This window comes from Klebsiella sp. 2019SCSN059, assembly GCF_021739525.1.
GTDB classification, from domain to species: domain Bacteria; phylum Pseudomonadota; class Gammaproteobacteria; order Enterobacterales; family Enterobacteriaceae; genus Klebsiella; species Klebsiella quasipneumoniae.
In genome coordinates this window covers 1-56,807 of sequence record NZ_JAKKOM010000018.1, presented here as the reverse complement: position 1 = coordinate 56,807, position 56,807 = coordinate 1, and the positions used below count along the sequence as shown (strand labels likewise).

The window sequence follows — 56,807 nt, the reverse complement described above, 5'->3', positions numbered from 1 at the left end:
AGCGCCGCCATGGGGAAGAAGATCTGGATGTCTTTCGGCACGCTGAGGATGGTGTAGAGGCCAGCGCCCAGCGCATCGTAACTACCCTGCCCGGACTTTTTCAGCTGATCGACAAACTTGATAATGCCGGAGAGCGACACCAGCATGAACAGGGTCATCATGATGGTGTTGAAAATCGTCTTACCGATATAACGGTCAAGTACGCCAAACGCCTGCATCAGGCCGCTCCTTTATTAAAACGGGCGCGGAAGCGGCGCATCGGCACCGTGTCCCACAGGTTTAACAGCACCGCCAGCGCAAAATAGAGCAGGTTAATCGCCCACATCCAGATAGCCGGGTCCATTTTGCCTTTGCCGCCGTTCGACTTAATCGAGGTCTGCAGCAGGAAGAACACCAGGTAGAGCAGCATCGCCGGCAGCATCGACAGCACGCGGCCCTGGCGCGGGTTGACCACGCTGAGCGGCACCACCATCAGCGCCATAATGAAGACGGTCGCCACCAGCGTGAAGCGCCAGTGCAGTTCGGCGCGCGCACGATCGGTGTGGGTCTGCCACAGGGTGCGCATATCCATCTGTTCGGTGTCGTCCGGATCGGCGGCCACCGCCTGGTGGCCGATAATGGCCTGATAGTTATTGAAGTCGGTGATGCGGAAGTCGCGCAGCATCGCGGTGCCTTCAAAGCGGGTGCCCTTATTGAGGGTCACCACCTGCGAACCGTCTTTCTGCTGCGACAGCTCGCCGGAATCCGCCACCACCACGGAGGGGCGCGCGTTGCCTTTCGGGCGCAGCTGGGCAAGGAAGACGTCATGGAAGCGGTTGCCGTTGACGCTCTCGATAAACATGACCGCGTTACCATCGCTGGCCTGCTGGAACTGGCCCTGGGCCAGCGCGGCCATGCCGGGGTTGGCCTTGGCTTCCGCCAGCACTTCATCCTGATGGCGCGACGACCACGGCCCCGCCCACATCACGTTGACCGCCGCCACCGCGCCGGTGAACAGCGCGAGGATCATCGCCGCCTTGATCAATACGGCTTTACTCAGGCCGCAGGCGTGCATCACCGTAATTTCGCTTTCGGTGTACAGCTTGCCGAGGGTCATCAGCAGGCCAAGGAACAGACTTAACGGCAGGATAAGCTGCGCCATCTCCGGGATGCCGAGCCCCAGCAGCGAGAGCACCAGATTGGTTGGGATATCGCCATCCACCGCAGCGCCGAGGATCCTGACTAATTTCTGGCAAAAGAAAATCAGTAACAGGATGAATAGGATCGCCAACTGGCTTTTCAGCGTCTCACGAACCAGATATCTTATGATTATCACTATAAATACGCCCGTAAAAACCCGTTTTAGTGCAGGAAAATTGCTTGTTTCATGGCTTAAACGTCATTTATTCTCTTTGGTCGTCGAAAACGTCGCTAAGATTAAATGACTCATCGGTTCTGCATGTCAGGATCTTTTCTGACGAACCCAGGCCTTATTAACGTTAAGATTAACACGAAGTCACCGCAACAGCGGACATGAGTTACGAAAGCTTGCAATTATATACTCAATGGATTTCGAGTTGTAAGAAGGCAGCAGGGCTGTGGCCCCTGGCGCGCACAATGTGCCACGTCAGGGTAAGCAGGCGCAGCCGGCGCATCTGCAACTTGAAAGGCGACGAGTATAGCCGTAGCCACCACTGTTGTCTTTAAGATTCAGGAGCATAGTGCATGGAGTTCAGTGTAAAAAGCGGTAGCCCGGAGAAGCAGCGGAGCGCCTGTATCGTGGTCGGCGTCTTTGAACCACGTCGCCTCTCCCCCATCGCCGAACAACTCGATAAAATCAGCGACGGCTACATCAGCGCCCTGCTGCGTCGCGGCGAGCTGGAAGGCAAACCTGGCCAGACGTTATTGCTGCACCATGTGCCGAACATTCTGTCTGAGCGCATTCTGCTGATTGGCTGCGGCAAAGAGCGCGAACTGGATGAGCGTCAGTACAAGCAGGTCATCCAGAAAACCATCAATACCCTGAATGATACCGGTTCAATGGAGGCAGTCTGCTTCCTGACCGAGCTGCACGTCAAGGGTCGTAACAACTACTGGAAAGTTCGCCAGGCGGTGGAAACCGCCAAAGAGACGCTGTACAGCTTCGATCAGCTGAAGACCAACAAAAGCGAGCCGCGTCGCCCGCTGCGTAAAATGGTCTTTAACGTGCCGACCCGTCGCGAGCTGACCAGCGGCGAACGCGCCATTCAGCACGGGCTGGCGATCGCCGCCGGCATCAAAGCGGCGAAAGATCTCGGCAACATGCCGCCGAACATCTGTAACGCCGCCTATCTGGCCTCCCAGGCGCGCCAGCTGGCCGATACCTATAGCAAAAACGTTATCACCCGGGTGATCGGCGAACAGCAGATGCGCGAGCTGGGAATGAACGCCTACCTCGCCGTCGGCAACGGTTCGCAGAACGAGTCGCTGATGTCGGTCATCGAGTATAAAGGCAACCCGTCGGAAGACGCGCGCCCTATCGTGCTGGTCGGTAAAGGCCTGACCTTCGACTCCGGCGGTATCTCCATCAAGCCGGCCGAAGGCATGGACGAGATGAAGTACGACATGTGCGGCGCCGCGGCGGTGTACGGCGTGATGCGGATGGTTGCTGAGCTGCAGCTGCCGCTGAACGTGATCGGCGTGCTGGCGGGCTGTGAAAACATGCCTGGCGGTCGCGCTTATCGCCCGGGCGATGTTCTGACCACCATGTCCGGCCAGACGGTGGAAGTGCTCAACACCGACGCCGAAGGCCGCCTGGTGCTGTGCGACGTGCTGACCTACGTTGAGCGCTTCGAGCCGGAAGCGGTTATCGATGTCGCGACGCTGACCGGCGCCTGCGTGATTGCCCTCGGCCATCACATCACCGGCCTGATGTCGAACCATAACCCGCTGGCCCATGAGCTGATCGGCGCCTCTGAACTGGCGGGCGACCGCGCATGGCGTCTGCCGCTGGCCGACGAGTTCCAGGATCAGCTGGAATCCAACTTTGCCGATATGGCGAATATTGGCGGCCGTCCTGGCGGCGCGATCACCGCCGGCTGCTTCCTGTCGCGCTTCACCCGCAAGTACAACTGGGCGCACCTCGACATCGCCGGCACCGCCTGGCGTTCCGGTAAGGCCAAAGGCGCCACCGGTCGTCCGGTCGCGCTGCTGTCGCAGTTCCTGCTCAATCGCGCGGGTTTTAACGGCGAAGAGTGATTGCCGTCTGATGCCCGGTAGCGCTACGCTTACCGGGCCTACGGAAAGATGCCGTTTGTAAGCCGGGTAAGCGTAGCGCCGCCCGGCTTTACATTTAAATCCACAACAAGAAGCCCCATATATGAAAAACGCAACGTTCTATCTTCTGGACAACGAAGACACCGTCGAAGGCCTGAGCGCCGTCGAGCAGCTGGTGTGTGACATTGCCGCAGAACGTTGGCGCAACGGCAAGCGCGTCCTGATCGCCTGTGAAGATGAGCAGCAGGCGATTCGTCTCGATGAGGCGCTGTGGTCGCGACCACCGGAGAGCTTTGTGCCGCACAATCTGGCGGGCGAAGGCCCGCGAGGCGGCGCGCCGGTAGAGATTGCCTGGCCGCAAAAGCGCAACAGCAGCCCGCGGGATATTCTTATCAGCCTGCGGCTTAACTTTGCAGATTTTGCCACCGCTTTCACAGAAGTGATAGACTTTGTCCCTTACGAAGAAAATCTGAAACAACTGGCGCGCGAACGCTATAAGGCGTACCGCATGGCTGGTTTCAACCTGAACACGGCAACCTGGAAATAATGGAAAAGACATACAACCCACAAGATATCGAACAGCCGCTTTACGAGCACTGGGAAAAGCAGGGCTATTTCAAACCGAATGGTGATGAAAGCCAGGAGAGCTTCTGCATCATGATCCCGCCGCCGAACGTCACCGGCAGTTTGCATATGGGTCATGCCTTCCAGCAAACCATCATGGATACCATGATTCGCTACCAGCGCATGCAGGGCAAAAACACCCTGTGGCAGGCGGGGACCGACCACGCGGGTATCGCTACCCAGATGGTGGTTGAGCGTAAGATTGCCGCTGAAGAAGGGAAAACCCGTCACGACTACGGCCGCGATGCCTTTATCGACAAAATCTGGCAGTGGAAAGCGGAATCCGGCGGCACCATTACCCGTCAGATGCGCCGTCTCGGCAACTCCGTTGACTGGGAACGCGAGCGCTTCACCATGGACGAAGGCCTTTCCAATGCCGTGAAAGAAGTCTTCGTTCGCCTGTATAAGGAAGACCTGATCTACCGCGGCAAACGCCTGGTTAACTGGGACCCGAAACTGCGCACCGCCATTTCCGACCTCGAAGTGGAAAACCGCGAATCGAAAGGCTCCATGTGGCATATCCGCTACCCGCTGGCCGATGGCGCGAAAACCGCTGACGGTAAAGACTACCTGGTGGTCGCCACCACCCGTCCGGAAACCCTGCTGGGCGATACCGGCGTGGCCGTTAACCCGGAAGATCCGCGTTACAAAGATCTGATTGGCAAATTCGTGGTGCTGCCGCTGGTTAACCGCCGCATCCCGATCGTGGGCGACGAACACGCCGACATGGAGAAAGGCACCGGCTGCGTGAAGATCACCCCGGCGCACGACTTTAACGACTACGAAGTGGGTCGTCGTCACCAGCTGCCGATGATCAACATCCTGACCTTTGACGGCGACATCCGCGAAAGCGCGGAAGTGTACGACACCAAAGGCAATGAATCCGACGTCTACTCCAGCGAGATCCCGGCGGAGTTCCAGAAACTGGAACGCTTCGCGGCGCGTAAAGCCGTCGTTGCGGCGGTTGACGCCCTCGGCCTGCTGGAAGAGATCAAACCGCACGACCTGACCGTGCCTTACGGCGACCGCGGCGGCGTGGTTATCGAACCGATGCTGACCGACCAGTGGTACGTGCGCGCGGACGTGCTGGCCAAGCCGGCGGTGGAAGCCGTTGAAAACGGCGACATTCAGTTCGTGCCGAAGCAGTACGAAAACATGTACTTCTCCTGGATGCGTGATATTCAGGACTGGTGTATCTCCCGTCAGCTGTGGTGGGGTCACCGCATCCCGGCATGGTATGACAACGACGGCAACGTTTACGTAGGCCGCACCGAAGACGAAGTACGCCAGGAAAATAACCTCGGCGCCGACGTGGCGCTGCGCCAGGACGAAGACGTGCTGGATACCTGGTTCTCCTCCGCGCTGTGGACCTTCTCCACTCTCGGCTGGCCGGAAAACACCGACGCCCTGCGTCAGTTCCACCCAACCAGCGTGATGGTGTCCGGCTTCGACATCATCTTCTTCTGGATCGCCCGCATGATCATGATGACCATGCACTTCATCAAAGATGAAAACGGTAAACCGCAGGTTCCGTTTAAGACCGTCTACATGACCGGTCTGATCCGCGATGACGAAGGCCAGAAGATGTCAAAATCCAAGGGTAACGTTATCGACCCGCTGGATATGGTTGACGGCATCACCCTGCCGGAGCTGCTGGAGAAACGTACCGGCAACATGATGCAGCCGCAGCTGGCGGAGAAAATTCGTAAGCGCACCGAGAAACAGTTCCCGAACGGCATCGAGCCGCACGGCACCGACGCCCTGCGCTTTACCCTGGCGGCGCTGGCCTCTACCGGCCGCGACATCAACTGGGATATGAAGCGTCTGGAAGGTTACCGTAACTTCTGTAACAAGCTGTGGAACGCCAGCCGCTTTGTGCTGATGAACACCGAAGATCAGGATTGCGGCTTCAACGGCGGCGAGAGGGTGCTCTCCCTGGCCGACCGCTGGATCCTTGCGGAATTCAACCACACCGTCAAAGCGTATCGCGAAGCGCTGGATAACTTCCGCTTCGATATCGCCGCCGGCATCCTGTACGAGTTCACCTGGAACCAGTTCTGCGACTGGTACCTGGAACTGACCAAGCCGGTCATGAACGGCGGCAGCGAAGCGGAGCTGCGCGGCACTCGCCATACGCTGGTGACTGTGCTGGAAGGTCTGCTGCGCCTGGCGCATCCGATCATTCCGTTCATCACCGAGACCATCTGGCAGCGCGTGAAGGTCATCTGCGGGATCACCGCCGACACCATCATGCTGCAGCCGTTCCCGCAGTATGATGCCTCTCAGGTGGATGACGCGGCGCTGGCCGACACCGAATGGCTGAAGCAGGCGATCGTCGCCGTACGTAACATCCGTGCGGAAATGAACATCGCCCCGGGCAAACCGCTGGAACTGCTGCTGCGCGGCTGCAGCAAAGAGGCCGAGCGTCGCGTGAACGACAACCGCAGCTTCCTGCTGAATCTGGCGCGTCTGGAAAGCATTACCGTGCTGCCTGCCGATGATAAAGGTCCGGTCTCCGTGACCAAGATCGTCGACGGCGCCGAGCTGCTGATCCCGATGGCGGGCCTCATCAACAAAGAAGATGAGCTGGCGCGTCTGGCGAAAGAAGTGGCCAAAATCGAAGGCGAAATTGGCCGCATCGAAAGCAAGCTGGCTAACGAAGGCTTTGTCGCCCGCGCGCCGGAAGCGGTGATCGCCAAAGAGCGCGAGAAGCTGGAAGGCTACGCGGAAGCGAAAGCGAAGCTGATTGAGCAGCAGGCGGTGATCGCCGCGCTGTAATTGCTCGCGATAGAAAAAAGGCCGGAGCTTGCTCCGGCCTTTTTACATTACAGGAACGGCAGCATCGGAAAAAAACCGCCGCATAGTTTGTCAGATACCGTCGGCTGCGGTGGCGCCGCCGGCTGCAGATCGAGCGAATCGAGCTCACCGACCATCGTCGTGTTTTCAGCAATATAGCGTAGCAAATCAATCTTAAACCAGGGATAGGCCAGCCCCAGCGTCAGCGGCGTGAGAAACGTCAACGCCAGTAAACGCGGAGCAAGACCGAAAAACGTCAGGGTGGAACGAAAATGAACGCTGTCCCCCAGCACCAGGTTATTCATCGCGTGATTACGTAAAGCCACACGAAGGTATGCCATGGATAACACGATACCGATAGTGAGGAATATATATCCCCCTAATATCGCCCCAAGATGCCGCAATGCCATAAACAGTGCCGAACCTTCACTGCACAGACCAAACATACAGCCCGTCAGCAGTTGAGCGAATGCGGAAAATAAAAAGCCAATAAAAATGACGATAAACGGCAACAAAATAGCCGTTGCCCATAAAAAAATCACCACACAACGCTTAGTACTCACATAAATATTAAATTTATTTTTGCCTAAGGTTGCGCCTTTGCCGATGAGATCAAGCCAGTGGCTGTAAACCACACCGCTGGTTATTGCCATAATAACTAGCGCCAGCAAAAGCAGAACAACGATCCCCAGCAGCATGCTATTTAGGCCATTGTAAAAGAGCCGACTTCCCAGCATGGCGAACACCACCGCTGTTAGCACGTATATCAGCAAAGGTAAGCCGAGCATAATCCACCATCCGCGCAGCAGATGACACTGAACCCCAAAGCGAATATTCGCGAAAGAGGTCATCGTCGCATGGTAGCTTAACCCCTTAATTATCATTACCGGCAGCAGGATAAGAAATGCCAGCGTCTCCAGCCCTTCGCTACCGGGAGAGAAAATGGCAAGCGCTAAGCTGAGTAAAACCAGCACGACAAATATCAATAGCCAGCTGAGTAAAATCGTGATACCGCGCCCGTGATAGGCAAAGCGGGCGCCATTAACCTCCATATTCTCACAAAGATAACGGCGACTCCGTACCCATGCCCATGGAATAAATAACCCACAAGTTATTACAGAAAAAATAATATTAACCAGACAAATAATAAAATAGCGCCCGACCTGACCATGAAAAACAAAAGAATGGCCAGAACGCTGCAATTGCCCTGAAATCATACTCATAAAAAAGTCGTCCTTGTACTTTAAACCATATATAAAAATAATAAATAATGCGCATCGGCATTAAGCGAGCAGAATATATTATTTTGAATTTTCCCGGCAATACATTTCACGCGCACCTTGCGCCTGTAAACGAATAATGGTATTAAAGAAATATATGGTTATTTAAGCTAAAATTGAGTGATTCTATGAATCTTGCCGCGCCACAGACCTTTACTTTACGCCGTATCGCGGTACAGGATAACGCTGCGATAGCGGCCGTCATCCGCCAGGTATCCGCAGAATATGGCCTGACCGCCGATAAAGGCTATACGGTCGCCGACCCGAATCTCGATGAGCTGTATGAGCTGTACAGCCAGCCAGGCTCGGCCTATTGGGTGGTGGAGAAAGAGGGAGAAGTGGTTGGCGGCGGCGGCGTCGCGCCGCTCGCCTGCAGCGAGCCGGATATCTGCGAGCTGCAGAAAATGTATTTCATGACCAGCGCCCGCGGCCAGGGGCTGGCGAAGAAGCTGGCGCTGCTGGCGCTGGACTACGCCCGCGAGCAGGGCTTTAAACGCTGCTATCTGGAAACCACCGCCTTCCTGACGGAGGCGATCGGCTTATATGAGCATCTTGGCTTCGAACATATTGACGGTCCGCTGGGCTGTACCGGCCACGTGGACTGCGAAGTGCGGATGTTGAAAACGCTGTAACGCCTCGATATCGCAGGCGTCCCCGGTAGCGCTACGCTTACCGGGGCTACAGTTCGGTAGCCCGGCTAAGCGTAGCGCGAGCCGGGGTATGTCCCGGATGGCACCGCTTGCACCTTACCCGTGCTCGCGGTGCCGTTTTTTTGTCGGGTGGCGGCTAACGCCTTACCCGACCTACGGCCCGTACCATGGCGAGCTGAAGCTCTCAACGCTATCTCTCCCCCCATAGCTACTGAGACTGCCGGCGTGAGTGGCGACCGGAGCGACGGGAGCCGAACAGCGTGGGCTACGCCGCCGCCGGCACGCCGCTGTGAAAGCGGAACTCGGCCTCCGGACGGAGGATCAGCGCCGCTTCCGCCTCGCCGAGCTGGCGGACCCGTTCGCTGATATCTTCTCCGGCAATCTTCTGCGCCAGATCCAGGTAGTCCTGATAGTGACGCGCTTCCGAGCGCAGCAGCGACAGATAGAACTTCTGCAGATCGTCGTCCAGCCACGGCGCCAGCGCCGCAAAGCGCTCGCATGAGCGGGCCTCGATATAGGCGCCGCAGATAAGCTTATCGATCAGCATCACCGGCTCATGTGAGCGCACCTCCCGTCGCATGCCGCGGGCATAGTTGCTGGCGGTGATTTTGACGTAGGGGATATCGCGCGCCAGCATCATCTCCCGCACCTGCCAGAAGTGATGCAGCTCCTCTTTAATCAGCAAAATCATGCTGTCCAGCAGCTGACGGCCCCACGGGTCGTCGGTCTGCGGCATGGCGCTTTTGTTGATCCGCTTATGCAGGGCGACAAAATCCGGCTCTGGCCCCCGGCGGTAGGTGAAGTCTTCATACGGCTTCAGGCAGGCCAGCAGCTCGTCGGCGTCGGCTTTATCCGCGACGTAGCGACGCACCAGCAGCATGGCGTTCTGCGCCGCTTTCAGTTCGCACACCATATGGTCGGTCAGCAGCAGCGGCAGGTTTTCCGGCTTGCGGGCTTCGTCAATCCACGCCTGCGGCGTCGGGCAGTGCAGGAAGTTGATAATCGGGGAGAGTATCTGCGGGTAATCCATGGAGGTTCCTTGCTATACGGCGGCTGGCGCCGCCGTATCCATTTACATCATCTGCGACTTAGTGACGAACACCATCGTCGTCTTCATCGACAAAATCTTCGTCATCCTCGCCGTCTTCTTCGCCGTTCGGGTCCTCATAGTAGGTGCCCCAACCGTCATACTCGACGTCAAATTTTTCTGCCAGCGTCATCAGCTGTTCCACCTGGGCATCGATCAGTTCTGCGTTCAGGGCGCATTCGCTCAGAATATCGCAGCAGATGACCACTTCACCCTCTTCCACTTCCAGCTCTTCGGGCTCGGTCACTTCGTAGCCCAGCTTAAACGCTTCCACCGCCACTTTCTCCAGGGTTTCGAAATCGTCTGCAGAGAGGTGATGCTCAATCGTGTACAGTGCGTCCGGATCGCTGCCATCTTCCAGCAGCTCTTCGATAATCAGACGCGTCTCTTCACGCTGTTCTTCCAGGTGTTCCGGGTTTGCCATGGCTCGTTCCTCATAATGTGCGGCAGTTATCCCTATTGTCACATACCGCCGTCATTGCCTCCACTTCTCAGTGAAAGATTTCGATCACAGACTTGCAAATGAATATTCATACATATAAATTGAATTTTAATTCAATTAGTGGCCTATGCCAGGTGAGGGAACCATGTCTGCGTTTTACCAGAAGCATTTTTTAAAGTTACTCGATTTTACGCCTGCAGAAATCACCGCCCTGCTCGAGCTGGCGGCAAAGCTGAAAGCCGATAAGAAAAACGGTATCGAAGTCCAGAAACTGGCAGGGAAAAACATCGCGCTCATCTTCGAAAAAGACTCAACCCGTACACGATGCTCTTTCGAAGTTGCCGCATACGATCAGGGCGCCCGCGTGACCTACCTGGGGCCCAGCGGCAGCCAGATTGGCCATAAAGAGTCGATCAAGGACACCGCCCGCGTGCTCGGACGGATGTACGACGGCATTCAGTACCGCGGCCACGGCCAGGAAGTGGTGGAGACCCTGGCGCAATACGCCGGCGTGCCGGTGTGGAACGGCCTCACCAACGAGTTCCACCCTACCCAGCTGCTGGCGGACCTGCTGACCATGAAAGAGCACCTGCCGGGCAAAGCCTTTAACCAGATGACGCTGGTCTACGCCGGCGACGCGCGCAACAACATGGGTAATTCGATGCTGGAAGCCGCGGCGCTGACCGGTCTGGATCTGCGCCTGGTGGCGCCCTCGGCCTGCTGGCCGGAGGCCGCGCTGGTGGAAACCTGTACCGCGCTGGCGAAACAGCAGGGCGGCAACATCACCCTGACGGAAGATATCGCCGCGGGGGTGCAAGGCGCCGATTTTATCTATACCGACGTCTGGGTCTCAATGGGCGAGGCGAAGGAAAAATGGGCCGAACGTATCGCCCTGCTGCGCGACTATCAGGTTAACAGCGCGATGCTGGCGCTGACCGGCAACCCGCAGGTCAAATTCCTCCACTGCCTGCCGGCGTTCCACGATGACCAGACCACGCTGGGCAAACAGATGGCTGCCGAATACGGCCTGCACGGCGGCATGGAGGTGACTGACGAGGTGTTTGAGTCGGCGGCAAGCGTGGTCTTCGACCAGGCGGAAAACCGGATGCACACCATCAAAGCGGTGATGGTGGCGACGCTGAGCAAATAGTCCTTCGCTCGCCGTCAAATCCCGGATCGCTTGGCGCGTATCCGGGATACCGCTCGTCAGGACGCTTTGTCACGCCATCAGCATCTTCACCACCGCTTTGCGCACCTTCGCCGGGGCGCCCACGGCGCACAGCGGTTTATGCACTTCGCCGGGATAAAACACCACAAAGTCCCCTTCGTTAAGGATCACCGTTTGCTCCTGCGCCCCCTCCGCCAGGAAAGCGATGTCTTTCTCCGCCAGCCAGTCGGTCTGCGGCTCTCCAGCCGGCAGGGTGCTGAAGGTCATCCCCTCGCTGCCGCGGAGCACAATCTGGATATCGAGATAGCGGGCATGATATTCCGCGCGACGCGCGGCCTGCGGCTCGGTGGTGTCCTCGGAAATCAGATAAAACAGGTTGTTGCCGTCGATATCATGTTTACCCAGCGTCGTCGCCTCGCTGACATGGACGATAACGTGTTCGATAGCCTCGCGCAGCGCGGCAGGCAGCCATGGCTGCAGATGGTGGATATTGCCAATAATCATCGCTTACCTCAAATATAAAACAACATTTCATTTTTGCGTTTTATACCCCCATCGTCGCTGCCATACCAGTGCAGTTTCACGGTTCTTTGCGCTGGCGCACTTTTCTGCAGGCAAACGATTACCTGTTTGTGAATGAATCGCTTGATCGTCATAACGGTCTGCGTATAATGCCAGTCGTTTTGCCGGGAGGAAGCATGGCCAATTGCGTACGACATTCTGTCTTAGCGCGTCTCAATGCAGACGCTGGCCTGCCGTTTTTCTTTCCGTTGCTCATTGGATTCCCGAAGCCCCTTATTTAAGGGGCTTTTTTTTTGCCCAGGCGTCAGGAGATAAGCATGGCTAACCCGCTATATCAAAAACATATCATTTCCATAAACGATCTCAGCCGCGAAGACCTCGAACTGGTGCTGGCGACGGCGGCAAAGCTGAAAGCTAATCCACAACCCGAGCTGCTGAAGCATAAGGTTATCGCCAGCTGTTTCTTTGAAGCCTCGACCCGCACCCGCCTCTCTTTTGAAACCTCGATGCACCGCCTGGGGGCCAGCGTGGTCGGCTTCTCCGACAGCGCCAACACCTCGCTGGGCAAAAAAGGGGAAACGCTGGCGGATACCATCTCCGTCATTAGCACCTACGTTGACGCCATCGTGATGCGTCATCCGCAGGAGGGCGCCGCCCGTCTGGCGACCGAATTTTCCGGCGGCGTGCCGGTACTGAACGCCGGCGACGGCGCCAACCAGCACCCAACCCAGACCCTGCTCGACCTGTTCACCATTCAGGAGACCCAGGGCCGCCTCGAAAACCTCAACGTGGCGATGGTCGGCGATCTGAAGTATGGCCGTACCGTCCACTCCCTGACCCAGGCGCTGGCCAAATTCAGCGGCAACCGCTTCTACTTTATCGCCCCGGACGCGCTGGCCATGCCGCAGTACATCCTCGATATGCTGGATGAAAAAGGTATCGCCTGGAGCCTGCATAGCGCCATCGACGACGTGATGGCGGAAGTGGATATTCTGTACATGACCCGCGTGCAGAAAGAGCGTCTGGATCCGTCGGAATACGCCAACGTCAAAGCGCAGTTCGTCCTGCGCGCCGCCGACCTCGAAGGGGCGCGCGCCAATATGAAGGTGCTGCACCCGCTGCCGCGCATTGACGAAATCACCACCGATGTCGATAAAACGCCGCACGCCTGGTACTTCCAGCAGGCCGGTAACGGCATCTTCGCCCGCCAGGCGTTACTGGCATTGGTACTGAATAGCGAGCTGGCACTGTAAGGGGAAATGAGAGATGACACACGACAATAAACTGCAGGTAGAAGCGATCAAACGCGGCACCGTGATCGACCACATTCCGGCGCAGGTCGGTTTTAAGCTGCTCACCCTGTTCAAACTGACCGAAACCGACCAGCGCATCACCATCGGCCTGAACCTGCCCTCCGGCGAGATGGGCCGCAAGGATTTGATTAAAATCGAGAACACCTTCCTGACCGACGAGCAGGTTAACCAGCTGTCGCTGTACGCCCCGCAGGCGACGGTAAACCGCATTGATGAATACGAAGTGGTGGGCAAATCCCGCCCGAGCCTGCCGGATCGCATCGACAGCGTGCTGGTCTGCCCGAACAGCAACTGTATCAGCCACGCCGAACCGGTTTCTTCCAGTTTTGCAGTGAAAAAACGCACTGATGACATCGCACTCAAATGTAAATACTGCGAAAAAGAGTTTTCTCATTATGTGGTGCTGGCCAACTAAATGCGGTTGGTATTGGTGGTAGGCCTCCCTATAATGGCTACCACCCTACGCTTCGTCCTTCAGCCGGCGTCTGCACCCGGCGGCACAGCGCTTACCGCCTGGCGGCCACCTGAATGATTTTGCGTAACATTACTCAGTTCATCTGGAGATAACATGAGCAAAACTATTGCGACGGAAAATGCACCAGCAGCGATTGGCCCCTACGTTCAGGGCGTTGACCTGGGCAGCATGATCATCACCTCTGGCCAGATCCCGGTCGACCCGAAAACCGGCAGCGTTCCGGAAGACGTATCCGCGCAGGCGCGCCAGTCGCTGAACAACGTGAAAGCCATCGTTGAAGCCGCAGGCCTCACCGTCGGCGATATCGTCAAGACCACCGTTTTCGTCAAAGATCTCAACGATTTCGCTACCGTTAACGCCACATACGAAGCGTTCTTCACCGAGCACAACGCCACCTTCCCGGCGCGCTCCTGCGTTGAAGTGGCGCGTCTGCCGAAAGACGTGAAGATCGAGATCGAAGCCATCGCCGTACGCCGCTGATCGCGAACCCCGGCATGAAAAAAGGCAGCCCGCAGGCTGCCTTTTTTACGGGGGTCATCCGCAAACCTTCCCCTTACTGCCAGCCGTAGCGGCGGCTGTAGAAGCCTTTGACCGTTTGGGTCAGCACCATATAGCCCGCCAGGATCGCCACCAGCCATGGGAAGTAGCTCAGCGGCAGGGCCTGCAGCTGCAGATAGCCCGCCAGCGGCGAGAACGGCAGCGCGATCCCCACCGCCATCACCACCAGGGTCATGGCGAACAGCGGCCAGGCGGCGCGGCTCTGGACGAACGGAATGCGCCGGGTGCGGATCATGTGCACGATCAGCGTTTGCGACAGCAGCCCTTCAATAAACCAGCCGGACTGGAACAGGGTCTGCATCTCCACGGTATTGGCGTGGAACACCCACCACATCAGGCCGAAGGTGAGGATATCGAAAATCGAGCTGATCGGGCCGAAGAAGACCATAAAGCGTCCAAGGTCGGCCGGGTTCCAGCGCTGCGGCTTGCGGATCTGTTCATCGTCGACATTATCGAACGGGATCGCCACCTGGGAGACATCGTACAGCAGGTTCTGAATCAACAGGTGCAGCGGCAGCATCGGCAGAAACGGCAGGAAGGCGCTGGCCACCAGCACGCTGAAGACATTGCCGAAGTTGGAGCTGGCGGTCATTTTGATGTACTTAAGCATGTTGGCGAAAGTGCGGCGGCCTTCGATCACCCCCTCCTCCAGCACCATCAGGCTTTTCTCCAGCAGAATGATATCCGCCGCCTCGCGGGCGATATCCACCGCGCCGTCGACCGAGATGCCGATGTCCGCCGCGCGCAGCGCCGGGGCGTCGTTGATGCCGTCGCCCATAAAGCCCACCACGTGGCCTTCGCGTTTCAGCAGCGTCACGATGCGCTCCTTATGCAGCGGCGCCAGGCGGGCGAAGAGCGTGGTGCGTTTCGCCAGCGCCGCCAGCTCGTCGTCGCTCATGGCTTCAATCTGGCTGCCAATCACCACTTCGCCGGCATCCAGCCCCACTTCATGGCACACCTTCGCCGCCACCAGCTCGCTGTCGCCGGTGAGGATCTTCACCGTGATGCCGCTGGCTTTTAACGCTTTCAGCGCCGGGGCGGTGGTCTCTTTCGGCGGATCGAGGAAGGCGATGTAGCCTTCAAGGATCAGGTCCGACTCATCGGCGCGCTGGTAGTCGCCTTCGCGGGCCGGCAGGTACTTGGTCGCCACCGCCACCACCCGCAGCCCTTGCCGGTTGAGGGTGTCAGTGACCCGGCGAATGCGGCGCAGCATGGTATCGTCCAGCGGCACGATATCGCCGTTGTAGCGCACCTGGGTTGAGACGTTGAGGATCTCCTGCAGCGCCCCTTTGCAGATCAGCTGATGCGCGGCGTCCTCCTCTTTCACCACCACCGACATGCGGCGGCGTTCGAAATCGAAGGGGATCTCATCCACCTTCTGCCAGCGCGCCGCCAGCCCGCGGGCGGCCTCCAGCTCAACGCCCTCCAGCACCGCGGTGTCGAGCAGATTTTTCAGCCCGGTTTGGTAGTGGCTGTTCAGCCAGGCGGCATGCAGTACGCGCTCGCTGACCTTGCCGGAGACGTCGGTATGGTTCTCCAGCACAATCTTATCCTGAGTCAGGGTGCCGGTTTTATCGGTGCAGAGGATGTCCATCGCGCCAAAGTTCTGAATGGCGTCGAGGTGCTTCACGATGACCTTTTGCTTCGACAGCTTTACCGCCCCGCGCGCCAGCGTCGAGGTGACGATCATCGGCAGCATCTCCGGCGTCAGGCCGACCGCCACCGACAGCGCGAACAGCGCCGCCTCCCACCAGTCGCCTTTGGTGTAGCCATTGATCAGCAGCACCACCGGGGCCATCACCAGCATAAAGCGGATCAGCAGCATACTCACCCGGCTGATGCCTTTCTGGAAGGCGTTCGGCTCGCTCTCCTGCTCGCTGACGCGGCCGGCCAGTTGACCAAACCAGGTGTGGCCGCCGGTGGCGAAGACGATGGCCTGCGCCGAGCCGCTCACCACGTTGGTGCCCATAAAGCACAGGGTGTCGCACTCCAGCGGGTTCTGCTGCAGCGGATCGCGGCTGCGGGCCACTTTCTCCACCGGCAGCGATTCGCCGGTCAGCGAGGCCTGGGCGACAAACAGATCCCGCGCCTGCAGGATACGCAGGTCCGCCGGGATCATGTCCCCCGCCGACAGCCGGATGATGTCGCCCGGCACCAGCTGGTCGATAGGCAGCTCCAGCCAGCGGCTCTCCCCCTGTTCATTGACCACCCGCAGCACGGTGGCGGTATTGCTCACCATCGCCTTCAGCGCATCCGCCGCTTTGGTCGAGCGCGCCTCCTGGATGAAGTTGAGCAGCGTCGAGATCCCCACCATCAGGGCGATCACCCCGGCGGCGAACAGATCTTCGGTGGAATAGGAGACGATGCCGAGCACCGTCAGCAGCAGATTGAACGGGTTGCGGTAGCAGGTCCACAGATGCACCCACCACGGCGAGGGCTTCTGCGCCGGGATCTGGTTGTCGCCGTGTTTAAGGATTTTCGCCGCCACTTCGCCTTCATTGAGCCCTTCAGGGTGGCTGTCAAAGGCGCGCCAGATCTCCTGGTCGTCCATCGCCGCCACGTCCAGGCACTGTTTGCCCAGCGACTCAGGAATGGGGCCGCTCGCCAGATGGCGGGCGTCCGGCAGCGGATCGCGCTGGACTAAACGGCGTGGCAGATGGCGGCTAAGCTGTGCGAACAGCTGCCGGGTATAATTTTTCAGCATAAACAGTCCCTCCGCGCTCGCGCAAGCGAACGCAGCGTTGCCGACGGGCGTAGCAAAACCTACCTGTCAGGCATGTTATTTTTATGGCAGGGACATCAAGGACGTCACTGCTTTACGCTTTCCGGTAAAGCAGTGTTAAACAGGCTTACCGGAAAGAAAGGTTGCTCCATCGAGGATGAGGAGTGGGATCGGGGTCCATAACTATCTCCGGTAAGTGAATTTAAACGGCGCGAATTATAGCGCCCTCGTTGAGGATGGTGTGGCAATAATGGCGATGATAAACCCGCGCAACTAAACCGAACGTAAACCAGACTTTGCTCATTGCGGTTTGGTTGAGTAGCATTAGGCTCACTTCTACCCACCCTGACGAGAATTCCGCATGCAGAACCGGCTGACCATCAAAGATATCGCGCGCTTAAGCGGCGTAGGGAAATCAACGGTATCCCGCGTCCTCAACAACGAGAGCGGGGTCAGCGAACGGACCCGCGAGCGCGTCGAAGCGGTGATGCAGCAGCACGGTTTCTCGCCCTCCCGCTCCGCCCGCGCCATGCGCGGCCAGAGCGATAAAGTGGTGGCGATTATCGTCACCCGTCTCGATTCGCTGTCGGAAAACCTCGCCGTGCAGACCATGCTGCCCGCCTTTTATGAGCAGGGTTACGACCCGATTATGATGGAGAGTCAGTTCTCCCCTGGGCTGGTGGAGGAGCATCTCGGCATGCTCGCCCGGCGTAATATTGACGGCGTGGTGCTGTTCGGTTTTACCGGCATCGACGAGGCGATGCTCGCTCCCTGGCGCGACACCCTGGTGCTGATGGCCCGCGACGCCCCCGGCTTCGCCTCGGTGTGCTATGACGACGAGGGGGCCATCACGCTGCTGATGCAGCGGCTCTACGAGCGCGGACATCGCCACATCAGCTTCCTTGGCGTACCGCACAGCGACGTCACCACCGGCGAACGCCGCCATCTCGCCTACCTCGCCTTCTGTAAAAAGCATCGCCTGACGCCCACCGCCGCCCTGCCGGGGCTGGGCATGAAGCAGGGGTATGACACCGTCGCCAGCGTGCTGACGGCCGAGACCAGCGCCCTGGTCTGCGCCACCGATACCCTCGCCCTCGGCGCCAGCAAATATCTCCAGCAGCAGGGCCGCGATGCGCTGCAGCTCGCCAGCGTCGGCAGCACGCCGCTGATGAAGTTTCTCCACCCGGAAATATTGACCGTCGATCCTGGCTATGCCGAGTCCGGACGCCGGGCCGCCCGGCAGTTGATCGAGCAGATCGCCGGCAGCGTCGATCCCCGCCAGATCGTGATTCCCGCCGCCCTCAATTAATCTCGTTCGGGCGATTTATGTGATCGTCGCCGGGTTTCGGGAACGTTCCCATTTTGCAAATCAAGCGGAACGGTTAGGATGCCCTCAAGGTAAAACGGCATCTCTCCCCTCTGTTTTTGAGGCTTCATCATGAGCAAAGTAAACCAGCAGGACATCGATAAACTGATCGAACTGGTGGGCGGGCGCGGCAATATCGCCACCGTCAGCCACTGTATTACCCGTTTGCGCTTTGTGCTGAACGACCCGGCCATCGCCAGACCAAAAGAGATTGAGCAGCTGCGCATGGTGAAGGGATGCTTCACTAACGCCGGCCAGTTCCAGGTGGTCATCGGCACCGAGGTGGGTGATTACTACAAGGCCCTGCTGGCGACCACCGGTCAGACTTCCGCCGATAAAGAGCAGGTCAAACAGGCCGCGCGGCAAAATATGAAGTGGCATGAACAGCTGATCTCGCACTTCGCCGAGATCTTCTTCCCGCTGCTGCCGGCGCTGATCAGCGGCGGTCTGATCCTCGGTTTCCGCAACGTCATCGGCGACTTACCCATGAGCAATGGCCAGACGCTGGCCCAGATGCACCCGTCGCTGAAAACCATCTATGACTTCCTGTGGCTGATTGGCGAGGCGATCTTCTTCTATCTGCCGGTGGGGATCTGCTGGTCGGCGGTGAAGAAGATGGGCGGTACGCCGATCCTCGGGATCGTCCTGGGCGTGACCCTGGTGTCCCCGCAGCTGATGAACGCCTATCTCCTCGGCCAGCAGGTGCCGGAGGTGTGGAACTTCGGCCTGTTTACCATTGCTAAAGTCGGCTACCAGGCGCAGGTCATCCCGGCCCTGCTGGCGGGCCTGACCTTAGGCTTTATTGAGACGCGCCTCAAGCGCATTGTGCCTGACTACCTCTATCTGGTCATTGTGCCGGTCTGCTCGCTGATCCTCGCGGTATTCCTCGCGCACGCCATTATCGGTCCGTTCGGCCGCCTGATCGGCGACGGCGTGGCCTTCGCAGTGCGCCATCTGTTAACCGGCAGCTTCGCGCCGATCGGCGCCGCGCTGTTTGGCTTCCTCTACGCGCCGCTGGTGATTACCGGCGTCCATCAGACCACCCTCGCCATCGATATGCAGATGATCCAGAGCATGGGCGGGACCCCGGTGTGGCCGCTGATTGCGCTGTCCAACATTGCCCAGGCGTCGGCGGTGGTTGGCATCATCATCGCCAGCCGCAAGCAGAATGAACGTGAAATCTCGGTACCGGCGGCGATCTCCGCCTATCTCGGGGTCACCGAGCCGGCAATGTACGGTATCAACCTGAAGTACCGCTTCCCGATGCTGTGCGCGATGATCGGCTCCGGCCTCGCCGGCCTGCTGTGCGGCCTGAACGGCGTGCTGGCGAACGGCATCGGCGTCGGCGGCCTGCCGGGGATCCTCTCCATCCAGCCGAGCTACTGGCAGGTGTACGCCATGGCGATGGCCATCGCGGTGGTGGTGCCGATTATCCTCACCACCGTGGTGTATCAGCGCAAGTACCGTCAGGGCACCTTGCAGATTGTCTAACTTCTTCTTTCGGGGCGCCTTTGGCGCCCCTCGTTGCAGCAGGAAAGTACTATGAATCATCTCCCCCACTGGTGGCAAAACGGCGTTATTTATCAAATCTATCCGAAGAGTTTTCAGGATACCACCGGCAGCGGCACCGGCGACCTGCGCGGCGTCACCTCCCGCCTCGACTATCTGCAAAAGCTTGGGGTCGACGCCATCTGGCTGACGCCGTTCTACGTTTCACCGCAGGTGGATAACGGCTACGACGTGGCAAACTACACCGCCATCGATCCCTCCTACGGCACGATGGCCGATTTTGACGCCCTGGTGGCGGAAGCGAAGGCCCGCGGGATCCGCATCGTGCTGGATATGGTGCTGAACCATACCTCGACCGAACACGAGTGGTTCCGTCAGTCGCTGAATAAGGAGAGCCCCTACCGTCAGTTCTATATCTGGCGCGACGGCGAACCGGACGCCCTGCCGAACAACTGGCGCTCCAAGTTTGGCGGCAACGCCTGGCAGTGGCATGCCGACAGCGGTCAGTATTATCTGCACCTGTTCGCCATTGAGCAGGCGGATCTCAACTGGGAGAACCCGGCGGTGCGCGCCGAGCTGAAAAAGGTCTGCGAATTCTGGGCCGACCGCGGCGTCGACGGCCTGCGCCTCGACGTGGTCAACCTGATCTCGAAGGATCAGGCCTTTCCCTGCGATGCGGACGGGGATGGCCGCCGCTTCTACACCGACGGCCCGCGGGTGCATGAGTTCCTGCAGGAGATGAGCCGCGATGTCTTCACGCCGCGTCATCTGATGACCGTCGGCGAGATGTCTTCCACCTCGCTGGAACACTGCCAGCAGTACGCCGCGCTGGACGGCCGCGAGCTGTCGATGACCTTTAACTTCCACCATTTAAAAGTCGATTATCCCGGTGGGGAGAAGTGGACCCTCGCCCGCCCGGACTATGTGGCGCTGAAGGCGCTGTTCCGCCACTGGCAGCAGGGGATGCACAACCGGGCGTGGAACGCGCTGTTCTGGTGTAATCACGATCAGCCGCGCATCGTCTCGCGCTTTGGCGACGAAGGCGAGTACCGGGTGCCGGCGGCGAAGATGCTGGCGATGGTGCTGCACGGCATGCAGGGCACGCCCTATATTTATCAGGGTGAAGAGATCGGTATGACCAATCCGCACTTCAACAGCATCAGCGATTATCGCGACGTCGAGAGCCACAATATGTTTATCGAACGTGCGGCGCAGGGGCAAAGTCCGGACGAACTGCTGGCGATCCTTGCCAGCAAGTCACGCGACAACAGCCGCACGCCGATGCCGTGGCATGGTGGCGAGAACGGTGGCTTTAGCGATGGCGAACCGTGGATCGGCCTTGGCGATAACTACCGGGAGATCAACGTCGAGGCGGCGCTGGCGGACCCTGATTCGGTGTTTTATGCCTATCAGCAGCTGATTACGCTGCGTAAAACCCTGCCGCTGCTGACCTGGGGCGATTATCAGGATCTCCTGCCTGACCATCCGTCGCTGTGGTGCTATCGCCGTCAGTGGCAGGGACAAACGCTGGTGGTCGCCGCCAACCTGAGCCGCGACCTGCAGGCCTGGCAGCCTGAGGACGCCCCGGGCGAGTGGAAGATGATCATCAGCAACTATGCCGAGACCACGCCCCGCCCAACCGGGCTGACGCTGCGGCCGTTCGAAGCGGTATGGTGGCTGCAGGCGTAAGGTGTCCCCTGCCCTCCCGAAATGAGAAGGTCATGCCTGGCGCCGGTGGCGAACGCCAGGCATTTTTGCTTATTTTCCAGCCAGATAAATTTACATTTATCGCCAGCGCCCATCATCCGTACTCTCACCTTTTTACCTTGTTCTGGGTCAATAAAATCGCAAACATCTTTGATGCAAATCACTACATATAGAACTTAAAATGCGTCCCGGCCCTACATGTTGTATTAATCGTCTATTATGTCACCATATCTTGTCGATGTCTGGCGGTGATGAGATGTGGATAAAACGGGCCGGATCTGAAGGCAAACAGCACGAGCCGTAGCGTACAGCGCCTTTGGGATAACCTCCGCCTCTGTGGATAACCTGTTCTATATATGGAGTGATCATGACACCGCATGTGATGAAACGTGATGGCTGTAAAGTGCCGTTCAAGTCAGAGCGCATTCAGGAAGCAATTCTGCGTGCAGCTAAAGCAGCGGGAGTCGATGACGCAGACTATTGCGCCACCGTCGCAGAAGTCGTTAGCCAACAAATGCAGGGCCGCGCCCAGGTCGACATCAACGAGATCCAGACCGCGGTGGAAAACCAGCTGATGTCCGGCCCCTATAAGCAGCTGGCGCGCGCCTACATTGAGTATCGCCATGACCGCGATAGCCAGCGTGAGAAGCGCGGCCGCCTCAATCAGGAGATCCGCGGCCTCGTCGAGCAGACCAACTCCGCGCTGCTCAACGAAAACGCCAACAAGGACAGTAAAGTCATCCCGACCCAGCGCGACCTGCTGGCCGGTATCGTCGCCAAGCACTACGCCCGGCAGCACCTGCTGCCTCACGATGTGGTGATGGCCCACGAACGCGGCATGATCCACTATCATGACCTCGATTACTCGCCCTTCTTCCCGATGTTTAACTGCATGCTGATCGACCTGAAAGGCATGCTGACCCAGGGCTTTAAGATGGGCAACGCGGAGATCGAGCCGCCGAAGTCTATCTCTACCGCCACCGCGGTGACCGCGCAGATCATCGCCCAGGTCGCCAGCCATATTTATGGCGGCACCACCATCAACCGAATCGATGAAGTGCTGGCGCCGTTCGTCAGCGAAAGCTTTAACAAGCATCGTAAAATCGCCGAAGAGTGGCAGATCCCGGATGCCGAAGGCTATGCCCGCGCCCGTACCGAAAAAGAGTGCTACGACGCCTTCCAGTCGCTGGAGTATGAGGTTAACACGCTGCATACCGCCAACGGCCAGACGCCGTTCGTCACCTTCGGGTTCGGTCTCGGCACCAGCTGGGAATCGCGGCTGATCCAGCAGTCGATTCTGCGCAACCGCATTGCCGGCCTCGGTAAAAACCGTAAGACCGCGGTGTTCCCGAAACTGGTGTTCGCGATCCGTGACGGCCTGAACCATAAGTTCGGCGACCCGAACTACGACATCAAACAGCTGGCGCTGGAGTGCGCCAGCAAGCGCATGTACCCGGATATCCTCAACTACGACCAGGTGGTGAAGGTTACCGGGTCGTTTAAAACGCCGATGGGCTGCCGCAGCTTCCTCGGGGTGTGGGAAAACGAGAACGGCGAGCAGGTGCACGATGGGCGCAATAACCTCGGCGTCATCAGCCTCAACCTGCCGCGCATCGCCCTGGAAGCGAAAGGCGACGAAGCCGCCTTCTGGGCGCTGCTGGACGAGCGCCTGCAGCTGGCGCGCAAAGCGCTGATGACCCGCATTGCCCGCCTGGAAGGGGTAAAAGCGCGCGTGGCGCCGATCCTCTATATGGAAGGGGCCTGCGGCGTGCGGCTGAAAGCCGACGACGACGTCTCCGAGATCTTTAAAAACGGCCGGGCGTCGATTTCGCTGGGCTATATCGGTATCCATGAAACTATCAATGCGCTGTACGGCAACCAGCATATGTACGACAGCGAGGCGCTGCGCGAGAAGGGTGTGGCCATCGTCCAGCGCCTGCGCGACGCCGTCGATTTGTGGAAAGAAGAGACCGGCTACGGCTTTAGCCTGTACAGCACGCCGAGCGAAAACCTGTGCGACCGCTTCTGCCGTCTCGACACCGCCGAGTTTGGCGTGGTGGAGGGCGTGACCGACAAAGGTTACTACACCAACAGTTTCCACCTCGACGTGGAGAAGAAGGTCAACCCGTACGACAAGATCGATTTTGAAGCGCCGTATCCGCCGCTGGCTAACGGGGGCTTCATTTGCTACGGCGAATACCCAAACATCCAGCACAACCTGAAGGCGCTGGAAGACGTATGGGATTACAGCTATCAGCATGTGCCGTACTACGGCACTAACACGCCGATCGATGAGTGCTACGAGTGCGGTTTCACCGGCGAGTTCGAGTGCACCAGCAAGGGCTTTACCTGCCCGAAATGCGGTAACCACGACGCCTCCCGCGTTTCCGTTACCCGTCGGGTGTGCGGCTACCTCGGCAGTCCGGACGCGCGTCCGTTCAACGCCGGCAAGCAGGAAGAAGTGAAGCGCCGCGTGAAGCACCTGGGCAACGGGCAGATCGGTTAATTCCAGCTGGTTTAGCCCCTCCCCCTCTCCCCAACGGGGAGAAGGGACCGGCTCCGTAGCCGTTTGGCCACTAAGGCGCCGTTCCCGGATCGCGGCGCAAAGCGCCTTATCCGGGCTACAACCGCGTATGCGGCTTTTCGTAGCCCGGGCGAGCGCAGCGACGCCGGGAGCCGTTCCCTTTACAAATGCACAGCACCTCCGTTTTCGCAAAGCCATTAGCGTCAGAGCAAGGCGGCAAACGAGGGAATCCCAAACAGCCTGGTGGGTTTCCTCAAATCAGTTGGCGTTGTAGCAAGGCGGCAAACGAGTAAGTCCCGGGGAGCTTACTGGAGTAAGTGACCCGGGCGAGCGAGCGCAGCCAACGCCGCTACATCGGCAAATGAGAAGAGGAAACAATGAATTACCATCAGTACTACCCGGTAGATATTGTCAACGGCCCCGGCACCCGCTGCACCCTGTTTGTCTCTGGCTGCGTCCATGAGTGCCCCGGCTGCTACAACAAAAGCACCTGGCGGGTGAACTCCGGCATGCCGTTTACCGCCGAGATGGCCGACCGCATCATTGCCGATCTCAACGATACCCGCATCAAACGCCAGGGGATTTCGCTCTCCGGCGGCGATCCGCTGCATCCGCAGAACGTCGCGGAGATCCTCAAACTGGTTCAGCGCGTGCGTGCCGAATGCCCCGGCAAAGATATCTGGGTCTGGACCGGCTATAAACTGGATGAGCTGAATGAGGCGCAGATGCAGGTGGTGAACCTGATCAACGTGCTGGTCGACGGTAAGTTTGTGCAGGATTTAAAAGACCCGGCGCTGATCTGGCGCGGCAGCAGCAACCAGGTGGTACATCATTTGCGATAGCGTTTAGAGCCGTTTATTCGCCTGATGATAAACGGCCGCTTTCTCTCTTTTGCCAATGGCAATAACGTAAACCACCACCACACTATCCCGTACTTGATACACCAACCGATAACCTGACGCCTTAAGTTTGATTTTGTAGCAATCCGGTAAATCACTCAGACTGGCCGATGCAATTCGCGGATTCTGCACAACCTGCTGGAGCTTATTTTTGAACTGTTTTTTGATCGTCTCGCCAAGCTTCTGCCATTCGCGCCAGGCACGCGGATCAAACGCCAGTTCATAGGTCATCCAGACTCACCTTCACCTCCGGCTGCGGGTTTTCCAGCCGCTCGCGGACGGTGCGTAATAATGCCGCTTCGCTATCGCTGATAGTCATACTTTTCACTGGCATGCGGCCATTTTCCGCAATGTATTGAAACAGCAGGCGCACCGCCTCCGTTGGCGTCATATCGAGTTTCTCCAGCACGGCATAAGCCTCTTTTTTGAGTTTATCGTCCAGTCGAACGTTGAGCGTGGCCATTATGCCTCCAGAAAGGGATATTTTGTAATGCATTATAGCATTACATTTGCATTACACTCGAATCTGGAAAACGCCTCTCAAAACCGGCTGACGCACTCCATCGCCACCGTTTTAAACTCATCGAAGCTGCGGGTCGCGGCGAGGCGGCTCATGGCGCGCTCGCGCAGGAAAGTCACGAAAATATCGTAGATCGCCATCGCCTCTTCATACTCGCGCTTGCTGATAGCGAGCAGGAAGATGATATGGGCGGTTTCATCACCCCAGGCGATGCCCTGCGGGGCAATGACGGTATAGACCACCGTCTTTTTCGCCAGTAGCCCCAGGGAGTGCGGCAGCGCAATGCCATCGCCGAGCATGGTGCTGACAATCGCTTCACGCTCCACCACCGAAGCATGAAACTCGGCGTCAACAAAGCCTTCCTCCAGCAGCTGCTGGCACAGCTCGGCGAACAGCGTTTGCTGATCCATCGGCGTATCGACCACCCGGAAGTGGGCGGCATCGAAGTACTTATTCAGCATCCATGGACGGGTACGGTCCACCAGCACCAGTTTGCCGATCTGATCCAGTTGATAGTCAGTGGGGAACGGCGCGATGGTCACTACCGGCTTGTCTTTTTCGCTGATCCGCACCGTGGAGATAACAAAATCCGCCTCGATCGCGTCCCGCTGTTCGTACTCGCGCTGGGAAATAGTGGCGGCGATCTCCAGCTGCGGATATTTGCGCTGCAGGATCGCCTCAATCATCCGCACCATCGCATTGCTGGTATCGCACACCAGCAGCACCTGCGGCTGACGCTGGTAGCCGATGTTGTAGTGGCGCTCCAGCCCGACGCCGATATGCAGCACCAGAAAGCCGATTTCGTTTTCGCTGATGGTGTACGGAGTATATTTGCCCCAGCTGGAGACCGCGGCGAGGGTCATATCCCAGGCCATCGGGTAGTGCTGTTTGATGTTATCCAGCAGCGGATTGGGGATCATGATCTGGTAGCGTACGCGGGTGATCATGGTCTTTATGTGGGTCAGCAGATCGGCGTGCAGCTGGGCATCGTCCAGCAGGTTGTAGTTATACTGGCTGTTGATGTAGCGCAGGATGTAGTTGACCAGCGCTTCGTCATCGTCGGCGCTGATGGTTTCCGGGTCCACGTCCTGTACCTGACGGGCGGCGATATGCACGCACAGCCACTCTTCTTCCGCGGGCGATAAAGGTTTACCGGCCAGCCGCTGCAGTTCGCCCGCCAGATCGCGCGCGGCATCGCGGACGTTCTGCGCCACATCTTCAGCACTAAAATCCGCCAGCGGGTAGCCTTCGCTGACGCGACGCACCACCACTGCCCCGTACAGGCAGATAAAGCGCTCGCCGACGTCGGTGAGACGAATATGGTGGCGCGTGAGCGTCTCCTGCAGCACCGGCTCCAGCAGCGCAGGCACCTCCTCTGCAAAGGCCTCGGCGCCGATCGGCGGCGCGATACCGCCCTGCTGGGTTAGCTCCCACAGCAGGTCGGTGAGGCAGGCGCGAACCGATACCTCGCTACCGAACAGCTTCATGCCGTGGCGCGGGCGGGTTTCAAGGGTTAGCTGATAGCGCTGGAAGCGCTCGCGCACCTCGACCATATCGTTTTGCAGCGTGGCGCGGCTGACGAACCACTCATCCGCCAGGTCTTCCAGCTTGATCGAGAACGCCGACGTCAGAAAACGCACCAGCAGGAAAGTGATGCGATCCTGGGCGGTACGCGGAACATGCTGCGCCTTCGGCGCCGTCTCCTCCAGCGCCTGAAAGCTCGCCGGGTTATCAATTTTCAGCTGATAACCGCTGCCGCGGTTAAGGATAAACTGCGCGCCATACTGCGCCAGTAGCGCATTCAGGGCGGTAATATCGGCGCGCACGGTACGGGTGGAAACCGACAGGCGTTGCGCCAGCTCATCCTGCGGCAGCGTTTCATTCCGCAGCAGGGTGAAGAGTTGCGCTAAGCGTTGGTTGGGAAATCGCATGTCAGTTCCTTGTGGTTACGGCTCAGGGTTGGGCGGAAATCACCATCTGCGATGGGCTGCCGACCGGCGTGTAGTCTGAGACAAAGGTCAATTTGCCATCCTTCGGCGCCACGCTGAAGCGGGTAATATTATCGCTACGCTGGTTCATGACGTACAGCCACTGCCCCTGATTATCCAGGGTCAGCGTGCGGGGGTAATCTCCGCGCGTCCAGATATCCTCCTGGTGGCGCAGGCGGCCGTCGGCCTGCACCGTAAAGTGGGCGATGCTGTTATGCAGACGATTGGCGACGTACAGCTGTTTGCCGTCGTTGCTCAGCGCCAGGCCGGCGGCAAAGCTGGTGCCCTTATACTCTTTCGGCAGCGCGGAGACGGTTTTGCCTTCGCGCAGCAGACCGCTTTGCTGATCCAGATGATAGAAGGTCAGCGTCGACGCTTCCTCGTTAATCAGCCACAGACCGTCGCCCTTTGGCGTGAAGACGAAGTGGCGCGGGCCGGCTCCCGGCGACGAGGCGGCGATAAACGGCGGATCGTTCGGCGTCAGCTTGCCGCTGGCGCTATCCAGCCGATACTGATAGATCCGATCCAGCCCCAGATCGGTGGAGTAAACAAATCTCCCGCTGGGATCGGCGGCGATCATATGGGCGTGCGGGCCATTGTGATCGCTGATGGCGAAGCTGCCCTCGACGGCCGCCGCCGGGCGTTCGGCCCCTGCCGGGCCTTCATCCTGATGCTTGTCCACCGCCTCGCCCAGGCTACCGTCTTCTTTCACCGGTAGCACGGCGATGCTGCCGCTGACGTAGTTGGCCACCAGCAGCTGTTTACCGTTCGGCGTCAGGGAGAGATAAACCGGACCGGCGCCGCCGGAGGCGACCTGATTGAGTGCGGTCAGCTCGCCGTTCTTCTCAATACGCCACGCCTGCACCACGCCTTTCTCCACTTCGCTGGCGGCATACAGCGTCTTGCCATCGCGCGAGACGGTCAGCTGCGCGGCGTTCGGCAACGAACTCACCAGCGTCCTGTCACGTAGCGCGCCGGTTTGGCTATCAACGGTAAAGCGGTACAGACCTTCGCCATTGGGATTATAGGTGCCTACCCAGGCATAGTGAGTTTGCGCGGCGGCGGCGGCGGCAAACAGGGACAGTGAAGCGACAAGCAGATGACGAGCGACAGGCATAGCAACTCCTTGATGGTTCAGTGGGATAAGCTGCCCCTCACCCTTTGAGGGCGAGGGGCAAGGGCACTACTTCACTAACTGTTTGGTCATCTCCAGCAGCTGGCGAACATCGGCCGGGCGGGTGTTGCCGCTGGCCTTATCGATAATCGAGCTGTAGATATGCGGGATGATTTTGCTCACCCCGGCATCGAGGGCGATCTTCAGGATCGCGCTGTAGTTTTCCAGATCGATACCGCCGGTCGGCTCCAGCCAGAAATCGTGCGCGGCGCAGGCTTTGGCCACCGCCTCGAACTCGTCGCGGTGCTTCAGGCCGCCCATCGGGAAGTATTTGATGGAGCTGCCGCCCATATCTTTTAACAGCGCGATGGCGGTTTCCAGCGGCACAATCCCATCCGCCGCGCCGCTGCTCAGCGGGCCGGTGGAGATCTTCACCATACCCGGGGTGCCGGTGGGCGAGACCAGGCCGTTGACCACCGTTTCGTTCTGCCCGAGCAGCGCGCGGCTGGTGGCCACGCCGGTGAAGACCTGATTGACGTGCTGCGGCTGCACCTGGCGCGAAATCTCGCTCACCATCGCCGACTGATTCGGATCCCCTGCGCCCAGCCCGACGGAGAGGGCGTTATCAATCAGCTTCGCGTAGTCGCGCATATCGGCCACCGCGCTGGCGACGTCCGGGTAGTTTTTGGAGAGCACGCCGACCAGGACATGACCTTCCGCCGCGTCGTAGATTTCCCGGGCGTTGTCTTTACTACCCGCCAGGACGTTCAGGCACACGCGATCACGGTAAAAGTTTGGGGTCAGTTTCATGCTTGTTTCTCCTTGTTCAGAACTTCCGCGATACGGCGGGCGACTACCGCCAGCTGCTGGGCGTCAACGCTGCGGACATCGGCTTCGATAATGCCTTCATTCGCTTTATAGCCGCGGAAGTAGATGGCGTATTCGCCCTGCTTCAGCGCGTTAACCAGATCGCCGGTCTTCACGCCGGTCACCGCTTCGTCGAATTTGATTTCGGCGCGGGCGATATCGCGGCCGGCGCTGTCCCATACCACGCGGGCAGTGACGCCGTTGAGGGTATTGAGCTGTTCGATAAACGGCGTCATCTTCGCCACCATCTCTTCGCCGCTCTCTTTGCTTGCCGTCAGGTAGTGTTCAATGGCGCAGGTCAGGCCGAGGATCCCCTCTTTACCCACTTTCATCGCCCGGCCAATCCCCATCGACTGGCGTTTAACCCACTCGACGTACTGCGTTTTGCCGATCACCAGCCCGCTGGTCGGCCCTTCAATCGCTTTCGCACCGCTGTAGATCACCAGGTCGGCGCCCATGCGGTAGTAGCCCTGCAGATCTTCCTCCGCCGCCGCGTCGACGATCAGCGGTAAATGATGCTGACGCGCCACTTCCGCGGCCTGCGCCACGTTGAGCATGCTTTTCTGCACGCAGTGGTGGGATTTGATGTAGAGGATCGCCGCGGTGCGCGGGGTGATCGCCGCCGCCAGCTGTTCGGCAGAGCATTCGTTGGCGTAGCCCGCTTCCACCAGCCTGCCGCCGCCCAGCGCCACCATGGTGCCGACCGGCGCGCCGAAGTTGACGTTGTGGCCCTTCGGCAGGACGATTTCGTTATGCTCTATCGGCGTGACGTGCAGGTTCTCCAGCAGCCAGTCGCTGTCTTTCACCAGCACCGCCGCCACCGACTGGGCAATCCCTGCCGAGGCGCAGGAGACCACGGTCGCCCCTTCCACGTCCAGCAGCCTGGCGATGTACTCGCCGGTTTTATTCACCAGATCTTTCATTTCAAAGTACTGGTTCATGCCGGCCATCGCGGCGTCCACCACTTCCGGACGCGGCGTGGAAACGCCCAGCGCCGTCATCCGGCCAGAAGTGTTAATAACTTGTTTTAAATGGTATTTTTCAAAAATCGAAGGCATGTTCCGCGCTCCCTTGTTCGGTCAGATAGCCTTTGCCCGCGCGGATCGCGGCCAGCGGCACTAAAATGTTGTCTGCCTGGAGGCTCTCTTTTTCGGCATCCACCAGCAGCGTTGGCTGGCGCTCCAGGCGAAATAGCGTGAGATCGGCGTCGAAACCCACTTCCAGCCGCCCTTTACGCGACAGGCGCAGCCCCTCGGCAGCGCTGACGGTCACGCAGGCAATCACCTGCGGCAGGGTCATGCCGATGGCGAGAAATTTCGACATCACCAGCGCCAGCGAACGCACCGGGCCGTCGATGCGGTTACGGCAGTAAATATCCGAGCTGATGGTGTGCGGCAGAATGCCCAGCGCAATCGCCCGGCGCGCCACTTCAAAGCTGAAGCTGGCGGTACCGTGGCCGACGTCGAGGCGCACGCCGCGCTGCAGGGCGCGAGTAATCGAACTGCGCAGTTCGCCGGCAGGATTCAGAATGCGGTTCGGTTTGCCGTTATAGCAGTGGGTAATGATGTCGCCGCGGCTCAGCAGATCGGCGATTTCATCGAGGTTCGGCGGATTGTTGCCAATGTGCACCATCAGCGGCAGGTCGCCGTTTTCCTGCTGAATCGCCTTGGCGCGCGCCAGCGGCGTAATGCCGTTTTCCCCCACCACGCTGCTGCTCATCCGCGCCTTCAGACCAACGATAAAATCGGGATGACGCTGCACCGCCTGCTGCACCGCCTCGGCGTCAATATTGGTCATATTGGCCAGTTCATTCTGGGCAATCAGCCCGACGCGGGAGATATTGAGCAGGGCATAGACTTCCGTCGCCGCTTTACGGGTCAGTTGATAGAACTCATCGACATCGTCGGCGCCGGTGCTGCCGGCATCAATCACGGTGGTGACGCCGGTGGCGATGCCGACGCTGTCCGGCTCATCGTGATAAATTGGCGAATTCGGGTAGCAGTGAACGTGGGAGTCAATCCAGCCGGCGCTGACGTAGCTGTTGCCCTGCAGATCGAGGGTTTTGCGGGAGGGCGCGCTAATCTCGCCCAGCGCCGCGATTTTCCCGTCCTGAATGGCGATATCAGTCAGGGTATCGTCGACGAGGCGCGCGCGGCGCAGGAGTAAATCAAACATAGCTATCTCCTGATGAAAGAGTGAATCTGTTGCCGGATGGCGACGTACCGCCTTATCCGGCCTACCAATCGCGCTGACGTGTAGGCCCGATAAGCGCCGCGCCATCGGGCGATTAGCTAATCGCCACCGGGAAAATGGAGCCGAGGATCATCGCGCCGAGGATAGCGCCGCCGGTGATCGGTTTCTGCCAGATGTAGAACAGCAGGGCGCCAACCAGCGAGCCGATCCCGATAGGAATCGAGGCGGTCATTGCGCTGAGGATGATCAAGGGGCCGAGGAAGCGGCCGGAGGCATTACCGGCCCCCATCATCACGTCGGCGCCGTAGGTGGAGTCGCTCTGGTTGATGGTGAACTTACGCGCCAGAATGATGATGTAGCCCACCGCCAGGCCGAGGATCAGGCCGGTTGCCAGCGAGGCGGCGAAGTTCGCCACCGGGAAGACAAAGCCCGCGCCGAGCAGCAGCGCCGGGACGCCAAGACCGATCCCGGTCTGAATAGCGCCGCCGATATCGAGGATCCCCACCAGCGACCCTTCGATGATGCGGGCGAACAGGAAGCTGGCGCCAAACGCCGCCACCGCGCCGTAAACGCCGGTATCAATCCCCGACTTCAGCATCGCCACGAAGGCGACTTCGTTAAAGGCGCCGATGCCGTACAGGTAGTACATGTGGGTCCCGGCGAAGACGCCGGAGGAGAGCAGGCCAACGAAGATCGGGAACGACCAGTCGGCATACCAAAAACCTTTATTCTGTTCCATTATCAGGCTCCCGTTACTTGCCGCTGAGTGAGTTGTGGATCATGTCCAGCCAGTTCGGCACGGTCAGATGGAAGGATTCGATCATCTTCATGTCGAAGCCGCGGAAGAAGCCGCTGAGGACGAACAGGGCGACAATGGCCACCATCATCACTTTGGTGACCCGGTTCCAGCCGCTCTCTTCAACGCCTTTGCCGATCAGGATGCCCAGCACCAGCCCCGGTACGGCGTTGCCCATAATCAGCTGCGCCGCGCCGCCGAAGATAGTCGCCCAGAAGCCTGATTTTTTACCGGCGTCGATCGCCGCCAGCCAGAAGATCACCGGCATCACGGTGTTCACCAGCAGGTTTGCCGCCGGGACCAGTACCTTAACCGCGGTCACCTGCAGTGCTTCCGGTACGGACGAGGCGGTGAGGTTAAGGAAGGCGACGACGATCATGCCGATGATGCCGCAGGAGATGGCCATTTTTTTCGGATCGTGCAGCGTTTCGCCGACGTTACGATTTTTCAGCATCAGCGCCGCCGCGCCCCAGTTGGGGATAATGCGGTGGTCAACATCCTGGGTGAAGGAGCCTGCTGCAACGGAAGAGGCCCAGGCGTTAAAGAAGAAACCGAGGCCAAAGGAGAAGTGGGAAGCCGGATCGCCCTCACAGGAGTTCAGCTCGCCCAGGGTTCGAAACGCCCCCATCCCCTGGGTGGTAGGGGCATGAAACATGCGTGCCGCTCCGGCGCCCACGCCGACGCCGACCAGGCCGCCGATGATAAGCGATTTTATTAATATTATCAGGAACATAGTCAGACCCTTTGCTAACAATCAGGTTTGCGTGACGAAATCCACTTTATCGAGATCGATGGCGGTCACGTTGACGGTGACGTCCAGCTCCACGCTGTAGGTCCGTCGTTCACGGCGCAAAAAGAAAAACAGGAAGGCCTCTTTTCGTACCGCTTCGCGCGCATGAACAACCGTCACGTCCTGTGGCTCAATACGCAGCAGAATGTGCGATGACGTTTTCATCACCGCAGCCTGCACATGGTTCAGGGCATCGGCGAAGGCCCGTGATTTGCTTTCGCCTTTGCCGGCAACCCTCACCGTGGTGGTGAATTGCTCTTTCATACTTATGCGCCGTATTTCTTTTTCCAGGCCTCTACCAGCCGCTCGCCCAGCTCTTCTTTATCCATAAAGCCGAAGCCCAGCACGTTGCAGCCTTCGTTGATGGCGGTGACGCCCTCTTCCACGGAACGCATGCCGTATTTCGCTTTGTAGCCGTGTTTGGTCTGGGCGGTGATGGCGCCGGCGCCGCCGCTGCCGCAGAAGGAGATGCCGAAGGTGGCGTTTTCCGCTTTCATCATGTCGCCAAGCTTCATGTCGGCAGCAACGCCAGGGACGACCACTGCACGTGCGCCGGCTTTCTCTGCGCCTGCGGCGACTTTTTGGCCTTTACCCAGACGGTCGCCAATAACTACGGTGATTTGTTCCATGTTTTGCTCCTTACAGGTTTTCTTTTGCGACTTCGAAATGGACGGAGAGCAGCCAGGCCTCTTCATCAGGCAGGTTGCCGAACTGCGCGACCACTTCGCGGGCCAACGTCATTGAATCTGGTGAAATCTCTTCGAACAGGCTGGCATCCACTTCCGGCAGCGGTTCCCCGCTGATTGACCGGTGGGCCATCGCCCGCACGTGGGAGGTCAGCATTTGCTCCTGAACATCGTTAGGGACGATGCCGTGACGGCTTAACAGGGCAAAAACCTGCTGCAGCATCTTGTCAGCCAGGCGTTCGGTCTGCGCTGCCTGCTCCCCTACGTCGTGTATTACCGCTCCGTTATTCACTTCTGATACCCCGCTGATGTCTCTGGGAATCAAAGTAGCGCCGGGGGATGGGAGTTTGTAGCGAGTTGTTTTCCACTTCGAAGTGGAAAGGGAGACGGCAGGCGTGATCGACCCCACACATTCACTGGAAAAATGAAAAAACAGCAATTATGGCGTGAGACGTATCACAACAATGCGCGTGAATGTGCAGCCCGCGGCTGCGGAAAGGCCGGAAAAAGAGATCGAAAAGTGTGATATCGGTAGGCTTTGAGGTGGGAGACATCGGCTGATGCCTCCCGAAAACGGCAGTTAGCGGTACTTCTTATGGTAGGTGTTGCGGGTGGTTTTAAACTCCTCCGCGGCGGCCTGCGCCTCTTTCACCTTGCCTTCATTCGCCAGCTTCAGCGCGCCGTCGATCTGACCGATCAGAATATCCAGACCGTGACGGTAATCTTTCATCTCAGCGCTGTCGGCCGCTTTGCCTTCCAGCTTCGGCGGCGTCTCTTTCTGGGCATCAACCGCGGCGGTACGCATCTTATTCAGCGCCGCTTTCAGTTCGCCGGCGTCGGAGGTTTTCTGTACCACTTGCAGATTTTCTGCCAGAGTGTCCATGTCTTCGCCCAGGTCGGCGAAGGCCGAGGCTGAACCGAGCGCAAAAGCAGAGACAGCCAGCATCGCTAACAGTTTTTTACGCATTGCTCACTTCCTTTTTATTATTTAAGCAAACAGGTGTTATTGCCCGGCGATTTTCATCTCCGGCAGCAGCACAGAACCGCACTGAATGTTGCTGCGCGTTTCAATATCATCGCCGATGGTCACGATATTACGCCACATTTCTTTCAGATTTCCTGCAATGGTGATCTCACTGACAGGATATTGAATTTCGCCATTTTCTACCCAGAAGCCGGATGCGCCGCGTGAGTAGTCGCCAGTGACGCCACTGACACCCTGCCCCATCAGTTCGGTAACCACAAGACCGGTGCCCATCTCTTTAAGCATCTTTGCAAAACTCAGGCCGCGGCCGTTGATGCGCCAGTTATGGATGCCGCCGGCGTGGCCGGTGCTTTTCATCCCCAGCTTGCGGGCGGAGTAGTTGGTCAGCAGCCACTGGGTCAGCACGCCGTCTTTGACGATATCGCGACGCTCGGTGCGCACGCCTTCGCTGTCGAACGGCGTGGAGGCCAGTCCTTTACGCAGGTGCGGATGCTCTTCAATGGTCAGCCACTCCGGCAAAATTTGTTTGCCCAGCGAATCGAGCAGGAAGGTGGATTTGCGGTATACCGAACCACCGGCAATCGCTCCGACCAGGTGGCCAAACAGCCCGGTCGCCACTTCATTGGCGAAAATCACCGGCGCCTTCATGGTCGACAGCTTACGCGGCGCGAGGCGCGACAGGGTGCGGCGGGCGCACTCTTCCCCGACCCATTCCGGGGACTGCAGATCCTCGATCGCCCGGCCAATGGTATAGGCGTAGTCGCGTTCCATGTCGCCGTCATCTTCCGCGATCACGCAGCTGGAAAGGGAGTGGCGAGTCGAACAGTAGCTCTGCAGCATGCCATGGCTGTTGCCGAACACTTTGATGCCGTAGTGGCTGTTAAAGCTGCCGCCTTCGGTGTTGGTGATGCGTTTATCGGCCTTCAGCGCCGCTTGCTCTGCGCGGGCGGCCAGTTCGATGGCCTCATCCGGGGAGACCTCCGCCGGGTGGAACAGGTCCAGATCCGGGGCGTCAAAGGCCAGCAGCTCTTTATCCGCCACGCCGGCGAAGGGATCCGGGGAGGTGTAGCGGGCGATATCCAGCGCCGCCTGCACGGTGCGGGCGATGGCGTCCGGGCTGAGATCGGTGGAAGAGGCGCTGCCCTTGCGGTTCTGATGGTAAACCGTGATGCCTAACGCCCCATCGCTATTGAATTCTACATTCTCCACTTCGCCATAGCGGGTGCTGACGCCGATGCCCGTCGTCTTGCTGACGGAGACTTCCGCGCCATCGGATTTACCTGCCGCCAGTTCCAGCGCCGTGGTCACGGCCTCTTCCAGCGTCTTACGTTGCTGGGCAACTTGAGAGATCACTTTCATTGCTAATGCCATAATGTAAGAAGGAGTTAACTGAAGTCTAACAGAGAACCGTTTTTCAGTGCGCGCCTTAACTGGTAACATTAGCCTCTTTTTTTAAGGAGCCTGAGATGACAAAGCAGCCCGAAGACTGGCTCGACGACGTTCCCGGTGATGATATCGAGGATGAAGACGATGAAATTATCTGGGTCAGTAAGAGTGAAATTAAGCGCGACGCGGAAGAACTGAAGCGTCTTGGCGCGGAACTCGTTGACCTGGGGAAAAACGCGCTGGATAAAATTCCGCTGGATACTGACCTGCGCGACGCCATCGAACTCGCCCAGCGAATCAAAAAAGAGGGTCGCCGCCGCCAGCTGCAGCTTATCGGTAAGATGCTGCGCAATCGCGATGTCGATCCGATTCGTCAGGCGCTGGATAAGCTGAAAAACCGCCACAACCAGCAGGTTGCGCTGTTCCACAAGCTGGAGCAGATCCGTGACCGACTGATTGACGACGGGGATGACGCCGTAGCTGAAGTGCTGAACCTGTGGCCAGATGCTGACCGTCAGCAGCTGCGTTCCCTGATCCGCAATGCGAAGAAAGAGAAAGAAGGCAACAAACCGCCGAAATCCGCGCGCCTGATCTTCCAGTATCTGCGTGAACTGGCGGAAAACGAAGGCTAATTCCCGTCGCTTTTGCCGCACAAGTCACCCGGATGGCGGCGCGCTGCGCCTTATCCGGGCTACTCCGCTTTGTCTGGTGGGTGGCTATGCCTTATCCGGCCTACGGAAGGCTGCTGAACCTGAGTTATCAAACAGTTGCTCGACTCTGTAGGCCCGCGCAAGCGCCGCGCCGCCGGGCAGGCTGTATCCTACGCTATTCCCGTTGTTGTGCCGGATGGCGGCCAGGCCTTATCCGGCCTACGGAAGGCTGCTGAACCTGAGTTTTCAAACAGTTGTTCAACTCCGCAGGCCCGCGCAAGCGCCGCGCCGCGCCGCCGGGCAGGCTGTATCCTACGCCGTTCCCGTCGTTGTGCCGGATGGCGGCTACGCCTTATCCGGCCTACGGAAGGCTGCTGAACCTGAGTTATCAAACAGTTGCTCAACTCCGTAGGCCCGCGCAAGCGCCGCGCCGCGCCGCCGGGCAGGCTGTATCCAACGCCGTTCCCGTCGTTGTGCCGGATGGCGGCTACGCCTTATCCGGCCTACGGAAGGCTGCTGAACCTGAGTTATCAAACAGTTGCTCAACTCCGTAGGCCCGCGCAAGCGCCGCGCCGCCGGGCAGGCTGTATCCAACGCTATTCCCCTCGTTTTGCCGGATGGCGGCTACGCGTTATCCGGCCTACGGAAGGCTGCTGAACCTGAGTTATCAAACAGTTGCTCAACTCTGTAGGCCCGCGCAAGCGCAGCGCCGCCGGGCAGGCTGTATCCGGCCCACCTTCCCCTTCTTCAACGCAAGCATCGCGTCAGCAGGGGGTTCCCCGCTGCCTCCCCTGAGCCCCCAAGTCCACACAACGAGACTGTCGTTTATTGCCTTCTCTAAAGCTGAATCGTTAAGGCTAAAAGCAATGCAGATCACATTTTGTGGTGATAATTAAGCATGGTTTAGCACAATAATCCGACGACTATCGCATTTAACATCTTAAAAACGGCCACTTTCTCACCAGGTGAGGCGCTTCACATTTTAATCACCCCCATGCCGGTAGATTTCACACGTCAATGACACAATCGATTCAGCAAAAAGGGAATGAAAATGAAAAAAACACTGGTTCTGACGGCTATCGCTCTGCTGGTTTCTGGCTCCGCCGCGGCAAAAACATGGGTGCTGACGAATGCTGAAGAGGGCATGGATAAAGGAAACTGGCAGATCGGCAGCGATCAGCTGAAGGTGAAAGACCATGCGTTCAGCATTGAGCAGAAAGTCCTGCACGGCGGCAAGCAGGAAGGCAGCAAAATCCTCACCATTCGCAGTAAAGACGGCCTGACCATCACCCTCAGCCCGACGCGCGGCATGAACTTGCTGCGAGTGGAAGGCTTCGGCAGCCGGATGGGTTGGGATTCGCCGGTCAAAGAGGTTGTTAACCCGGCGTTTATCAACCTGGAGAGTCGCAACGGGCTCGGCTGGCTGGAAGGGTTCAACGAAATGATGGTCCGCTGCGGCTATGAGTGGACCGGCCATCCGGTGACCGCGGACGGGCAAATTTATACCCTGCACGGCAAGGCAGGCAACACGCCGGCCTCTCTGGTGGAGGTAGAGGTGGCCGACAGCGCGCCGTATGAAATTCGCGTCCGCGGGCTGGTGAAAGAGAGCACCTTCAAAAAAGCCGATCTGCAAACCATGACCGAGCTTCGCTATATCCCGGGCAGCAACAGCTTCAGCCTGCACGATGTCTTAACCAATCACGCCGACTATCCGCATGATTACCAGATCATCTACCACAGCAACTTCGGCACCCCGATCCTGGAAGAAGGCGCGCGTTTCCTCGCCCCGATGTCCAGCATCAGCCCGTTCAATGATTACGCTAAGAGCGGATTAAAAACCTGGCAAACCTATCAGGGGCCGACCAAAGACTTTGACGAGATGGTGTTTAATATTCAGCCGCTGGCCGATGAAAATCACCAGACGCTGGCCGCCGTGGTCAACAAAGCGGGCGATAAAGGAGCCTCCATTCAGTTCGACACCCGCCAGCTGCCGGTCCTGACGCTGTGGAAAAACACCGACACCGTCAAACAGGGCTATGTCACCGGTATCGAGCCGGGGACCAGCTACGCCTATCCGGTGACCATTGAACGCGAGCAAAAACGCGTAAAACAGCTGCAGCCGGGCGCCAGCGCGCAGTTTGATCTGACCTACACCCTGCTGCATGACAGTGCCCAGGTGGCCGCCGTCGAGCAGAAAATCGCGCAGATTCAGGGCGACAATAAAGTGGCGGAGAACGACACGCCGATCGCCAAAGAGTAAAAATACCCCAGCCGAACGCCCGGAGCGGTACGCCGCGCCGGGCTACGCCCGCCCCATCACCTCGCGCCCGAGATCCCGGGCAAACTGCTGATACTGTCGCTCATCGATCGGCTGCGGGTAGCTCAGCACCAGCAGTTCATGATCCGCGATGCCCTGATGATAGGTCGGATGACGATGCGCCCAGGGGTTAGCGTGGAATCCCATCGACTGATAAAAGCGCAGCCGTTTATGGGCGATCTCGCTGCTCAGCGGATCGATTTCCAGAATGGTCAGCGGCGCGCGCGTCAGGATCTGCGCCAGCAGCTGTTTACCATAGCCGCGGGAGCGCAGCGTATCGTCGATCGCCAAATGTTCGACATAACAGTAGCCGGCAAACTGCCAGCAGCCGCTGAGGCCGATAAATACGTCCTCATCGAACCACGCCTCCAGCGCGTAGTGCGCGTTGCTCAGCGCCTGACGTTTGGCCTCGCTTTCGCGCTGCTCGTGCCACGGAAAGGCGCGCGCGTAGAGCGCGTCCAGCATGGCGAAATGGGGCGAGTCGGTAGAAAGTACGCTTTCGCGGGTAAGCATCACACCATCCCTGTTGGTAAAAACAAAACTGCCCTCACGCGGAGGGCAGTGACCGGAGGCGGGACGTTACTCTGTCGCGGCCGCTTTTTGCGCCAGTTTATCCAGCAGCTTTTGATGAATGCCGCCGAAGCCGCCGTTGCTCATCACCAGGATATGGTCGCCAGGATGGGCGGTTTTGACCACCATCTCCGCCAGGGTATCGACGTCGGCGCTCCAGTGAGCCGGCTGGACGCAGGCTTCCGCCACTTCCGCCACCTGCCACGGGATATGCTGCGGCTGCAGGAGGAACACCTCATCGGCGCGGCCAAGAGACGGCGCCAGATCGTCTTTGCAGACGCCCATTTTCATGGTGTTAGAGCGCGGCTCCAGCACGGCGAGAATGCGCGCGGTGCCGCCCACTTTGCCGCGCAGCGCCTGCAGCGTAGCGAGGATGGCCGTCGGATGATGAGCGAAATCGTCATACACGGTGACGCCGTTGGCTTCGCCGCGCAGCTCCAGGCGACGGCGGGCGTTGATAAAGCTGCCCAGCGCGTTCGCGGCATCCGCCGGCAGTACCCCGACGTGACGCGCCGCGGCAATGGCCATCAGGCCGTTATGCATATTATGCTCGCCGACCAACGCCCACTTCACCTCGCCGACCTTTTCACCGTCGAACAGCACTTCCCACTGCGAGGCGTCAGCGTTCAGCTTCCTCGCCTGCCAGTGGCCCTGCTCGCCCACCAGCTCCTGCTCGCTCCAGCAACCCATCGCCATCACCTGCTTCAGGTTGATGTCGTTCTCCGGCAGGATAATTTTGCCTTTGCCCGGCACGATGCGCACCAGATGGTGGAACTGCTTCTGAATCGCCTTCAGGTCGTCAAAGATATCCGCGTGGTCGAACTCAAGGTTGTTGAGGATCAGCGTCCGCGGGCAGTAGTGAACAAATTTGGAGCGCTTGTCGAAGAAGGCGCAGTCGTATTCATCCGCTTCAATGACGAAGAACGGGCTGTCGCCCAGGCGCGCAGAGACGTCAAAATTGCCCGGCACGCCGCCGATCACAAAGCCCGGCTGGTAACCGCAGGCTTCAAGGATCCAGGTCGCCATGCCGGCGGTGGTGGTTTTGCCGTGGGTCCCGGCGACGGCCAGCACCCAGCGATCGCGCAGCACGAAGTCGTGCAGCCACTGTGGGCCGGACATATAGGGAATATTGTTTTCCAGCACCGCTTCAACGCACGGGTTGCCGCGAGTCATGGCGTTACCGATGATCACCAGATCCGGCCGGGGCTCCAGCTGGCTGGGGTCATAGCCCTGAATTAAATCAATCCCCTGGTTTTCCAGCAGGGTGCTCATCGGCGGATAGACGTTAGCATCCGACCCCGTTACCTCATGACCGAGGGAGCGCGCCAGCATGGCCAGGCCCCCCATAAACGTGCCACAGATTCCTAAAATATGAATGCGCATTCGTCATTTCCTTCTCTTATCCGGGGCACATTTTACCCATATCCCGGGCCCTGGCGAAATGCATTTCAGGCGAATCTGTATTTTGCTGGCGCGATTCACTAGTGCGCACTTTTTTGATTCTTTGTTAAGATTGTTGCGTTCGTTTTACTCAACATAAAAATGCAGGGAACGAGTTATGAAAACGTTAGGTGAGTTTATTGTTGAAAAGCAGCACGAGTTCTCCCACGCCACCGGTGAGCTGACTGCTTTGTTGTCAGCAATAAAGTTGGGCGCCAAGATCATCCACCGCGATATCAACAAGGCCGGTCTGGTCGATATCCTGGGTGCCAGCGGTGCTGAAAACGTTCAGGGCGAGGTGCAGCAAAAACTCGATCTGTTCGCGAATGAAAAATTAAAAGCCGCACTGCGAGCACGCGATATTGTTGCCGGGATCGCCTCTGAAGAAGAAGATGAGATTGTCGTCTTCGAAGGGTGTGAACACGCCAAATACGTGGTGCTGATGGACCCTCTGGATGGCTCCTCTAACATCGACGTTAACGTCTCTGTTGGTACGATCTTCTCTATCTACCGCCGCGTGACGCCTGTTGGCACGCCGGTGACAGAAGAAGATTTCCTGCAGCCGGGCAACAAACAGGTGGCAGCGGGCTATGTGGTCTATGGCTCTTCGACGATGCTGGTGTATACCACCGGCTGCGGCGTCCACGCCTTCACCTACGACCCGTCCCTCGGCGTCTTCTGTCTGTGCCAGGAGCGCATGCGCTTCCCGGAAAAGGGCAATACCTACTCCATTAACGAAGGCAACTACATCAAATTCCCGCAGGGCGTGAAGAAGTACATTAAGTACTGCCAGGAAGAGGACAAAGCGACGCAGCGTCCTTATACCTCACGCTATATCGGCTCGCTGGTGGCGGACTTCCACCGCAACCTGCTGAAAGGCGGCATCTACCTCTATCCAAGCACCGCCAGCCACCCGGACGGCAAGCTGCGCCTGCTGTATGAATGCAACCCGATGGCCTTCCTCGCCGAACAGGCGGGCGGTAAGGCCAGCGATGGTAAAGAGCGTATTCTGGATATTGTTCCGGAAAGCCTGCACCAGCGCCGCTCCTTCTTCGTCGGCAACAACCACATGGTGGAAGACGTCGAGAACTTTATTAAGTCGTTCCCGGACGCCTAAGCGCCCTGCCCGCTCCTCCCGCGCCTGCGGGAGGAGCCTCTCTTTTAGCGACTCCCCGCCCCGCTCACCCGCGTGACCGCCGCATTCTGCCGGTTTTCCCACAGCACGGTCAGCCCACGCTGCAGCGCGATAAAGATAAACAGCAAAATGCCGATGGCGATTTTGGTCCACCATGAGCTGAGAGTACCGTCGAAGTTGATGTAGGTCTGAATCAGCCCCTGGATCGCCACCCCGAACAGGGTTCCCAGCACAGTGCCGACGCCGCCGCTGAGCAGCGTGCCGCCGATCACCACCGAGGCAATGGCGTCCAGCTCCACGCCGACGCCCGCCAGCGCATAGCCCGCCTGGGTATAAATGGAAAAGACGATCCCGGCCAGCGTCGCCAGCCCGGTGGAGAGCATATAGATACGGATCGTGGCGCTGCGGGTGGAAATCCCCATTAAATTCGCCGACGTCGCGTTGCCGCCAATGGCATACACCTGGTTGCCGAAGCGGGTGCGGTGGGCGACAAAAATACCGGCCACCACCACCAGCAGCATCAGCAGCCCCATGGCGCTGAGGCGTCCGCCGCCGGGAATAGTCCATGCCAGCCCGGACAGGGTGTCGTACACCGGGTGGTTAATCGGAATCGACTCCTCTGACACCAGATAGCTCACGCCGCGCAGGAAGAACATGCCGGCGAGGGTGATGATAAAGGCCGGGATCTTCAGGGCGTCAATCAGCAGCCCCATAAACGCGCCGAAGGCGCAGCCCATCACCAGCACCAGCGGAAACGCCACCAGCGGTGATATTCCCCAAAAGCCAATCGCTTTGGCGAGAAAGACGCCGGTAAAGGCGATCACCGACCCGACAGACAAATCGATCCCGCCGGAGAGGATCACGAAGGTCATGCCCACGGCGATGATCCCGAGGAAGGCGTTATCCGTCAGGATATTGCAGATCACCCGCGTCGAGGCAAAGCCGGGGAATTGCGTCAGGCAGTAGAGATAGCCCAGCACAAACACCGCGAGGGTGATCATCAACGGTAAATTACGTTTTATCATGGCCGCGTACCCCTTTCAGTAAACCGATAAAGCGCGGCGACTGGACAATCAGTACGCACAGCACCACCACCGCTTTCACCACCTGGTTGAGCTCCGGCGGGAAGCCGGAGAGCAAAATCCCGGTGTTCATTCCCTGGATAATCAGCGCCCCCACCACCGACAGCAGCAGGTTGAAGCGCCCGCCCATCAGCGAAGCGCCGCCGATGACCACCGCCAGAATGGCGTCCAGCTCAAGCCATAGCCCGGCGTTATTGGCATCCGCGCCGCGAATGTCCGCCGCCACGATGATCCCGGCGATCGCCGCGCAGACGCCGCTCAGGACATAGGCCAGCATCACCACGATGCGGGTATTGACGCCGGCGTTTTTCGCCGCGCGGATATTGATCCCTACCGCTTCGATAAACATGCCCAGCGCCGTTTTGCGGGTAAACAGCCAGAACAGCAGCAGGGTCGCGGCGGCGATGATCACCGGCGTCGGAAACAGGAGGAACGATCCGCTGCCAAGCCACGCCAGCGCCGGGGAATCAAAGGTGACGATCTGCCCGGCGGTGATCAACTGCGCCACCCCGCGTCCGGCCACCATCAGGATCAGCGTCGCCACAAAGGGCTGGATCTTAAGGACCGCCACGAGAATGCCGTTCCACAGCCCGGCCAGCGCGCCCGCCGCCAGCGAGGCCAGCAGCACCACCGGCAGGCTGTGACCGGCGACGGTCATCGAGGCGGCCGTCGCGCCGGCTATCGCCATCACCGCCCCCACCGACAAGTCGATGCCGCCGGTGGCGATCACCAGCGTCATGCCGATGGCCAGCAGCGCCACCGGGGCGGCGCGGTTGAGAATATCGATTGGGCTGCCAAACAGGCGGCCATCCTGGAGCACCACCTGATAAAAATGGGGCGCCACCAGGCTGTCGACCAGCAGAACCAGCAGCAGGGCAATGATCTGCGGGGTGCCCTTCGGCCAGGTGAAGCGTCGCTTCTCCGGGCCGGTTTGCGAAAGAGATCGAGGCATCATGGGTTACTCCTTATGCCGCAATTGCGTTCATGATCGCCGGTACAGAGAGCTCGGCGAGCGGGATCTCGGCCACCTGCCGGCGATCGCGCATGATAATGACCCGATCGGCGTAACCCACCAGTTCCTCCAGTTCAGAGGAGATGACCAGCAGCGCCAGGCCATCGGCGCAGAGGGTTTCAATCAGGCGAATGATTTCCGCATGGGCGCCGACGTCGATGCCGCGGGTCGGCTCATCGAGGATCAGGAACTGCGGTTTGGTCAGCAGCCAGCGGGAAAGCAGCACCTTCTGCTGGTTGCCGCCGGAGAGAAACTCGATCGGCTGCTCCGCGCTGGGGGTGCGGATCCCCAGCTGGCGAATAAAGCGCTCGGCGATCTCGTTCTGTTCGCGCCGGGGTATCGGCCGCAGCCAGCCGCGCTGCGCCTGCAGAGCGAGGACGATATTTTCCCGCACCGAGGCGGCGGCGATAATGCCGTCGGTTTTGCGATCCTCCGGACAGAAGCCGATCCCGAGGCAGGAGGCCTGATGCGGAGAACGCAGGGTTTGCGGTTTGCCTTTGATCCACGCCTTCCCGCTGTCCGCCGTTTTAATACCGAAGATCACCTCGGCGGTTTCAGTGCGGCCGGAACCCAACAGGCCGGCGAGGCCAACGATTTCGCCCGGACGCACCTGCAGGTCGAACGGGGCGATGGTGCCTTTTTTACCGTAGCCTTCAAATGCCGCCACCGGCTTATCGCTCAGCAGGGTTCGGCCCGCCCGCTGCAGGGCGTTGTGGTCCAGTTCGCGGCCCAGCATCATTTTCACCAGCTCAATCTGCGGCAGTTCGCGGGTCTCGCGGCAGCCGACGAAGCTGCCGTTGCGCAGCACGGTAATGCGGTCGCTGACCGCATAGACCTGGTCGAGAAAATGGGTGACGAAGATCAGGCTGACGCCGTTATCCCTGAGCTGGCGCATCAGGGTAAACAGCATCTCCACCTCCTGGGTATCGAGGCTGGCGGTGGGCTCGTCGAGGATCAGCACCTTGGCCGACAGGTCGATGGCCCGGCAGATAGCGACGATCTGCTGCATCGCCACTGAAAAGCGGTTCAGCGGCTCGCGCACATCGAGGGAAAAGCCGTAGGAGGCCATCAGCGCCGTCGCCCTGGCCTCCATCTCTTTCCGCCGCAGCAGGCCAAACCGCCGCGGCTCACGGCCGATGAACAGGTTATCCGCCACCGACATATTGGGCAGCAGGTTCACTTCCTGGTAGACAGTGCCGATCCCCAGCTGCTGGGCATGGGCGGTATTTTTCGGGGAAATGGCCTGGCCTTCCAGCCAGATAGTGCCGCGATCGGCATGGTAAACGCCGGTAAGCGCTTTGATCAGCGTCGATTTCCCGGCGCCGTTTTCGCCCAACAGGGCCATGATTTCGCCGCGCCGCAGGCTAAAGTTGACGTTATCCAGCGCCTTAACGCCGGGGAAGAATTTACTGAGTCCTTCGGTGCGAAGGATCTCCTGGTGTGCCTCGGCGCTCATAATCGATATCACCTTCAAATGATGTCAGGTTGCCCCGGTTCGCGCTGTGCTTGCCGGGGTTGCTGGAACGCTGCCTGTTACCCTCTCCGGCTGAGGAGAGGGGCGGGATGAGGGGCTATCCACTCAGTAGCCCATATTTTTCTTCTTCTCTAACTCTTCTTTCGCCGTATCCGGCAGATACAGCGTCGATTTGGTAATGGTCAGCTTCTCCGGCAGGGTGCCGTCTTTTTTGTATTTCTCCAGCGCATCAAACGCCGGGCCGGCCATATTTGGCGTCAGCTCGACGCTGGCGTTGGCTTCGCCGGCGATCATCGCTTTATAGATATCCGGCACGCCGTCGATGGAGCCGGTCAGAATATCTTTGCCCGGCTTCAGGCCAGCTTCTTTAATGGCCTGGATGGCGCCGATGGCCATATCGTCGTTATGAGCGAATACCATGCAGATGTTTTTGCCGTTATTCTCAGCCTTGATAAAGCTCTCCATAACCTCTTTCCCTTTGCTGCGGGTGAAGTCGCCGGACTGAGAGCGGATGATTTTGATATTCGACGCTTTGGCGATGGCGTCAGCGAAGCCTTTCTTACGGTCGATGGCCACGCTGGCCCCGACGGTGCCCTGCAGTTCCACGACGTTACACGGCTTACCGTCGACGGTTTTCACCAGCCAGTCGCCAATCAGCTGACCTTCCAGCACGTTGTTGGCGGTCACGGTGGTCATGTAGAGATCTTTATCTTTCACATCAATAGAACGGTCAAGGAGGAAGACCGGGATTTTGGCCTCTTTCGCCTCTTTCAGCACCGGCTCCCAGCCGGTAGCCACCACCGGCGCAATGAAGATCGCGTCTACCCCCTGGGCGATAAAGGAGCGCACCGCTTTGATCTGGTTTTCCTGTTTTTGCTGACCATCGGCGATCTTCAGCGTGATACCGCGCTTGGCGGCTTCCTCTTTCGCGACGCTGGTTTCTGCCGCACGCCAGCCGGATTCAGAACCGACCTGCGAAAAACCTACGGTTAGCGGGGCAGCTATCGCCATAGACGACATAGCTGCGGAAACTGCTGTGACAAGAAGTAAGCGCTTCCACATAAGGGTATCCTCGTAGGGTTATTGTTGGTTAAAGTCTCACCTGCGGACAAACTATAGACAATCGGTGATGTAACTGAATGCGTTACATCACACTTCAAAAAAGTAAATGAGATGTTAATGACGGCCCCATTGCCCAGCGGAGAGCCGATAAGGCTTCGCAGGGAGCGCGGCTGTTGCGGTTTATGACGTTTTTTTAAGCGGTTTGATAAATCAATCACATGCAATGAAAACGGTTACATAAATTTATTCATGATGTGGCTATGTTTATGGATTTTCATGCCATTATTGGGCGCAAAATTCAGAGCACTCCACGGCGAGATCGGGAAAAAGAAGCGAAGACATTCGATGTGAGTTGGCTATAATACCGAGCACTTGTTTGCCATACATTTTAAAGGAAACAGACATGAGCTTACTCAACGTACCTGCGGGCAAAGATCTGCCGGAAGACATCTACGTCGTGATCGAGATCCCGGCGAACGCAGATCCCATCAAATACGAAGTCGACAAAGAGAGCGGTGCACTGTTCGTTGACCGTTTCATGTCCACAGCGATGTTCTATCCGTGCAACTACGGCTACATCAACCACACCCTGTCCCTGGACGGCGACCCGGTTGACGTGCTGGTCCCGACCCCGTACCCGCTGCAGCCGGGCTCCGTGATCCGCTGCCGTCCGGTTGGCGTTCTGAAGATGACCGACGAATCCGGTGAAGATGCGAAACTGGTTGCGGTACCGCACACCAAGCTGAGCAAAGAATACGATCACATCAACGATGTGAACGACCTGCCGGAACTGCTGAAAGCCCAGATCACTCACTTCTTTGAGCACTACAAAGATCTGGAAAAAGGCAAGTGGGTTAAAGTCGACGGTTGGGACAACGCAGAAGCGGCGAAAGCTGAAATCGTTGCCTCTTTCGAGCGCGCTAAGCAGAAGTAATTCTGTCTCAGGCAGGGTCATACCCTGCCTGATTGCGGCACGGATAGCCGCGATAACACCATGGAGGGTGTCCCGTGAAAAGCGTTCGCTATTTCACTCTTAACTTTTCTGGCTTCACAACCGCCGCCTCTGAAAAACAGGGGTATCTGCGCCTTATCGCCGGCGACCATGTCTTTTATACCGATAAACGCTATTTTAACGCCCCCTCGCTTTTTGACCGCCTGAAGACCCATCAGCCTCTGTATCTCGGCGCCCGCCGCCTGGACAACGGCAGTTACTGGATCCACTGGCTCAGCGATGGCGAAACGCTCCTTGAGCCCAGTCAACGCGTCAAGCGCTGGGCCCGGCCGCTGCTGATTATCAGCCTGCTGACACTCATCGTCTCCCTTATTCCGCTCCTGGTGAGCGCCTCAGAATGGGCAAAGTTCGGCTGCGGCATTATCGCGGTACTGGCCTTCATCGCGCTGTTAACCGGGCTCTGCGAGCGGCTGTTCCACCCGGCGCTAAAACGGCACCCCGCCATGCGCGATCTGCTGGCGAAGATGGCGCAGGCCCGCCGCCGCGACTTTTCTTTTTGCCAGCCGCTACCCGCAACGCCGCGGGCCGTCCGCCGGTCGGCGATGCCTTTTACGCATGCCCTGCCGGAACGCTATGCGGCTAAGACAGACATCATCACCGATACCCACTTTAAGAAGTGGTATGCGGGCAATCCTACGCGGGAATATCACGGCCTCGGGATACAATGCGGTGCCCTGCCGCTGGCCTTCTGGTGGCAGGCAGGCTGCGCTAATTTCGCGCTGCATCCTGTTCTCTATCGTCGTCAGCCACCGTTTCTAGCCACTGGCGATCGTATCGTCGCCGTATACGAGCGCGACAGCCGGGCGATCCATGCGCTATACAATGCCAGCGACGGCGCGGCTTATGTAAAAAACCATCCGCTCTATCCTGGACGCAGACAGCTGTCGCTGCTTTATTACCTGTTTTACGGCCTCGCGCTGGTGATGTATCTGCTATTTCTCGGGGTAGAAATCATCAGCGCCCTTCAGTCTGGCCGGCGCGTCTGGTGGCAGGTTCAGGATTCACTGGACATGCTGTCCTTACTGTTACTCTGCTTTGGCGGGATACTGGCGGTACTGGAGCTGATTGGCCCAACGGCCTGGTTATTGTCACACCGGGTGGCTGACTGGCTGAAGCTGCGATCGGCGATGCGGCGTTACCTGCGGGAGGCAGCCCCCCAAACCACGCCCGAGGAGGTCATGTAATGTTCAGCACCCCAACACGACGATTATTATTCCTCGCGCTGACGACGCTGGCTTCCACGATGTGGCTGGCGAGAGATTATCTGCCGCTCTGGTAAGAGGCGGGCGCAGAAAAAACAACGCCACCCGAAGGTGGCGCTGTCGTGGTTAATACTGGTCGCGATCCAACCAGTTGCCGTTCGCTATCAACGTACAACCCTCAACGGAACGTTGATAGACATACATCCATGCGCTGCCGTAAGGCGTCTGAATCAGGTGGCGCGCATACTCGCCCCCCTTGGTGCGGAGCGCATCCAGTTCGGCCAGCGTCGATGCATCAATACGATAAACTTCACCATGTACTGTGCCTTCGCCGGGCACCGCGCCTGGATAGTGGCCCAGGCTGTACAGCTGATAATCGTCGACACTATGAGCGCCCAGCCACTGGGCGTTGGTCATCCAGTGGCTGTTGCCTTGTTTGCGTCGTAAACTGCCGTAAACAAATATTCGCATTGCTAAAACTCAAACTGATAGAGCAAATCGAGCGCCTGGTCGATGCCAGACACCGCTTCCACATATAGCTTAGGCATCAGGCGATAACGTAAAGTCAGCGTCGCCAGGGAATCGAAGATACCGACCCCGTATTTTACCTGCAGACCCGGCAGTACATAGCCGCTGACCACCACCTGGGAAGAGTCGCCTACCCCTTCGGTGTCCAACGCCAAATTGCTTACGCCAAACGTCTCGCCGATTTTACCCACAACCTGACCACTTTGTGCAACCCCCATACCAATAAGCATTGAGGTCATCGCGGCGCTATCGCTCTGTCCGCTGCTCAAACCCTGGCCGCGCAGCAGATAAGACAGCGCTTCCTGCTGGGACATAACCGGGTCGGAGAAGATCTCCGCTTTCGGCTGATCGGCGGAGCCGGTGACGCGAACGCCGGCGATCACGTCGTCTTCGGTGGCATCCGGGTTACGAATCGCTTCGATATTCAGCAACGGCTGATCCGGCGGACCGGAGAACAGCAGCTCCCCTTTGCGCACAATCAAATCCTGGCCATAGGCGTGGAAGCGGCCGTCCGGAATATTGATCTGCCCGTTGAGTCCCAGCCCCTGCTTATCCTGCGCCACTTTCAGATCGCCGGTCAGACGCGCTTTCAGACCGAAGGCTTCCAGACGAACGTTGTTGCCGACGTGGATCGTCAGGTTGCTGTTGATCGGGATCCCGGCGCTCTGCTGCTTAATCGGCTTGAGGTTTTTGTCGAGCATCACTTCGTCCGACGACACGCCGACCGCGCTCTCCGGCACCTCGTTGACCACGATCCGCGCCCAGGGCACATCCACCTTGCCATCGAGGTTGAACAGGCTTGGCGTGGCGGTAAACACCACGTCCGGCGATACATCGAGACGGACCATCGGCGGCACGGTGATCCGCACCCGGCTGCCTTTCGCCGCAATCTGCGCCCGCCAGTTATCGATCTGCGTCCAGTCGGCGTTCCCGCTAAGGGCGATTTGCCCCTGACGGGTGTTCACCGTCCCCTGCAGGGTCGAGCGCGTGCCGTTGAAGTTCATCGCCAGCTGGCTCGGCTGCATATCAAACGGCATAAAGTTGCCGTCGATATCCACCCCGCTTAGCTGCATCTGGCCGAACAGCTGCGGACTTTTCACGTTGCCGCCCAGGCGCAGACGGGCGTTGAGCCGTCCCTCCGCCTTTTCACCGCGAGCGAAAATCGGGTTGATCATCGCCAGCGAGAAGTTGCTGATATTGACGTTGCCGCCGAGGTTACGCCGCCCCTGCGGGTCGGTGACCTGCACCTGCCCATCCAGCTGGCCATTGTTGGTCAGGCGGATAAGCCAGCCCAGCTCCGCGCGATTGTTGTGCAGATCGGCGCTGAGGTTCAGCGTATCGAACGCCACCGGCAGCGGGGCGTCATTGACCACCTGGGTCACTTTGACGTTGCGCCCGCTGAGGGTCACTTTGCCCTGCGGCAGCCCCTCTTTGGTGGTGTCCCAGCTGACATCGGCATTACCGGTAAACACGCCGCTGGCCTGGGTCGCCTCCGGCATAAACGGCTTAAGCATCGCCAGGTCGAAGCGGTTGAGATTCACCCGCGCCCGCCCGCTGGCGCCCGCGTCAATGGTCTCAGGCACGCAGAGTTCGGCGTTCGGGTTGGTCCAGCAGTGTGGCCCGATGCTGATTTTCTGCTCCTGGTTACGGTAGTCCAGCGCAATACTGCGCGTCAGCGCTACCGGTCCTACCGGCGTCTGGAAGCGGGTATCGCTTAGCGCGCCTCTCCAGCGCTCGGCCTGACGATCGAAGCTGCCCGCCAGCGCCAGCTGGCCGGAAACCGGATCGCCCTGCACCCGCAGCCGCAGCTCATGCTGCTTCTCAGTGCCTTTGGCATTGAGCTGCACCAGGCTGATATTCACCCCCGGCTGGCTGATGCGATCCACCCGCACGTCCAGGTTGCCGCCAATCTGATCGGTGGATTTCACATCCCCTTTGACGTTAACCTGGGCGATGCTCAGCTCCTGCCAGCGCAGCGCCCGGGCGGTGATGTCCGCCAGCAGCTGCGGCGCATCGACAGTGCCGCGCACTTTCACCAGCCCCTTCGCCGTCCCGCCGAGCCCCGGCAGCGCATTATCCAGGTGCGGCGCATCGATGGTGGCGTCGAGATTCAGATCCTTCACCCCCAGCTCGCCTTTGATATCGGCGCTGTTCGGGCCTAACGCCAGATGCAGCCCCGGGATCTTCCACTGCAGATAGCTGTTGCCCTGCAGCGAGCCGGAGACATCCACCTTGTTCTGTTTCACGTTGCCGGTAATTTTCAGCTCCGGCACCGACATCTGCCAGCTGCCGCCGTACAGGCTGCCCTGGGTCTTGATCCTGCCGTTGAGCTTCGACGGCCAGTCCGGCACCTCTTTGGCGGTGTTGATGCCGTCGAGGGTCAGCTCGCCGCGCCAGCTGATCGCCTGCTGCCAGTCGAGGAGCGCCTTCAGCTCGGTTTTCCCTTCCAGGGCATTGACCGTCAGCTTGTCGAGATTGATCTGCCGCTCATTGCCTTTGGCGTTGAGGGCGATTTTCGCCGGCGGCAACGACTGGCCTTTCACCGCGGTGGAGAAGGCCAGCGCGTAGTCGGTCATTTTGCCGCTGAACTTCAGCTGGACGTCGTCGGCCTGGAACTGCTTCTCGCCGCTGAACGGCCAGGCGAGCTGCTTGCTCTTCAGCTCCATATTGAGCGGCAGCCCGGCCTCCGCCAGCTGCGTGTCCGCCCGCAGCGTGGCCGCTACCGGCCCGCTTAAGTCCACCCCGACCTTAAGCGTTTTACGTATCTCGCCGCCCACCTTCAGCTGCACTTTCTCCCCTTTCATCGGGTCGACGTTCAGCGTTCCGGCGAGGGTGATGTCTACCGGCCAGTTATCCTGCAGCTGGGCGCTGCCCGAGGCGGTGACTTTGCCCTGATCGGAGTCGATATCGAGGGCGTCGAGCTTCATCTGCCCGTCGATACTGCTGACTTTCAGCAGCAGGTTATACACGGTGATATCGGTATCGCCGGTGAGGCGCAGCTGCTCGCCGCGGAACGCCTCAATATTGAGGTTCAGCGGCAGATGGACGTCGGTCATCGCCGGCAGCACCGGCTGCGAGAAGAGGTCGGTCATCGTCTCGCCGAGCGGTTTTTCCTGCGGCTGCGGGTTGTCGATTTTCGGTTCAACCACCTGCTCCTGCGCCACTTTCGCCACCTTCGGCAGGGCGATCAGCAGCCCCTGCAGCGAGGTCGGCGTCAGGGTCAGGTTTTTCTCCTGCCAGTTCAGGCCGGTGGAAAAATCGCGCACAGAGACCGCGGTATCGTCGATTTTGACGTTGACGTTATGCAGCGCGACGCGGCTGAGGGCGATCGGATAAGGGGTGGAGAGATTCAGCGGCCCGCTGTCCTCTTCCTCGACCGGCGCAGAGGGCGGCATCTTCTTCGTATCGACGGCGACGTAAATATCGCGCAGCGAGATGTCGTTTACGCACAGACTGCTGTCCCACAGGCAGCGCAACCTGACGCTAAGATGAAACTGGCCGGCGGTGACCGCCACGCCGGGCTGCTCATAGCGGACATTATCGAGGGTTAAATCACGCCAGCCGCCGGTCACTTTGCCGATTTCCAGCCCCGGTACCCAGCGATCCGCCGCTTTGAACACCAGATGCAAGCCGGTGGTGGTGCCCACCAGGAACCCGACGGTGCCCAGCAGGAGGACCAACACGATTAAGACGCCGAGGCTTATCTTCTTCCATAAACTCATAATTCAGGCCCCAGACCGATGTAAAACTGTAAACCATGCTCTTCTTTGTCGCCGATTGGCCGGGCGATATCCAGCTTGATCGGCCCCACCGGCGACTGCCAGCGCACGCCCACCCCGGCGCCGGTTTTAAAATCACTTTCGCGAATATCGCTGACCGCTTCGCCGCTATCGACAAACACGGCGCCCCACCATTTGCCGCTGACGTTGTACTGATATTCCAGCGAGCCGGTGGCCAGCTTCGAGGCCCCGATCAGCTTGCCGTCATCGTCCTTCGGCGAGATGGATTTGTATTTATAGCCGCGAATACTGCGATCGCCCCCGGCGAAAAAGCGCAGGTCCGGCGGCACCTTGTCAAAGTTGTCCGCTTCGATCCAGCCCAGGTTGCCGCGCACCACAAAGCGGTGGCGGTCATAAAGGGTACGGATCCAGACGTCCTGGGCCTGCATCACGATGAAGTTGATGTCCGAGCCCCACATGGTGTTGGAGTAGTCCACCGAGTAGCGCTGGGAATCGCCCCAGGTGGGCATCAGGCCGCCGCGGGAGCGAGTGCGGTTCACCGAGACCCCGGGGTAAATCAGCATGGTGGTGTTGGTGACGTTCGCCTGGGTAAAGTGGTCCAGGCTCCAGCGCAGGTTGATCGCCCGCTGCCAGCCGCTCGACATCTCCCAGAAACGCGACAACCCAAGGGTGGTGGAGTCAGCCTGGGTGTCATTGAGATCGGTACGCTTAAAGCCGCCCTGCATCAGATAGTACTGCTCGAGCGGGCTCTTGAGCAGCGGGACTTTATAGGTGAAGTCGAACTGCTGCTCCGGTGCGGAGAGGCTGACGCTGGAGGTCAGGCTGTGGCCATAGGAGTTCATCCACGGTTTTTTCCACGTGGCTTTTACCCGCGGACCGACGTCTGTGGAGTACCCTACCCCGGTTTCCACGGTGTTCTCTTTGCGTGGCGAGACAACGCCCTGCAGAGGCAGCACCTTGGTTTTCCGTGATTTAGCAAAATCAGGCGCCACCACCACCGAACTGAACCACCCGGTCGCCGCCAGGCGGCGGTTTAGCTCGGCCAGGTCCTGAGAGGTGTAGTAGTCGCCCTCTTTAAACGGCACGAGGTTTTGCAGGTATTCATCACGGATTTGCGATCCGGAGAAGGTGACGTTGCCAAAGCGATAGCGTTCGCCGCTGTCGTAATCGATATCCCAGAACGCCTGATGGCGGTCGAGGGAGACCCCCAACTGGCTTTTAATGAACTCGCTGTCAAAGTAGCCTTTGCGCAGGGCGACGCGGGTCAGGGAGCTCTTGAAACCGTCATAATCGCCGTGGTTGAGCACCGTCCCGATGGCCGGGCGGGTTTTCAACAGCGCCAGATAGTCGCTGTCGGTGCGGGCGCCGCCGCGCAGAATAACCTCGGTGCCGCCAATGCGCACCGGCTCACCCGGGGTCACTTTGGCGATCAGCACCTGACGGCCCCTTTTCGGCGGCGGACGAAGATCAAATTCAATCGTCGGCTCGTAATACCCCAGCGCTTTCAGACCTTCGCGAATGGCGTCATCGACGCGCGCGCGAAAGCGACGATCCGGCGTGACCTCATCACTCTGGATGGTGGAAAGCTGGGCGCGAACGTTTTTCTCCAGCTCCCCGGATAATCCTTCAACCTGCAAACGCACATTCGCTGCGCTGGCGATCCCGCTGACCAGCAAAAGGCTGGTGACACATAACTGGCGGATTTTTAGCACATTTTCTCCTGAATATCCCTGTTTCCCCCTACAGGAAACACTGGCGCCGCTCCACGGCTTAACAAAACCCTAACAACGTAGGGTTGAAAAAGTGGCAATAACCCAAATAATTCTTATGTATTAATCTAGACGTATTACGCGTATTTATTGTGTTAAAAGACACGCTTCGTTACAACCTTAACGACGATTTCTGTATTGAGAGGCCCACCGTGAGTCTATTTGATAAAACGCATCTTGTCGCCCAGGCGGATGCGCTGCCTGGACGCAATACCCCGATGCCAGTGGCGACGCTCCACGCAGTTAACGGCCACTCGATGACCAACGTCCCGGCGGGGATGGAAGTCGCGCTGTTCGCCATGGGCTGCTTCTGGGGAGTTGAACGTCTGTTCTGGCAATTGCCGGGGGTTTACAGCACCGCCGCCGGCTACACTGGCGGCTATACGCCCAATCCGACCTATCGCGAAGTGTGCAGCGGCCAGACCGGTCACGCGGAAGCGGTGCGCGTGGTCTACGATCCGCAGGTCATCAGCTATGAGCAGTTATTGCAGGTGTTCTGGGAAAATCACGACCCGGCGCAGGGCATGCGACAGGGTAACGACCACGGCACCCAGTACCGCTCGGCGATTTACCCGTTGACGCCGGAACAGGCGGAAGCGGCAAAGGCCAGCCTCGCGCGCTTCCAGGCGGCGATGAACGACGCGCACGATACCCGGCACATCACCACCGAGATCGCCACCGCCAAACCGTTCTACTATGCCGAGGACGATCACCAGCAGTATCTGTATAAGAACCCGCACGGCTATTGCGGCATCGGCGGCATTGGCGTCTGCCTGCCGCCTCAGTAACCACCCGATAGCCATACCGGGCAGCGTTTGTTAATCAGCGAAGATCGGGCCCGCAGGGAAGTGGGCCAGAAATGCCGTCACGGTTAACAACTCGCGCAGAGACGGGAATGTTATCTCTTTTTCTGCCAACGTGTGGTCAAAGGCGATCAGCGAATCTACCCCTCCCCGTCCAAACACTCCACCAGCCCAGAGCATTCTTTGCGCCTGGTCCCGCGCCCATGCGCTTTCACTACGCCAGGCAAGAATATGCAGCATAGCCTGCAATAAAGAGGCGACGTGGGTACGCCGCTCTTTGACCAGCCGGCGGTAAACCGGCAGAGCAATGCTTCTTATCACATCAAAGCTCTCCCTGGCCGCATCGTCGTTAAGCAGTTTTCCCGCCTCATCGCACAGGCGGTTGTGAGTGAGAGTCTCTCTTTTTCCCACTGACTTTCCGGCGGCCATCACTACCCCACCCAACAAATAGAGCGACTCGGGTAATAGCGGCAATACTATCCGCCGTTCCATGGCAAGCTGCTGTCCGGCATAAAGACAAGTCACTAGTATTTTCTGCACATTGAACTGTTCGCTGAGGATCTCAATGATGCCTAGCTCCGGTGTCAGATGATTCACTAAATCAATCGCCCGTATCGACCTGAGAATAATATTGCTCTGTTCGGAGGTCTGTATTCTTTGGTTATCCAGTAATACGGTATCTTCCATTGTCTTATTCCTCTGTTACATCGCCAGCACGTACTTGAGCATCACTCCGGCGGCGATCGCCGAGCCGATCACCCCCGCCACGTTCGGGCCCATCGCGTGCATCAGCAGGAAGTTCTGCCCGTC

55 protein-coding genes (1 of these 55 running past the window's edge) are annotated in these 56,807 nt (G+C 58.8%); 22 read left to right on the top strand and 33 right to left on the bottom strand.

What is annotated here, in order from left to right; translation table 11 throughout:
- Positions 1-218: the start of an LPS export ABC transporter permease LptG gene (lptG, locus tag L2I46_RS18150; protein ID WP_002886956.1), read on the bottom strand. The gene continues 865 nt to the left of window position 1, outside the view; only the first 218 of its 1,083 coding nucleotides appear in the window; the start codon lies at positions 216-218; its stop codon lies beyond the left edge, outside the window.
- The gene (lptF, locus tag L2I46_RS18145) at positions 218-1,315 is read right to left on the bottom strand and encodes an LPS export ABC transporter permease LptF (RefSeq protein ID WP_023291773.1); all 1,098 of its coding nucleotides are present in this window, start codon (positions 1,313-1,315) and stop codon (positions 218-220) included. Before lptF ends, lptG begins: the two co-directional genes overlap by 1 nt.
- Positions 1,316-1,704: 389 nt before the next feature.
- On the opposite strand from lptF, the gene pepA reads away from it, so the two are divergent.
- The 3 genes from pepA (at position 1,705) to L2I46_RS18130 (ending at position 6,636) form a co-directional block, all read left to right on the top strand.
- Positions 1,705-3,216, top strand: coding sequence for a leucyl aminopeptidase (pepA, locus tag L2I46_RS18140; RefSeq protein WP_004206531.1), 1,512 nt, complete (start codon positions 1,705-1,707; stop codon positions 3,214-3,216).
- Between the two features lie 121 nt (positions 3,217-3,337).
- Positions 3,338-3,781, top strand: coding sequence for a DNA polymerase III subunit chi (holC, locus tag L2I46_RS18135; RefSeq protein WP_048296514.1), 444 nt, complete (start codon positions 3,338-3,340; stop codon positions 3,779-3,781).
- The gene (locus L2I46_RS18130) at positions 3,781-6,636 is read left to right on the top strand and encodes a valine--tRNA ligase (RefSeq protein ID WP_044525210.1); all 2,856 of its coding nucleotides are present in this window, start codon (positions 3,781-3,783) and stop codon (positions 6,634-6,636) included. The genes holC and L2I46_RS18130 overlap by 1 nt, the downstream gene beginning before the upstream one ends.
- 47 nt (positions 6,637-6,683) lie before the next feature.
- On the opposite strand, the gene L2I46_RS18125 is transcribed toward L2I46_RS18130, so the two are convergent.
- Positions 6,684-7,877: a YjgN family protein gene (locus L2I46_RS18125; protein ID WP_087848675.1), complete on the bottom strand. Its 1,194-nt coding sequence runs from the start codon at positions 7,875-7,877 to the stop codon at positions 6,684-6,686.
- 185 nt (positions 7,878-8,062) lie between these two features.
- Between L2I46_RS18125 and L2I46_RS18120 the strand changes: the two genes are divergently transcribed.
- Positions 8,063-8,566 (top strand): GNAT family N-acetyltransferase, encoded by a 504-nt coding sequence (locus tag L2I46_RS18120; RefSeq protein WP_032454663.1) that lies wholly within the window; start codon positions 8,063-8,065, stop codon positions 8,564-8,566.
- Positions 8,567-8,849: 283 nt separating this feature from the next.
- Here the strand turns inward: L2I46_RS18120 and miaE are convergent, their stop codons facing one another.
- Positions 8,850-9,614, bottom strand: coding sequence for a tRNA isopentenyl-2-thiomethyl-A-37 hydroxylase MiaE (gene miaE, locus L2I46_RS18115; RefSeq protein ID WP_023291769.1), 765 nt, complete (start codon positions 9,612-9,614; stop codon positions 8,850-8,852).
- A gap of 58 nt (positions 9,615-9,672) precedes the next feature.
- Positions 9,673-10,095 carry a ribonuclease E inhibitor RraB gene (gene rraB / locus L2I46_RS18110; protein WP_023291768.1) on the bottom strand — a complete coding sequence of 141 codons (423 nt, stop codon included), beginning with the start codon at positions 10,093-10,095 and terminating at the stop codon, positions 9,673-9,675.
- Positions 10,096-10,193: 98 nt separating this feature from the next.
- Here rraB and argL point away from each other — a divergent pair, with 98 nt between their 5' ends.
- Together argL and argF are read left to right on the top strand one after the other, a co-directional pair.
- A complete protein-coding gene (argL, locus tag L2I46_RS29790) occupies positions 10,194-10,289 on the top strand; it encodes a putative translational regulatory protein ArgL (protein ID WP_370736902.1) in 96 nt (31 codons plus the stop codon).
- Positions 10,259-11,263 (top strand): ornithine carbamoyltransferase, encoded by a 1,005-nt coding sequence (argF, locus tag L2I46_RS18105; protein ID WP_032454662.1) that lies wholly within the window; start codon positions 10,259-10,261, stop codon positions 11,261-11,263. Before argL ends, argF begins: the two co-directional genes overlap by 31 nt.
- Positions 11,264-11,332: 69 nt before the next feature.
- Here the strand turns inward: argF and L2I46_RS18100 are convergent, their stop codons facing one another.
- Positions 11,333-11,785 carry a YhcH/YjgK/YiaL family protein gene (locus L2I46_RS18100; protein WP_236948110.1) on the bottom strand — a complete coding sequence of 151 codons (453 nt, stop codon included), beginning with the start codon at positions 11,783-11,785 and terminating at the stop codon, positions 11,333-11,335.
- Between the two features lie 194 nt (positions 11,786-11,979).
- Between L2I46_RS18100 and L2I46_RS18095 the strand changes: the two genes are divergently transcribed.
- The 5 genes from L2I46_RS18095 (at position 11,980) to ridA (ending at position 14,071) form a co-directional block, all read left to right on the top strand.
- A complete protein-coding gene (locus L2I46_RS18095; RefSeq protein WP_002886930.1) occupies positions 11,980-12,084 on the top strand; it encodes a pyrBI operon leader peptide in 105 nt (34 codons plus the stop codon).
- A complete protein-coding gene (locus L2I46_RS29785; protein ID WP_227650304.1) occupies positions 12,059-12,118 on the top strand; it encodes a pyrBI operon leader peptide in 60 nt (19 codons plus the stop codon). Before L2I46_RS18095 ends, L2I46_RS29785 begins: the two co-directional genes overlap by 26 nt.
- Positions 12,119-12,120: 2 nt before the next feature.
- Positions 12,121-13,056, top strand: coding sequence for an aspartate carbamoyltransferase (gene pyrB, locus L2I46_RS18090; RefSeq protein ID WP_004206522.1), 936 nt, complete (start codon positions 12,121-12,123; stop codon positions 13,054-13,056).
- A gap of 13 nt (positions 13,057-13,069) precedes the next feature.
- Positions 13,070-13,531: an aspartate carbamoyltransferase regulatory subunit gene (gene pyrI, locus L2I46_RS18085; RefSeq protein ID WP_105491316.1), complete on the top strand. Its 462-nt coding sequence runs from the start codon at positions 13,070-13,072 to the stop codon at positions 13,529-13,531.
- Between the two features lie 153 nt (positions 13,532-13,684).
- A complete protein-coding gene (gene ridA, locus L2I46_RS18080) occupies positions 13,685-14,071 on the top strand; it encodes a 2-iminobutanoate/2-iminopropanoate deaminase (protein ID WP_002886926.1) in 387 nt (128 codons plus the stop codon).
- A gap of 73 nt (positions 14,072-14,144) precedes the next feature.
- Here the strand turns inward: ridA and mgtA are convergent, their stop codons facing one another.
- Both mgtA and mgtL read right to left on the bottom strand, forming a co-directional pair.
- Positions 14,145-16,853 carry a magnesium-translocating P-type ATPase gene (gene mgtA / locus L2I46_RS18075; RefSeq protein WP_023291764.1) on the bottom strand — a complete coding sequence of 903 codons (2,709 nt, stop codon included), beginning with the start codon at positions 16,851-16,853 and terminating at the stop codon, positions 14,145-14,147.
- 145 nt (positions 16,854-16,998) lie between these two features.
- Positions 16,999-17,052 carry a mgtA regulatory leader peptide MgtL gene (gene mgtL / locus L2I46_RS29780; RefSeq protein WP_219340445.1) on the bottom strand — a complete coding sequence of 18 codons (54 nt, stop codon included), beginning with the start codon at positions 17,050-17,052 and terminating at the stop codon, positions 16,999-17,001.
- Positions 17,053-17,232: 180 nt separating this feature from the next.
- Here mgtL and treR point away from each other — a divergent pair, with 180 nt between their 5' ends.
- The 5 genes from treR (at position 17,233) to nrdG (ending at position 24,819) form a co-directional block, all read left to right on the top strand.
- Positions 17,233-18,180 (top strand): trehalose operon repressor TreR, encoded by a 948-nt coding sequence (gene treR, locus L2I46_RS18070; RefSeq protein WP_004206520.1) that lies wholly within the window; start codon positions 17,233-17,235, stop codon positions 18,178-18,180.
- Between the two features lie 129 nt (positions 18,181-18,309).
- On the top strand, positions 18,310-19,728 hold the full coding sequence (gene treB / locus L2I46_RS18065) for a PTS trehalose transporter subunit IIBC (RefSeq protein ID WP_023291762.1): 1,419 nt from the start codon (positions 18,310-18,312) through the stop codon (positions 19,726-19,728).
- Between the two features lie 51 nt (positions 19,729-19,779).
- The gene (gene treC / locus L2I46_RS18060) at positions 19,780-21,435 is read left to right on the top strand and encodes an alpha,alpha-phosphotrehalase (RefSeq protein WP_044525203.1); all 1,656 of its coding nucleotides are present in this window, start codon (positions 19,780-19,782) and stop codon (positions 21,433-21,435) included.
- 385 nt (positions 21,436-21,820) lie between these two features.
- On the top strand, positions 21,821-23,959 hold the full coding sequence (gene nrdD, locus L2I46_RS18055; RefSeq protein ID WP_004206513.1) for an anaerobic ribonucleoside-triphosphate reductase: 2,139 nt from the start codon (positions 21,821-21,823) through the stop codon (positions 23,957-23,959).
- 395 nt (positions 23,960-24,354) lie between these two features.
- On the top strand, positions 24,355-24,819 hold the full coding sequence (gene nrdG, locus L2I46_RS18050) for an anaerobic ribonucleoside-triphosphate reductase-activating protein (RefSeq protein ID WP_012969085.1): 465 nt from the start codon (positions 24,355-24,357) through the stop codon (positions 24,817-24,819).
- A gap of 3 nt (positions 24,820-24,822) precedes the next feature.
- On the opposite strand, the gene L2I46_RS18045 is transcribed toward nrdG, so the two are convergent.
- The 14 genes from L2I46_RS18045 to pmbA all read right to left on the bottom strand — a co-directional run bounded on the left by L2I46_RS18045 (position 24,823) and on the right by pmbA (position 36,186).
- On the bottom strand, positions 24,823-25,107 hold the full coding sequence (locus L2I46_RS18045; RefSeq protein ID WP_048336510.1) for a type II toxin-antitoxin system RelE family toxin: 285 nt from the start codon (positions 25,105-25,107) through the stop codon (positions 24,823-24,825).
- Positions 25,097-25,339, bottom strand: a complete 243-nt coding sequence (locus L2I46_RS18040) for a type II toxin-antitoxin system RelB/DinJ family antitoxin (RefSeq protein WP_023291757.1) — start codon at positions 25,337-25,339, stop codon at positions 25,097-25,099. Before L2I46_RS18040 ends, L2I46_RS18045 begins: the two co-directional genes overlap by 11 nt.
- A gap of 77 nt (positions 25,340-25,416) precedes the next feature.
- The gene (locus tag L2I46_RS18035) at positions 25,417-27,327 is read right to left on the bottom strand and encodes a BglG family transcription antiterminator (RefSeq protein WP_032454658.1); all 1,911 of its coding nucleotides are present in this window, start codon (positions 27,325-27,327) and stop codon (positions 25,417-25,419) included.
- A 22-nt stretch (positions 27,328-27,349) separates the two neighbouring features.
- On the bottom strand, positions 27,350-28,501 hold the full coding sequence (locus tag L2I46_RS18030) for a lactonase family protein (protein ID WP_105491314.1): 1,152 nt from the start codon (positions 28,499-28,501) through the stop codon (positions 27,350-27,352).
- Between the two features lie 66 nt (positions 28,502-28,567).
- The gene (gene dagF / locus L2I46_RS18025) at positions 28,568-29,308 is read right to left on the bottom strand and encodes a 2-dehydro-3-deoxy-phosphogluconate aldolase (protein ID WP_017900574.1); all 741 of its coding nucleotides are present in this window, start codon (positions 29,306-29,308) and stop codon (positions 28,568-28,570) included.
- Positions 29,305-30,423, bottom strand: coding sequence for a DgaE family pyridoxal phosphate-dependent ammonia lyase (locus tag L2I46_RS18020; protein WP_032454655.1), 1,119 nt, complete (start codon positions 30,421-30,423; stop codon positions 29,305-29,307). Before L2I46_RS18020 ends, dagF begins: the two co-directional genes overlap by 4 nt.
- Complete coding sequence (locus tag L2I46_RS18015; protein ID WP_236948109.1) at positions 30,407-31,540, bottom strand: amidohydrolase/deacetylase family metallohydrolase; 1,134 nt, start codon at positions 31,538-31,540, stop codon at positions 30,407-30,409. The genes L2I46_RS18020 and L2I46_RS18015 overlap by 17 nt, the downstream gene beginning before the upstream one ends.
- 112 nt (positions 31,541-31,652) lie before the next feature.
- Positions 31,653-32,297: a DUF4310 family protein gene (locus tag L2I46_RS18010; protein ID WP_004206504.1), complete on the bottom strand. Its 645-nt coding sequence runs from the start codon at positions 32,295-32,297 to the stop codon at positions 31,653-31,655.
- Positions 32,298-32,310: 13 nt separating this feature from the next.
- Positions 32,311-33,087, bottom strand: coding sequence for a DUF4311 domain-containing protein (locus L2I46_RS18005; RefSeq protein WP_002886897.1), 777 nt, complete (start codon positions 33,085-33,087; stop codon positions 32,311-32,313).
- A gap of 21 nt (positions 33,088-33,108) precedes the next feature.
- Positions 33,109-33,408, bottom strand: a complete 300-nt coding sequence (locus L2I46_RS18000) for a DUF4312 family protein (protein WP_004206503.1) — start codon at positions 33,406-33,408, stop codon at positions 33,109-33,111.
- A gap of 2 nt (positions 33,409-33,410) precedes the next feature.
- Positions 33,411-33,773: an SFCGS family glycine-rich protein gene (locus L2I46_RS17995; RefSeq protein WP_032454653.1), complete on the bottom strand. Its 363-nt coding sequence runs from the start codon at positions 33,771-33,773 to the stop codon at positions 33,411-33,413.
- A 10-nt stretch (positions 33,774-33,783) separates the two neighbouring features.
- A complete protein-coding gene (locus L2I46_RS17990; RefSeq protein ID WP_004206500.1) occupies positions 33,784-34,122 on the bottom strand; it encodes a PRD domain-containing protein in 339 nt (112 codons plus the stop codon).
- A gap of 288 nt (positions 34,123-34,410) precedes the next feature.
- Entirely contained in the window at positions 34,411-34,797 is a 387-nt protein-coding gene (cybC, locus tag L2I46_RS17985; RefSeq protein WP_002886893.1) for a cytochrome b562, read from the bottom strand.
- A gap of 36 nt (positions 34,798-34,833) precedes the next feature.
- Positions 34,834-36,186, bottom strand: a complete 1,353-nt coding sequence (gene pmbA / locus L2I46_RS17980; RefSeq protein WP_032429082.1) for a metalloprotease PmbA — start codon at positions 36,184-36,186, stop codon at positions 34,834-34,836.
- Between the two features lie 95 nt (positions 36,187-36,281).
- Between pmbA and yjgA the strand changes: the two genes are divergently transcribed.
- Positions 36,282-36,833, top strand: a complete 552-nt coding sequence (gene yjgA / locus L2I46_RS17975) for a ribosome biogenesis factor YjgA (protein ID WP_004206498.1) — start codon at positions 36,282-36,284, stop codon at positions 36,831-36,833.
- Between the two features lie 1,069 nt (positions 36,834-37,902).
- On the top strand, positions 37,903-39,111 hold the full coding sequence (locus L2I46_RS17970) for an aldose 1-epimerase family protein (protein ID WP_023291750.1): 1,209 nt from the start codon (positions 37,903-37,905) through the stop codon (positions 39,109-39,111).
- Between the two features lie 42 nt (positions 39,112-39,153).
- On the opposite strand, the gene L2I46_RS17965 is transcribed toward L2I46_RS17970, so the two are convergent.
- Both L2I46_RS17965 and mpl read right to left on the bottom strand, forming a co-directional pair.
- Complete coding sequence (locus L2I46_RS17965) at positions 39,154-39,681, bottom strand: GNAT family N-acetyltransferase (RefSeq protein ID WP_023291749.1); 528 nt, start codon at positions 39,679-39,681, stop codon at positions 39,154-39,156.
- Between the two features lie 66 nt (positions 39,682-39,747).
- On the bottom strand, positions 39,748-41,121 hold the full coding sequence (gene mpl / locus L2I46_RS17960) for a UDP-N-acetylmuramate:L-alanyl-gamma-D-glutamyl-meso-diaminopimelate ligase (protein ID WP_044525197.1): 1,374 nt from the start codon (positions 41,119-41,121) through the stop codon (positions 39,748-39,750).
- A gap of 175 nt (positions 41,122-41,296) precedes the next feature.
- Between mpl and fbp the strand changes: the two genes are divergently transcribed.
- Positions 41,297-42,295, top strand: coding sequence for a class 1 fructose-bisphosphatase (gene fbp, locus L2I46_RS17955; protein ID WP_004206493.1), 999 nt, complete (start codon positions 41,297-41,299; stop codon positions 42,293-42,295).
- A gap of 44 nt (positions 42,296-42,339) precedes the next feature.
- Here fbp and yjfF read toward each other — a convergent pair whose 3' ends face one another.
- From yjfF to ytfQ, 4 genes are all read right to left on the bottom strand, one after another.
- Positions 42,340-43,338, bottom strand: a complete 999-nt coding sequence (gene yjfF, locus L2I46_RS17950) for a galactofuranose ABC transporter, permease protein YjfF (protein WP_002886825.1) — start codon at positions 43,336-43,338, stop codon at positions 42,340-42,342.
- A complete protein-coding gene (gene ytfT, locus L2I46_RS17945) occupies positions 43,325-44,350 on the bottom strand; it encodes a galactofuranose ABC transporter, ATP-binding protein YtfT (RefSeq protein WP_023291747.1) in 1,026 nt (341 codons plus the stop codon). The genes yjfF and ytfT overlap by 14 nt, the downstream gene beginning before the upstream one ends.
- Positions 44,351-44,360: 10 nt before the next feature.
- On the bottom strand, positions 44,361-45,863 hold the full coding sequence (ytfR, locus tag L2I46_RS17940) for a galactofuranose ABC transporter, ATP-binding protein YtfR (protein ID WP_008807146.1): 1,503 nt from the start codon (positions 45,861-45,863) through the stop codon (positions 44,361-44,363).
- 123 nt (positions 45,864-45,986) lie between these two features.
- Positions 45,987-46,943, bottom strand: coding sequence for a galactofuranose ABC transporter, galactofuranose-binding protein YtfQ (gene ytfQ, locus L2I46_RS17935; protein ID WP_002886769.1), 957 nt, complete (start codon positions 46,941-46,943; stop codon positions 45,987-45,989).
- A 403-nt stretch (positions 46,944-47,346) separates the two neighbouring features.
- Here ytfQ and ppa point away from each other — a divergent pair, with 403 nt between their 5' ends.
- Positions 47,347-47,877 carry an inorganic diphosphatase gene (gene ppa, locus L2I46_RS17930; RefSeq protein ID WP_002886766.1) on the top strand — a complete coding sequence of 177 codons (531 nt, stop codon included), beginning with the start codon at positions 47,347-47,349 and terminating at the stop codon, positions 47,875-47,877.
- Positions 47,878-47,951: 74 nt separating this feature from the next.
- Positions 47,952-49,139 (top strand): hypothetical protein, encoded by a 1,188-nt coding sequence (locus L2I46_RS17925; protein ID WP_101862395.1) that lies wholly within the window; start codon positions 47,952-47,954, stop codon positions 49,137-49,139.
- A gap of 144 nt (positions 49,140-49,283) precedes the next feature.
- Here L2I46_RS17925 and L2I46_RS17920 read toward each other — a convergent pair whose 3' ends face one another.
- From L2I46_RS17920 to tamA, 3 genes are read right to left on the bottom strand one after another with little or no spacing between them, the layout of a single operon-like run.
- Positions 49,284-49,628: a gamma-glutamylcyclotransferase family protein gene (locus tag L2I46_RS17920; RefSeq protein WP_002886724.1), complete on the bottom strand. Its 345-nt coding sequence runs from the start codon at positions 49,626-49,628 to the stop codon at positions 49,284-49,286.
- 2 nt (positions 49,629-49,630) lie between these two features.
- Positions 49,631-53,407: an autotransporter assembly complex protein TamB gene (gene tamB, locus L2I46_RS17915; RefSeq protein ID WP_085551695.1), complete on the bottom strand. Its 3,777-nt coding sequence runs from the start codon at positions 53,405-53,407 to the stop codon at positions 49,631-49,633.
- The gene (gene tamA / locus L2I46_RS17910; RefSeq protein WP_102002180.1) at positions 53,404-55,137 is read right to left on the bottom strand and encodes an autotransporter assembly complex protein TamA; all 1,734 of its coding nucleotides are present in this window, start codon (positions 55,135-55,137) and stop codon (positions 53,404-53,406) included. The genes tamB and tamA overlap by 4 nt, the downstream gene beginning before the upstream one ends.
- Before the next feature lie 209 nt (positions 55,138-55,346).
- On the opposite strand from tamA, the gene msrA reads away from it, so the two are divergent.
- On the top strand, positions 55,347-55,982 hold the full coding sequence (gene msrA, locus L2I46_RS17905; RefSeq protein WP_102002179.1) for a peptide-methionine (S)-S-oxide reductase MsrA: 636 nt from the start codon (positions 55,347-55,349) through the stop codon (positions 55,980-55,982).
- Positions 55,983-56,012: 30 nt separating this feature from the next.
- On the opposite strand, the gene L2I46_RS17900 is transcribed toward msrA, so the two are convergent.
- Positions 56,013-56,684 carry a hypothetical protein gene (locus L2I46_RS17900; protein ID WP_032454647.1) on the bottom strand — a complete coding sequence of 224 codons (672 nt, stop codon included), beginning with the start codon at positions 56,682-56,684 and terminating at the stop codon, positions 56,013-56,015.
- A gap of 15 nt (positions 56,685-56,699) precedes the next feature.
- The coding region (locus L2I46_RS17895; protein WP_139044653.1) for a sodium ion-translocating decarboxylase subunit beta at positions 56,700-56,807 on the bottom strand (108 nt) is incomplete at its 5' end.

What these genes read in the sequence shown, in the direction of transcription:
- holC (WP_048296514.1), top strand. Translation starts at nt 3,338, where the DNA reads ATGAAAAACGCAACGTTCTATCTTCTGGACAACGAAGACACCGTCGAA.
- rraB (WP_023291768.1), bottom strand. Translation starts at nt 10,095, where the DNA reads ATGGCAAACCCGGAACACCTGGAAGAACAGCGTGAAGAGACGCGTCTG.
- L2I46_RS18125 (WP_087848675.1), bottom strand. Translation starts at nt 7,877, where the DNA reads ATGAGTATGATTTCAGGGCAATTGCAGCGTTCTGGCCATTCTTTTGTT.
- yjfF (WP_002886825.1), bottom strand. Translation starts at nt 43,338, where the DNA reads ATGATAAAACGTAATTTACCGTTGATGATCACCCTCGCGGTGTTTGTG.
- L2I46_RS18020 (WP_032454655.1), bottom strand. Translation starts at nt 30,423, where the DNA reads ATGCCTTCGATTTTTGAAAAATACCATTTAAAACAAGTTATTAACACT.
- nrdG (WP_012969085.1), top strand. Translation starts at nt 24,355, where the DNA reads ATGAATTACCATCAGTACTACCCGGTAGATATTGTCAACGGCCCCGGC.
- pepA (WP_004206531.1), top strand. Translation starts at nt 1,705, where the DNA reads ATGGAGTTCAGTGTAAAAAGCGGTAGCCCGGAGAAGCAGCGGAGCGCC.
- L2I46_RS18035 (WP_032454658.1), bottom strand. Translation starts at nt 27,327, where the DNA reads ATGCGATTTCCCAACCAACGCTTAGCGCAACTCTTCACCCTGCTGCGG.
- L2I46_RS18030 (WP_105491314.1), bottom strand. Translation starts at nt 28,501, where the DNA reads ATGCCTGTCGCTCGTCATCTGCTTGTCGCTTCACTGTCCCTGTTTGCC.
- pmbA (WP_032429082.1), bottom strand. Translation starts at nt 36,186, where the DNA reads ATGGCATTAGCAATGAAAGTGATCTCTCAAGTTGCCCAGCAACGTAAG.
- L2I46_RS18005 (WP_002886897.1), bottom strand. Translation starts at nt 33,087, where the DNA reads ATGTTCCTGATAATATTAATAAAATCGCTTATCATCGGCGGCCTGGTC.
- ytfR (WP_008807146.1), bottom strand. Translation starts at nt 45,863, where the DNA reads ATGAGCGCCGAGGCACACCAGGAGATCCTTCGCACCGAAGGACTCAGT.
- L2I46_RS18045 (WP_048336510.1), bottom strand. Translation starts at nt 25,107, where the DNA reads ATGACCTATGAACTGGCGTTTGATCCGCGTGCCTGGCGCGAATGGCAG.
- argF (WP_032454662.1), top strand. Translation starts at nt 10,259, where the DNA reads ATGTCTGCGTTTTACCAGAAGCATTTTTTAAAGTTACTCGATTTTACG.
- L2I46_RS17970 (WP_023291750.1), top strand. Translation starts at nt 37,903, where the DNA reads ATGAAAAAAACACTGGTTCTGACGGCTATCGCTCTGCTGGTTTCTGGC.
- dagF (WP_017900574.1), bottom strand. Translation starts at nt 29,308, where the DNA reads ATGAAACTGACCCCAAACTTTTACCGTGATCGCGTGTGCCTGAACGTC.
- ridA (WP_002886926.1), top strand. Translation starts at nt 13,685, where the DNA reads ATGAGCAAAACTATTGCGACGGAAAATGCACCAGCAGCGATTGGCCCC.
- fbp (WP_004206493.1), top strand. Translation starts at nt 41,297, where the DNA reads ATGAAAACGTTAGGTGAGTTTATTGTTGAAAAGCAGCACGAGTTCTCC.
- miaE (WP_023291769.1), bottom strand. Translation starts at nt 9,614, where the DNA reads ATGGATTACCCGCAGATACTCTCCCCGATTATCAACTTCCTGCACTGC.
- tamB (WP_085551695.1), bottom strand. Translation starts at nt 53,407, where the DNA reads ATGAGTTTATGGAAGAAGATAAGCCTCGGCGTCTTAATCGTGTTGGTC.
- pyrB (WP_004206522.1), top strand. Translation starts at nt 12,121, where the DNA reads ATGGCTAACCCGCTATATCAAAAACATATCATTTCCATAAACGATCTC.
- treB (WP_023291762.1), top strand. Translation starts at nt 18,310, where the DNA reads ATGAGCAAAGTAAACCAGCAGGACATCGATAAACTGATCGAACTGGTG.
- yjgA (WP_004206498.1), top strand. Translation starts at nt 36,282, where the DNA reads ATGACAAAGCAGCCCGAAGACTGGCTCGACGACGTTCCCGGTGATGAT.
- L2I46_RS17965 (WP_023291749.1), bottom strand. Translation starts at nt 39,681, where the DNA reads ATGCTTACCCGCGAAAGCGTACTTTCTACCGACTCGCCCCATTTCGCC.
- treR (WP_004206520.1), top strand. Translation starts at nt 17,233, where the DNA reads ATGCAGAACCGGCTGACCATCAAAGATATCGCGCGCTTAAGCGGCGTA.
- ppa (WP_002886766.1), top strand. Translation starts at nt 47,347, where the DNA reads ATGAGCTTACTCAACGTACCTGCGGGCAAAGATCTGCCGGAAGACATC.
- L2I46_RS17920 (WP_002886724.1), bottom strand. Translation starts at nt 49,628, where the DNA reads ATGCGAATATTTGTTTACGGCAGTTTACGACGCAAACAAGGCAACAGC.
- L2I46_RS18000 (WP_004206503.1), bottom strand. Translation starts at nt 33,408, where the DNA reads ATGAAAGAGCAATTCACCACCACGGTGAGGGTTGCCGGCAAAGGCGAA.
- L2I46_RS18095 (WP_002886930.1), top strand. Translation starts at nt 11,980, where the DNA reads ATGGCCAATTGCGTACGACATTCTGTCTTAGCGCGTCTCAATGCAGAC.
- treC (WP_044525203.1), top strand. Translation starts at nt 19,780, where the DNA reads ATGAATCATCTCCCCCACTGGTGGCAAAACGGCGTTATTTATCAAATC.
- L2I46_RS18010 (WP_004206504.1), bottom strand. Translation starts at nt 32,297, where the DNA reads ATGGAACAGAATAAAGGTTTTTGGTATGCCGACTGGTCGTTCCCGATC.
- L2I46_RS17900 (WP_032454647.1), bottom strand. Translation starts at nt 56,684, where the DNA reads ATGGAAGATACCGTATTACTGGATAACCAAAGAATACAGACCTCCGAA.
- cybC (WP_002886893.1), bottom strand. Translation starts at nt 34,797, where the DNA reads ATGCGTAAAAAACTGTTAGCGATGCTGGCTGTCTCTGCTTTTGCGCTC.
- ytfT (WP_023291747.1), bottom strand. Translation starts at nt 44,350, where the DNA reads ATGATGCCTCGATCTCTTTCGCAAACCGGCCCGGAGAAGCGACGCTTC.
- L2I46_RS18100 (WP_236948110.1), bottom strand. Translation starts at nt 11,785, where the DNA reads ATGATTATTGGCAATATCCACCATCTGCAGCCATGGCTGCCTGCCGCG.
- L2I46_RS18015 (WP_236948109.1), bottom strand. Translation starts at nt 31,540, where the DNA reads ATGTTTGATTTACTCCTGCGCCGCGCGCGCCTCGTCGACGATACCCTG.
- L2I46_RS17995 (WP_032454653.1), bottom strand. Translation starts at nt 33,773, where the DNA reads ATGGAACAAATCACCGTAGTTATTGGCGACCGTCTGGGTAAAGGCCAA.
- ytfQ (WP_002886769.1), bottom strand. Translation starts at nt 46,943, where the DNA reads ATGTGGAAGCGCTTACTTCTTGTCACAGCAGTTTCCGCAGCTATGTCG.
- argL (WP_370736902.1), top strand. Translation starts at nt 10,194, where the DNA reads ATGAATATTCATACATATAAATTGAATTTTAATTCAATTAGTGGCCTA.
- mpl (WP_044525197.1), bottom strand. Translation starts at nt 41,121, where the DNA reads ATGCGCATTCATATTTTAGGAATCTGTGGCACGTTTATGGGGGGCCTG.
- nrdD (WP_004206513.1), top strand. Translation starts at nt 21,821, where the DNA reads ATGACACCGCATGTGATGAAACGTGATGGCTGTAAAGTGCCGTTCAAG.
- L2I46_RS18040 (WP_023291757.1), bottom strand. Translation starts at nt 25,339, where the DNA reads ATGGCCACGCTCAACGTTCGACTGGACGATAAACTCAAAAAAGAGGCT.
- pyrI (WP_105491316.1), top strand. Translation starts at nt 13,070, where the DNA reads ATGACACACGACAATAAACTGCAGGTAGAAGCGATCAAACGCGGCACC.
- L2I46_RS18120 (WP_032454663.1), top strand. Translation starts at nt 8,063, where the DNA reads ATGAATCTTGCCGCGCCACAGACCTTTACTTTACGCCGTATCGCGGTA.
- L2I46_RS18130 (WP_044525210.1), top strand. Translation starts at nt 3,781, where the DNA reads ATGGAAAAGACATACAACCCACAAGATATCGAACAGCCGCTTTACGAG.
- mgtA (WP_023291764.1), bottom strand. Translation starts at nt 16,853, where the DNA reads ATGCTGAAAAATTATACCCGGCAGCTGTTCGCACAGCTTAGCCGCCAT.